At 59.0% G+C, this 54,687-nt stretch carries 58 protein-coding genes, 1 tRNA gene and 4 pseudogenes (2 of these 63 only partly in view); 28 read left to right on the top strand and 35 right to left on the bottom strand.

Annotated elements, in window-relative coordinates:
* A protein-coding gene (locus tag BM403_RS03525; RefSeq protein WP_043205518.1) for an AraC family transcriptional regulator crosses the window boundary here: on the top strand, positions 1–408 show its 3' portion. The gene continues 381 nt to the left of window position 1, outside the view; the window shows 408 of its 789 coding nt (coding positions 382–789); its start codon lies off the left edge, out of view; the stop codon is at positions 406–408.
* Between the two features lie 179 nt (positions 409–587).
* The gene (locus tag BM403_RS03520; RefSeq protein WP_093541593.1) at positions 588–1,838 is read left to right on the top strand and encodes an MFS transporter; all 1,251 of its coding nucleotides are present in this window, start codon (positions 588–590) and stop codon (positions 1,836–1,838) included.
* 23 nt (positions 1,839–1,861) lie between these two features.
* Here BM403_RS03520 and BM403_RS03515 read toward each other — a convergent pair whose 3' ends face one another.
* Positions 1,862–2,863 carry an ABC transporter substrate-binding protein gene (locus BM403_RS03515; protein WP_093541590.1) on the bottom strand — a complete coding sequence of 334 codons (1,002 nt, stop codon included), beginning with the start codon at positions 2,861–2,863 and terminating at the stop codon, positions 1,862–1,864.
* Between the two features lie 162 nt (positions 2,864–3,025).
* Between BM403_RS03515 and BM403_RS03510 the strand changes: the two genes are divergently transcribed.
* Complete coding sequence (locus tag BM403_RS03510; protein WP_012724881.1) at positions 3,026–3,454, top strand: hypothetical protein; 429 nt, start codon at positions 3,026–3,028, stop codon at positions 3,452–3,454.
* Between the two features lie 212 nt (positions 3,455–3,666).
* On the opposite strand, the gene BM403_RS03505 is transcribed toward BM403_RS03510, so the two are convergent.
* From BM403_RS03505 to BM403_RS03480, 6 genes are read right to left on the bottom strand one after another with little or no spacing between them, the layout of a single operon-like run.
* Positions 3,667–5,409, bottom strand: a complete 1,743-nt coding sequence (locus BM403_RS03505) for an ABC transporter substrate-binding protein (protein ID WP_012724882.1) — start codon at positions 5,407–5,409, stop codon at positions 3,667–3,669.
* A 32-nt stretch (positions 5,410–5,441) separates the two neighbouring features.
* On the bottom strand, positions 5,442–5,714 hold the full coding sequence (locus BM403_RS03500; protein WP_093541587.1) for a DUF2160 domain-containing protein: 273 nt from the start codon (positions 5,712–5,714) through the stop codon (positions 5,442–5,444).
* Positions 5,715–5,724: 10 nt separating this feature from the next.
* Positions 5,725–6,525: a carbohydrate ABC transporter permease gene (locus tag BM403_RS03495; protein ID WP_003232361.1), complete on the bottom strand. Its 801-nt coding sequence runs from the start codon at positions 6,523–6,525 to the stop codon at positions 5,725–5,727.
* A 10-nt stretch (positions 6,526–6,535) separates the two neighbouring features.
* Positions 6,536–7,402, bottom strand: coding sequence for a carbohydrate ABC transporter permease (locus tag BM403_RS03490; protein WP_025858174.1), 867 nt, complete (start codon positions 7,400–7,402; stop codon positions 6,536–6,538).
* Positions 7,399–8,496, bottom strand: a complete 1,098-nt coding sequence (locus tag BM403_RS03485; protein ID WP_012724885.1) for an ABC transporter ATP-binding protein — start codon at positions 8,494–8,496, stop codon at positions 7,399–7,401. Before BM403_RS03485 ends, BM403_RS03490 begins: the two co-directional genes overlap by 4 nt.
* Entirely contained in the window at positions 8,496–9,590 is a 1,095-nt protein-coding gene (locus tag BM403_RS03480; protein WP_012724886.1) for an ABC transporter ATP-binding protein, read from the bottom strand. Before BM403_RS03480 ends, BM403_RS03485 begins: the two co-directional genes overlap by 1 nt.
* 261 nt (positions 9,591–9,851) lie before the next feature.
* On the opposite strand from BM403_RS03480, the gene BM403_RS03475 reads away from it, so the two are divergent.
* Entirely contained in the window at positions 9,852–11,663 is a 1,812-nt protein-coding gene (locus BM403_RS03475) for a sigma-54-dependent Fis family transcriptional regulator (protein WP_064052997.1), read from the top strand.
* On the opposite strand, the gene BM403_RS03470 is transcribed toward BM403_RS03475, so the two are convergent.
* The 3 genes from BM403_RS03470 to BM403_RS03460 form a co-directional block, all read right to left on the bottom strand.
* Positions 11,660–12,592, bottom strand: a complete 933-nt coding sequence (locus tag BM403_RS03470; protein ID WP_093541584.1) for a FecR family protein — start codon at positions 12,590–12,592, stop codon at positions 11,660–11,662. The two genes, BM403_RS03475 and BM403_RS03470, sit on opposite strands and share 4 nt — an antisense overlap.
* Positions 12,589–13,131 carry a sigma-70 family RNA polymerase sigma factor gene (locus BM403_RS03465; protein WP_093541582.1) on the bottom strand — a complete coding sequence of 181 codons (543 nt, stop codon included), beginning with the start codon at positions 13,129–13,131 and terminating at the stop codon, positions 12,589–12,591. Before BM403_RS03465 ends, BM403_RS03470 begins: the two co-directional genes overlap by 4 nt.
* Positions 13,132–13,844: 713 nt before the next feature.
* Positions 13,845–15,962 carry a TonB-dependent receptor family protein gene (locus BM403_RS03460; RefSeq protein ID WP_093541580.1) on the bottom strand — a complete coding sequence of 706 codons (2,118 nt, stop codon included), beginning with the start codon at positions 15,960–15,962 and terminating at the stop codon, positions 13,845–13,847.
* A gap of 223 nt (positions 15,963–16,185) precedes the next feature.
* Here BM403_RS03460 and BM403_RS31840 point away from each other — a divergent pair, with 223 nt between their 5' ends.
* Together BM403_RS31840 and BM403_RS03455 are read left to right on the top strand one after the other, a co-directional pair.
* Positions 16,186–16,344, top strand: a complete 159-nt coding sequence (locus BM403_RS31840) for a hypothetical protein (protein ID WP_175538044.1) — start codon at positions 16,186–16,188, stop codon at positions 16,342–16,344.
* A 5-nt stretch (positions 16,345–16,349) separates the two neighbouring features.
* Positions 16,350–16,976 carry a helix-turn-helix domain-containing protein gene (locus tag BM403_RS03455; RefSeq protein WP_012724892.1) on the top strand — a complete coding sequence of 209 codons (627 nt, stop codon included), beginning with the start codon at positions 16,350–16,352 and terminating at the stop codon, positions 16,974–16,976.
* Between the two features lie 48 nt (positions 16,977–17,024).
* Here the strand turns inward: BM403_RS03455 and BM403_RS32105 are convergent, their stop codons facing one another.
* The 4 genes from BM403_RS32105 to BM403_RS03435 form a co-directional block, all read right to left on the bottom strand.
* Positions 17,025–17,528, bottom strand: coding sequence for a hypothetical protein (locus BM403_RS32105; RefSeq protein WP_256577116.1), 504 nt, complete (start codon positions 17,526–17,528; stop codon positions 17,025–17,027).
* Positions 17,529–17,798: 270 nt separating this feature from the next.
* The gene (locus BM403_RS03445) at positions 17,799–18,068 is read right to left on the bottom strand and encodes a hypothetical protein (RefSeq protein WP_012724893.1); all 270 of its coding nucleotides are present in this window, start codon (positions 18,066–18,068) and stop codon (positions 17,799–17,801) included.
* Between the two features lie 178 nt (positions 18,069–18,246).
* Entirely contained in the window at positions 18,247–18,960 is a 714-nt protein-coding gene (locus BM403_RS03440; RefSeq protein WP_371913991.1) for a hypothetical protein, read from the bottom strand.
* 517 nt (positions 18,961–19,477) lie between these two features.
* Positions 19,478–19,795, bottom strand: a complete 318-nt coding sequence (locus BM403_RS03435; RefSeq protein ID WP_046035494.1) for a hypothetical protein — start codon at positions 19,793–19,795, stop codon at positions 19,478–19,480.
* 513 nt (positions 19,796–20,308) lie between these two features.
* Between BM403_RS03435 and BM403_RS32100 the strand changes: the two genes are divergently transcribed.
* Positions 20,309–20,704 carry a glycine zipper domain-containing protein gene (locus BM403_RS32100; protein ID WP_370636064.1) on the top strand — a complete coding sequence of 132 codons (396 nt, stop codon included), beginning with the start codon at positions 20,309–20,311 and terminating at the stop codon, positions 20,702–20,704.
* Positions 20,705–20,815: 111 nt separating this feature from the next.
* Complete coding sequence (locus BM403_RS03425; protein ID WP_093541576.1) at positions 20,816–21,688, top strand: GGDEF domain-containing protein; 873 nt, start codon at positions 20,816–20,818, stop codon at positions 21,686–21,688.
* Between the two features lie 314 nt (positions 21,689–22,002).
* Here BM403_RS03425 and BM403_RS32095 read toward each other — a convergent pair whose 3' ends face one another.
* Positions 22,003–22,500: a hypothetical protein gene (locus BM403_RS32095; RefSeq protein ID WP_224795926.1), complete on the bottom strand. Its 498-nt coding sequence runs from the start codon at positions 22,498–22,500 to the stop codon at positions 22,003–22,005.
* A gap of 526 nt (positions 22,501–23,026) precedes the next feature.
* Between BM403_RS32095 and BM403_RS03415 the strand changes: the two genes are divergently transcribed.
* The 4 genes from BM403_RS03415 to BM403_RS31330 all read left to right on the top strand — a co-directional run bounded on the left by BM403_RS03415 (position 23,027) and on the right by BM403_RS31330 (position 26,534).
* Positions 23,027–23,896 (top strand): AraC family transcriptional regulator, encoded by an 870-nt coding sequence (locus BM403_RS03415; RefSeq protein WP_046035497.1) that lies wholly within the window; start codon positions 23,027–23,029, stop codon positions 23,894–23,896.
* An 868-nt stretch (positions 23,897–24,764) separates the two neighbouring features.
* Entirely contained in the window at positions 24,765–25,214 is a 450-nt protein-coding gene (locus BM403_RS03405; RefSeq protein ID WP_093541574.1) for a hypothetical protein, read from the top strand.
* Between the two features lie 69 nt (positions 25,215–25,283).
* Positions 25,284–26,099 carry a hypothetical protein gene (locus BM403_RS03400; protein ID WP_093541572.1) on the top strand — a complete coding sequence of 272 codons (816 nt, stop codon included), beginning with the start codon at positions 25,284–25,286 and terminating at the stop codon, positions 26,097–26,099.
* 213 nt (positions 26,100–26,312) lie between these two features.
* A complete protein-coding gene (locus BM403_RS31330; protein WP_139237937.1) occupies positions 26,313–26,534 on the top strand; it encodes a hypothetical protein in 222 nt (73 codons plus the stop codon).
* A gap of 279 nt (positions 26,535–26,813) precedes the next feature.
* Here BM403_RS31330 and BM403_RS31325 read toward each other — a convergent pair whose 3' ends face one another.
* Positions 26,814–27,086: a hypothetical protein gene (locus BM403_RS31325; RefSeq protein ID WP_139237936.1), complete on the bottom strand. Its 273-nt coding sequence runs from the start codon at positions 27,084–27,086 to the stop codon at positions 26,814–26,816.
* A 125-nt stretch (positions 27,087–27,211) separates the two neighbouring features.
* Positions 27,212–28,132, bottom strand: a complete 921-nt coding sequence (locus BM403_RS03395) for a LysR family transcriptional regulator (protein ID WP_046035499.1) — start codon at positions 28,130–28,132, stop codon at positions 27,212–27,214.
* Positions 28,133–28,242: 110 nt separating this feature from the next.
* Here BM403_RS03395 and BM403_RS03390 point away from each other — a divergent pair, with 110 nt between their 5' ends.
* From BM403_RS03390 to BM403_RS03370, 5 genes are all read left to right on the top strand, one after another.
* A complete protein-coding gene (locus BM403_RS03390) occupies positions 28,243–29,544 on the top strand; it encodes a serine hydrolase domain-containing protein (RefSeq protein WP_093541931.1) in 1,302 nt (433 codons plus the stop codon).
* 30 nt (positions 29,545–29,574) lie between these two features.
* Complete coding sequence (locus BM403_RS03385; protein ID WP_046035500.1) at positions 29,575–30,438, top strand: NmrA family NAD(P)-binding protein; 864 nt, start codon at positions 29,575–29,577, stop codon at positions 30,436–30,438.
* 59 nt (positions 30,439–30,497) lie between these two features.
* The gene (gene lepB / locus BM403_RS03380) at positions 30,498–31,379 is read left to right on the top strand and encodes a signal peptidase I (RefSeq protein WP_093541570.1); all 882 of its coding nucleotides are present in this window, start codon (positions 30,498–30,500) and stop codon (positions 31,377–31,379) included.
* Between the two features lie 10 nt (positions 31,380–31,389).
* Entirely contained in the window at positions 31,390–32,214 is an 825-nt protein-coding gene (locus BM403_RS03375) for an aldo/keto reductase (protein WP_093541568.1), read from the top strand.
* Positions 32,215–32,453: 239 nt separating this feature from the next.
* Positions 32,454–32,720, top strand: a complete 267-nt coding sequence (locus BM403_RS03370; RefSeq protein ID WP_093541566.1) for a Rid family hydrolase — start codon at positions 32,454–32,456, stop codon at positions 32,718–32,720.
* 86 nt (positions 32,721–32,806) lie between these two features.
* On the opposite strand, the pseudogene BM403_RS03365 reads toward BM403_RS03370, so the two are convergent.
* The 5 genes and pseudogenes from BM403_RS03365 to BM403_RS03345 form a co-directional block, all read right to left on the bottom strand.
* A pseudogene (locus BM403_RS03365) lies at positions 32,807–33,133 on the bottom strand (late control protein); the annotation flags it as partial.
* A 61-nt stretch (positions 33,134–33,194) separates the two neighbouring features.
* Positions 33,195–33,857 (bottom strand): hypothetical protein, encoded by a 663-nt coding sequence (locus tag BM403_RS03360; protein WP_046035504.1) that lies wholly within the window; start codon positions 33,855–33,857, stop codon positions 33,195–33,197.
* A gap of 74 nt (positions 33,858–33,931) precedes the next feature.
* Positions 33,932–34,138 (bottom strand): annotated as a pseudogene (locus BM403_RS03355) (tail protein X).
* Positions 34,113–34,958, bottom strand: a pseudogene (locus tag BM403_RS03350) (phage tail protein). The pseudogenes BM403_RS03355 and BM403_RS03350 overlap by 26 nt, the downstream one beginning before the upstream one ends.
* A 9-nt stretch (positions 34,959–34,967) precedes the next feature.
* Complete coding sequence (locus BM403_RS03345) at positions 34,968–35,645, bottom strand: hypothetical protein (RefSeq protein ID WP_244886023.1); 678 nt, start codon at positions 35,643–35,645, stop codon at positions 34,968–34,970.
* On the opposite strand from BM403_RS03345, the gene BM403_RS03340 reads away from it, so the two are divergent.
* Positions 35,638–36,492, top strand: a complete 855-nt coding sequence (locus tag BM403_RS03340; protein ID WP_256577115.1) for a tyrosine-type recombinase/integrase — start codon at positions 35,638–35,640, stop codon at positions 36,490–36,492. The two genes, BM403_RS03345 and BM403_RS03340, sit on opposite strands and share 8 nt — an antisense overlap.
* Positions 36,493–36,608: 116 nt before the next feature.
* Here the strand turns inward: BM403_RS03340 and BM403_RS03335 are convergent.
* Positions 36,609–36,699, bottom strand: a tRNA-Ser gene (locus BM403_RS03335).
* A 152-nt stretch (positions 36,700–36,851) separates the two neighbouring features.
* Here BM403_RS03335 and BM403_RS03330 point away from each other — a divergent pair.
* Positions 36,852–37,523, top strand: coding sequence for a Bax inhibitor-1/YccA family protein (locus BM403_RS03330; protein ID WP_003174664.1), 672 nt, complete (start codon positions 36,852–36,854; stop codon positions 37,521–37,523).
* A 76-nt stretch (positions 37,524–37,599) separates the two neighbouring features.
* Here BM403_RS03330 and murB read toward each other — a convergent pair whose 3' ends face one another.
* From murB to BM403_RS03290, 8 genes are all read right to left on the bottom strand, one after another.
* A complete protein-coding gene (gene murB / locus BM403_RS03325) occupies positions 37,600–38,619 on the bottom strand; it encodes a UDP-N-acetylmuramate dehydrogenase (RefSeq protein ID WP_093541564.1) in 1,020 nt (339 codons plus the stop codon).
* Positions 38,616–39,080 carry a low molecular weight protein-tyrosine-phosphatase gene (locus tag BM403_RS03320; protein ID WP_012724907.1) on the bottom strand — a complete coding sequence of 155 codons (465 nt, stop codon included), beginning with the start codon at positions 39,078–39,080 and terminating at the stop codon, positions 38,616–38,618. The genes murB and BM403_RS03320 overlap by 4 nt, the downstream gene beginning before the upstream one ends.
* Positions 39,080–39,844 carry a 3-deoxy-manno-octulosonate cytidylyltransferase gene (gene kdsB / locus BM403_RS03315; protein WP_012724908.1) on the bottom strand — a complete coding sequence of 255 codons (765 nt, stop codon included), beginning with the start codon at positions 39,842–39,844 and terminating at the stop codon, positions 39,080–39,082. Before kdsB ends, BM403_RS03320 begins: the two co-directional genes overlap by 1 nt.
* Complete coding sequence (locus tag BM403_RS03310) at positions 39,841–40,026, bottom strand: Trm112 family protein (RefSeq protein WP_003174668.1); 186 nt, start codon at positions 40,024–40,026, stop codon at positions 39,841–39,843. Before BM403_RS03310 ends, kdsB begins: the two co-directional genes overlap by 4 nt.
* Positions 40,027–40,050: 24 nt before the next feature.
* Entirely contained in the window at positions 40,051–41,061 is a 1,011-nt protein-coding gene (gene lpxK, locus BM403_RS03305; protein ID WP_093541562.1) for a tetraacyldisaccharide 4'-kinase, read from the bottom strand.
* A complete protein-coding gene (locus BM403_RS03300; protein WP_012724910.1) occupies positions 41,061–41,489 on the bottom strand; it encodes an ExbD/TolR family protein in 429 nt (142 codons plus the stop codon). Before BM403_RS03300 ends, lpxK begins: the two co-directional genes overlap by 1 nt.
* The gene (locus BM403_RS03295) at positions 41,486–42,121 is read right to left on the bottom strand and encodes a MotA/TolQ/ExbB proton channel family protein (protein WP_012724911.1); all 636 of its coding nucleotides are present in this window, start codon (positions 42,119–42,121) and stop codon (positions 41,486–41,488) included. Before BM403_RS03295 ends, BM403_RS03300 begins: the two co-directional genes overlap by 4 nt.
* Before the next feature lie 83 nt (positions 42,122–42,204).
* Positions 42,205–44,430, bottom strand: coding sequence for a DNA internalization-related competence protein ComEC/Rec2 (locus BM403_RS03290; RefSeq protein WP_093541560.1), 2,226 nt, complete (start codon positions 44,428–44,430; stop codon positions 42,205–42,207).
* Between the two features lie 135 nt (positions 44,431–44,565).
* On the opposite strand from BM403_RS03290, the gene BM403_RS03285 reads away from it, so the two are divergent.
* A complete protein-coding gene (locus BM403_RS03285) occupies positions 44,566–45,081 on the top strand; it encodes a DUF2062 domain-containing protein (RefSeq protein WP_012724913.1) in 516 nt (171 codons plus the stop codon).
* Between the two features lie 16 nt (positions 45,082–45,097).
* Here the strand turns inward: BM403_RS03285 and BM403_RS03280 are convergent.
* Positions 45,098–45,282: pseudogene (locus BM403_RS03280) on the bottom strand (helix-turn-helix domain-containing protein); the annotation flags it as partial.
* A gap of 231 nt (positions 45,283–45,513) precedes the next feature.
* Between BM403_RS03280 and BM403_RS03275 the strand changes: the two are divergent.
* The 4 genes from BM403_RS03275 (at position 45,514) to BM403_RS03260 (ending at position 50,327) form a co-directional block, all read left to right on the top strand.
* Positions 45,514–48,267, top strand: coding sequence for a response regulator (locus BM403_RS03275; protein WP_093541558.1), 2,754 nt, complete (start codon positions 45,514–45,516; stop codon positions 48,265–48,267).
* Positions 48,268–48,424: 157 nt separating this feature from the next.
* Complete coding sequence (locus tag BM403_RS03270) at positions 48,425–49,414, top strand: 2-hydroxyacid dehydrogenase (RefSeq protein ID WP_093541556.1); 990 nt, start codon at positions 48,425–48,427, stop codon at positions 49,412–49,414.
* A 71-nt stretch (positions 49,415–49,485) separates the two neighbouring features.
* Entirely contained in the window at positions 49,486–49,926 is a 441-nt protein-coding gene (locus BM403_RS03265; RefSeq protein ID WP_046035510.1) for a hypothetical protein, read from the top strand.
* The gene (locus BM403_RS03260) at positions 49,923–50,327 is read left to right on the top strand and encodes an META domain-containing protein (protein ID WP_064055409.1); all 405 of its coding nucleotides are present in this window, start codon (positions 49,923–49,925) and stop codon (positions 50,325–50,327) included. Before BM403_RS03265 ends, BM403_RS03260 begins: the two co-directional genes overlap by 4 nt.
* Positions 50,328–50,406: 79 nt before the next feature.
* Here the strand turns inward: BM403_RS03260 and BM403_RS03255 are convergent, their stop codons facing one another.
* On the bottom strand, positions 50,407–50,868 hold the full coding sequence (locus BM403_RS03255) for a TlpA disulfide reductase family protein (protein ID WP_012724918.1): 462 nt from the start codon (positions 50,866–50,868) through the stop codon (positions 50,407–50,409).
* A 115-nt stretch (positions 50,869–50,983) separates the two neighbouring features.
* On the opposite strand from BM403_RS03255, the gene arsC reads away from it, so the two are divergent.
* From arsC to BM403_RS03240, 3 genes are read left to right on the top strand one after another with little or no spacing between them, the layout of a single operon-like run.
* The gene (gene arsC, locus BM403_RS03250) at positions 50,984–51,337 is read left to right on the top strand and encodes an arsenate reductase (glutaredoxin) (RefSeq protein WP_093541554.1); all 354 of its coding nucleotides are present in this window, start codon (positions 50,984–50,986) and stop codon (positions 51,335–51,337) included.
* Entirely contained in the window at positions 51,334–51,948 is a 615-nt protein-coding gene (wrbA, locus tag BM403_RS03245) for an NAD(P)H:quinone oxidoreductase (protein WP_046035512.1), read from the top strand. Before arsC ends, wrbA begins: the two co-directional genes overlap by 4 nt.
* Positions 51,932–52,351: a DUF2069 domain-containing protein gene (locus BM403_RS03240; protein WP_012724921.1), complete on the top strand. Its 420-nt coding sequence runs from the start codon at positions 51,932–51,934 to the stop codon at positions 52,349–52,351. The genes wrbA and BM403_RS03240 overlap by 17 nt, the downstream gene beginning before the upstream one ends.
* Positions 52,352–52,466: 115 nt before the next feature.
* Here the strand turns inward: BM403_RS03240 and BM403_RS03235 are convergent, their stop codons facing one another.
* Positions 52,467–53,138 (bottom strand): DNA-3-methyladenine glycosylase I, encoded by a 672-nt coding sequence (locus tag BM403_RS03235; RefSeq protein WP_012724922.1) that lies wholly within the window; start codon positions 53,136–53,138, stop codon positions 52,467–52,469.
* Between the two features lie 67 nt (positions 53,139–53,205).
* Positions 53,206–54,030, bottom strand: a complete 825-nt coding sequence (ttcA, locus tag BM403_RS03230; RefSeq protein ID WP_093541552.1) for a tRNA 2-thiocytidine(32) synthetase TtcA — start codon at positions 54,028–54,030, stop codon at positions 53,206–53,208.
* A gap of 387 nt (positions 54,031–54,417) precedes the next feature.
* Between ttcA and BM403_RS03225 the strand changes: the two genes are divergently transcribed.
* Positions 54,418–54,687, top strand: the beginning of a protein-coding gene (locus tag BM403_RS03225) for a Yip1 family protein (RefSeq protein WP_012724924.1). 333 nt of this gene lie beyond the right edge of the window; only the first 270 of its 603 coding nucleotides appear in the window; its start codon is at positions 54,418–54,420; its stop codon lies off the right edge, out of view.

Raw genomic sequence — 54,687 nt, 5'->3', positions numbered from 1 at the left:
GTGGAATATGCCGAGGACGGCCCGGATGGACGCTTGGCCCAGGTGCTGCTGGATCAGTTGGCGGCGGCGGCGCAAATCGACTTGATGTTGCCGTTGCCCCTGGACCCGCGCTTGCGGCAGATCTATCGCAGCCTGAACCTGCACCCGGAGCAGCAGACCACGTTGGGACAATGGAGCCAGAAGCTGGGGGTGAGTGAGAAGACACTCAGCCGGTTGTTCTTGAGTGATACCGGGCTGACCTTTCGTGCCTGGCGCCAGCGCCTGCGGTTGTTGAGCGCCCTGCCCGCCCTGGAGCAAGGCGAGCGGGTGACGGACGTGGCGCTGGGGTGTGGGTATGAATCGACGTCGGCGTTTATCAATGCGTTTCGGCAACAGTTCGAGGCCACACCCGGTGAGTTTTTCCGCTGACCATCCCCGTACAGGACGTTGGCCAAGCGCCTGCGCCCTTTGGCAGTCACTGTCAGCGCGCGAATCGAGCGTTCGCGTCAGCCACCCATTCGGATGACTCAACATCCATTGTTCGATGCTCCTCGAAGTGACAGCGATATCGGCAGAATACTCTACACGCCAACCCAGGAGAGATGCCGATGAATAACACACGTTTTTTTGGCCAGACCGTACTCAGGTGTACGTTCGTGCTGGCAATCATTGGTTGGGGCGTCGGGTTCTACGGCCCGCCGATTTATATGCAGGCCGTCATGGATCGCACCGGGTGGCCGATTACCCAAGTTTCAGCGGCGGTGACACTGCATTTTCTCAGCGGCACCCTGGTCATCGCCAATCTGCCGCGGCTGTACGGGCGTTGGGGTGTGCCCGCGGTTACTTGGCTGGGGAGCCTGATCCTGGGCATCGGGGTCAATATCTGGGCTCAAGCCGACGCGCTGTGGGTGTTGTATTTCGGCGCCATGTGCTCGGGTATCGGCTGGGTGACCTTGGGCGCTGCGGCCGTCAACACGCTGATCGCGCCCTGGTACATCAAAGGGAGGCCGAAGGCGCTGGGCAAGGCCTACAACGGTGCCAGCCTGGGTGGCGTGATCTTCTCACCGCTGTGGGTACTGTTGATCGAGCGGTTCGGCTTTGCCATCGCGGCCCTGGTAATCACCCTGGCAACCATTACGCTGACTGCCGGGTTTGCTTTGTGGGTGTTTGGCAAAACGCCGCAGAGCATGGGACAGCAACCAGACAATCTCGCCGCGCCGCCAGCACCGCCGCTCCATGCCCCCGCCATCCCCTGGACGACCGCGCAGACATTCCGATCAGCACAATTCCGCACGCTGGCCGCCGGCATGTCCCTTGGTCTGTTTGCACAGATTGGATTGATTGCCCATCTGTATTCGATCCTGGTCGTATACCTGGGCGCCCGCCCTGCCTCATTCGCCATGGGCTTGGCCACCGCCAGCGCCATGGGCGGGCGATACATCGCCGCGCACTGGATGACCCAAGACATCAATCGTCGCCATTTGGCTTGTCTGGCTTATGGGGTTCAGTTGCTGGGCACCTTGATGCTGCTTGGCCTGCATTTGCACCCTGCGGCCGCCTGGATAGCCGTCGTACTGATCGGTTCCGGGATCGGCAATGCCACATCGCTCCCACCGCTAATCGCGCAGACCGAGTTCAGCCACGAGAATACCGCGAAGGTCATTGCGCTGATGGTTGCCCTCAGCCAGGCAATCTACGCTTTCGCACCTGCCTGCTTCGGCCTTGTACGCGCTGCCCTTGCCGACCCGGAAGAGGCGATCGTTGCCGTGGTGATGGTGGCCGTCATCGTTCAACTGCTGGCGATTCTGACCTTCTATCGCGGCGCGGCCAGGCGTCCAAGCAGAACGACCGCTTACTGAGCCCTCACTTTAACCAGGCAACCTCAGCTGCCGTTGCCGCCATGCGCCTCTTCGAAGAAGTAATCCTTCCAACTCGCGGCTTTGTTTTTCAACACACCCAGTTCCTGCAATTTCTCGGCGTAGATGTAGGTACGCTGCGGCACGATGGTGAAGTCAATCTCCGGGTCCTGGACGATCTTCTCCACCAGGTCCAATGGCAGCTTCGACTGCTCTACGCGGATATACGCCTTGGCGGCGGCGGGCTTGTCGGCCTTGATGATCTTCTCGGCTTCGGCCAGCGCGTCATAGAACGCTTTGTAGGTCTTGGGGTTCTCGTCGTGGAATTTTTGCGTGGTGTACAGCACGTTGAACGTCGCCTGGCCACCGAGGATGTCGTAGGAACTCAACACCTTGTGCACATTCGGATTGAGCAATTCCTGGTACTGGAACGGCGGGCTGGAGAAGTGCGCGTTGATCTCCGAGCCACCGGCAATCAAGGCGGCGGTCGCGTCGGGGTGCGCCAGGCTGATGGAGATGTCGTCGAACTTCTTGTAATGGGCATCGCCGAACTGCTTGGCGGTCTCGATCTGCAAGGTGCGCGACTGGAAACCCACACCGGCGGCGGGCACGGCGATACGGTCTTTTTCGCTGAAGTCCTCGAGGGTCTTGACGTTGGGATTGTTGGTCAACAGGTAGTTGGGCATCGAGCCCAGGGAGGCGATGGCCTTGACGTTCTGCTTGCCCTTGGTGCGGTCCCACAGCGTCAGCATCGGCGGCACACCAGCGGAGACTACGTCGAGCGCGCCGGCCAGCAGCGATTCGTTCATTGCGGTGGCGCCGGAAATGCTGTTCCACTCCACCTGGATGTCCAGGCCCTGCTCCTTGCCGTGCTTTTCGATCAGGTGCTGGTCGCGCACCACATCGAGGATCAGGTAGCCGATACCGAATTGCTGGGCGATGCTGATCTTGCCTTCGGCCTGTGCGCCGATACTGATCAAGGCTGTCGCAGCCGCCATCAGGGTCAGGGAGGAGCGCTTGAAAGTCATGGGAGTCTGCCGCGTTTTAAGAAGGTGATGGAGCCTAGCGACGTTTTTTAAGACTGGAAAAGAATATCGGGATCTATTGTTATGCAAATAGCCCACAAACAAGCGCCTGGCTGCTATTGTGCCGCGCTTTGAAAAACTGCCGAACCAGCGAGGAAATGGACGTTGAACACTGACGAAAAAATGACCGGGGACCTGTTCGAGGTTGATAAACGCCTGTCACTCAAGCCCGTGGTGGACTTCAACACCTACCTGCGCAGCGCATTCGGCGACGGCCCGTGCACCTGCATCCGCTGCACCACCGGTAACGGCGATGAAAGCGGCTATGCGTTCCAACACAGCTTCACCTTCGACGGCAAGCCCACCCAGCGCCGCTTCGCCACCACGGCGGGCAGTGATGTGTTGCAGGTGTTGAAGAAAGCCTGGTTGTCGTACACCAAGGCCGAGCTGCCGCTGAGCGGTGTGCTGGCGCTGGATACGGTGAAGGAATTTGTCGAGCCGCAATTACATAAACGCCTGACACCGCTGTTTTTGGCCAGTGGGTTGGTCAAGGACGTGGACGGTGAGTTGCAGATTCAGCCGCAGGCGGCGTAATACCGACTACCCCCTGTGGGCGCTGTTGCGGATGGCGAGGAAGGCGGCGCCGCAGATTCTGGCAGTGAAAACACCGTAAAACGTGGCGAGGGCGCTTGCTCCCGTTGGGTCGCGAAGCGGCCCCAGCGCTTTGTTTAAAAAGACTGGGACTGCTACGCAGGCCAACGGGAGCAAGCGCCCTCGCCACAGGTACAGCGTGCACCCTGTTGGGTTTACTTGCGTGCGGCCTCCCACTGTTTAAGCAAGTCGTTGTAGCTCACGGTTTCGCCTTTCGGCTTCTCATTCGCCAGTTTCGGTTTCGGTGCGCCCGGTTGGTCGAACCAGTATTGCGCATCACGCTCGGGGTTCATTTTCGGGCCGCAGACCGGTTGCACCTTGGAGCGCTCCAGGCGCGTCATGATCGCGTCCTGTTCCTTGGCCAGGTTATCCAACGCTTGTTGTGGGGTTTTCTCGCCGCTCGCTGCAGCGGCGATGTTGCTCCACCACAGTTGCGCCAGGCGTGGGTAGTCCGGCACGTTGGTGCCGGTCGGGGTCCATTCCACACGGGCCGGGCTGCGATAGAACTCCACCAAACCACCGAGTTTCGGCGCCAGGTCGGTCATGGCCTGGGAGTTGATGTCCGACTCACGAATCGGCGTCAGGCCGACGATGGTTTTCTTCAGCGAGACAGTTTTCGAGGTCACGAACTGCGCGTAGAGCCAGGCCGCGAGTTTCTGTTTCTCTGGGGTGGATTTGAGGAAGGTCCAGGAACCCACGTCCTGATAGCCCTTCTTCATGCCTTTTTCCCAATAAGGGCCGACCGGCGACGGGGCCATGCGCCATTTCGGCGTGCCGTCGGCGTTTACCACCGGCAGGCCCGGCTTGGTCATGTCGGCGGTAAACGCGGTGTACCAAAAGATCTGCTGGGCGATGTTGCCTTGGGACGGCACCGGGCCGGATTCGGAGAAGGTCATGCCCGCCGCTTCCGGTGGCGCATAGGCTTTCATCCAATCCACGTATTTCTGGGTGGCGAACACGGCGGCCGGGCCGTTGGTGTCGCCGCCACGGGTCACGCTGGAGCCCACCGGGTGACAGTCCTCCACACGAATGCCCCACTCGTCCACCGGCAAACCATTGGGCAGGCCCTTGTCGCCGCCACCGGCCATGGAGAACCACGCATCGGTGAAGCGCCAGCCCAGGGACGGGTCTTTCTTGCCGTAGTCCATGTGCCCATAGATACGCTTGCCGTCGATCTCCTTGACGTCTTCGCTGAAGAACTTGGCAATGTCCTCATAGGCCGACCAGTTCACCGGCACGCCGAGGTCATACCCGTACTTTTCCTTGAACTTGGCTTTCAGCTCCGGGCGCTCGAACCAGTCTGCGCGGAACCAGTAGAGGTTGGCGAACTGCTGGTCGGGCAGTTGGTAGATCTTGCCGTCCGGCGCGGTGGTGAAGGAGATGCCGATGAAGTCCTTGATATCCAGGGTCGGCGAGGTGAAGGCCTTGCCTTCATTGGCCATCAGGTCGGTGATGGATTCGGTCTTGCCGTAGCGAAAGTGTGTACCAATCAGGTCCGAGTCGTTGACCCAGCCGTCATAGATATTCTTGTCGGACTGCATCTGGGTTTGCAGCTTCTCCACCACGTCGCCTTCCTGCAGCAGGTCGTGGGTCAGCTTGATCCCGGTGATTTCACTGAACGCCTTGGCCAGCACCTTGGATTCGTACTCGTGGGTGGTGAGGGTTTCCGACACCACGTTGATCTTCATCCCACGGAACGGTTCGGCGGCCTTGATAAACCACTTGAGTTCCTCGAGCTGCTGGTCAGCCGTGAGGGTGGACGGTTTGAACTCGCTGCCGATCCATTTTTTTGCGGCATCTTCATACGCATCGGCCCACGCCGAAGCGCTCAAACCGCTGAGGGCCAGTACGGCGGCCAATGAAATGCTATGTCGCAGCTTATTGTTTTTATTCAACATAGAGACCTCCTGGTTGTTTATTCATAAGGGCATTAGCCCCAACGCATCACACTCAACAGCCATACCAGGGAGAGCGCGGACGCCACCCAGATGCTCCAGTCGGTAACGCCAATGACCAGCAAATGCAGGTAGGCGCTGCCGAGAAGACCGATAAAAAAACGATCACCACGGGTGGTGCTGATCGGTAACAAACCGCGCCGCGGGATGCTCGGCGAACGCAGCTCCCAGGTGGTCATGCCCGCCAGAATCAGGGCTATGCCGCCAAAGAACAGCGCGGTGGGGGTGGTCCAGGCCATCCATTCCATCATCGACTCCTCAGACCCGGCCCAGGGCAAAGCCCTTGGCCACGTGGTTGCGAACAAACCAGATCACCAGCATGCCGGGAAGGATAGTCAACACCCCCGCCGCCGCCAGCACGCCCCAATCGATACCCGACGCCGAGACCGTGCGCGTCATCACCGCCGCGATGGGCTTGGCGTTGACCGAGGTCAGGGTGCGCGCCAGCAGCAGTTCGACCCAAGAGAACATGAAGCAGAAAAACGCGGTCACACCGATGCCGGAGCCGATCAACGGGATAAAAATCTTCACGAAAAACTTAGGAAACGAGTAGCCGTCGATGTAGGCGGTTTCGTCGATTTCCTTGGGCACGCCGGACATGAACCCCTCCAGGATCCACACCGCCAACGGCACGTTGAACAGGCAGTGCGCCAGGGCCACGGCAATGTGCGTGTCGAACAAGCCGATGGACGAATACAGCTGGAAGAACGGCAGCAGAAACACCGCCGGTGGCGCCATGCGGTTGGTCAGCAGCCAGAAGAACAGGTGCTTGTCGCCGAGGAAACGGTAGCGTGAAAACGCATAGGCCGCCGGCAGCGCCACGCTCAGGGAGATCACCGTGTTCAGGCTCACGTAGTACAGCGAGTTGAGGTAACCGGTGTACCAGCTCGGGTCGGTGAAGATCACCTTGTAGTTGGCCAGGGTGAAATCCTGCGGAAACAACGTCAGCCCACCGAGGATTTCGGTGTTGCTCTTGAAGGACATGTTCAGCAGCCAGTAGATCGGCACCAGCAGGAACAGGATGTAGATCAGCAACGGAATTAGCTTGCGCTTGCTCATGTTGGCGGCCTCAGCGGTTGGCGTCGGAGTGGGTCATGGCGGTGTAGAACAGCCAGGACACCAACAGGATGATCAGGAAGTACACCAGGGAAAACGCCGCGGCCGGGCCCAGGTCGAATTGGCCTACGGCCATCTGGGTCAGGGTCTGACTCAAGAACGTAGTGGCGTTACCCGGCCCGCCACCAGTGAGGACGAAGGGTTCGGTGTAGATCATGAAGCTGTCCATGAACCGCAGCATCACCGCGATCAGCAGCACGCTTTTCATCTTCGGCAACTGGATATGTCGGAACACCGCCCACGCTGAGGCACGATCAATCCGCGCAGCCTGGTAGTACACATCAGGAATCGCCCGTAGGCCGGAGTAGCACAGCAGCGCCACCAGGGACGTCCAGTGCCACACATCCATCACCAGCACGGTGACCCAGGCATCCATGGTGTTGGCTGCGTAGTTGTAGCTGATGCCCAGGGCATTGAGGCTGTAACCCAGCAAGCCGATATCGGCGCGGCCGAATATCTGCCAGATGGTGCCCACCACGTTCCACGGAATCAGCAGCGGAATGGCGAGGATGATCAGCACCAGCGACGACCAGCGACCCTTGGTCGGCATGGTCAGGGCGATGGCGATGCCCAGCGGGATTTCGATCAGCAACACGCAGGCCGAGTAGATGAACTGGCGCAGCAGCGAGTCATGCAGGCGTGGGTCAAGCAGCACCTGCTTGTACCAGTCGGCGCCAACGAAGTAGCGGCTGGACTGGTCGAAGATGTCCTGCACCGAGTAGTTGACCACGGTCATCATCGGGATCACCGCACTGAACGCCACCAGCAGGAACACCGGCAGCACCAGCCACCAGGCCTTGTTGTTCTGCACCTTGTTCATGGCAGCACCTCCAGCAGGTAGTCGTCGGCGTACACCATCAGCCACTGCGCGGGAAAGCTGATGGAGGCCTTGCCTTCAGGCACGGGTTTGTCTTCGGCCAGGCGCACCTTGAGCAGCGCGCCGTCGAGGTTGAGGGTCATGATTTTGTAGGTGCCGAGGTCTTCGAGATGAGAGACGTCGGCCTGCAGGGCGTCAGGGTTGTACTCGTCCCACACATGGATGAATTCCGGGCGGATGCCGACCTGCAATCTCTTGTAATCGGTTTTGGCCAGGCGTTGCTGCAGGGCCTCGGACACTGGCAGGTGGGTGCCGGCAAACCGCACCCCACCCGCCTCGGCCTGCACGTCGATCAGATTCATCCCAGGGCTGCCGATGAAATACCCGACAAAGGTGTGGCTTGGCCGTTCGAACAGGTCACGGGGGGTGCCGAACTGCACGATCTGGCCGCCGTACATCACCGCGATCTTGTCGGCGAAGGTCGAGGCTTCCAACTGATCGTGGGTCACGTAGACCATGGTGATGTTGAACTGCTCGTGGATCTGCTTGAGTTTGCGCCGCAGTTTCCACTTGAGGTGCGGGTCGATCACCGTCAGCGGTTCATCGAACAGGATCGCCGACACGTCGTCACGCACCAGGCCGCGGCCCATGGAGACTTTCTGCTTTTCGTCGGCGGTGAGGTTGCGGGCTTTTTTGCTCAGCAGGTTTTGCAGGTCGAGGACCTCGGCGATTTCCTGCACCTTGCTGTGAATTTTCGCCTCGGCCATGCCCTGGTTACGCAGCGGGAACGCCAGGTTGTCGAACACCGTCATGGTGTCGTACACCACCGGGAACTGGAACACCTGGGCGATGTTGCGCTTTTCCGGGGTCAGGTCGTTGACCACTTTGCTGTCAAACAACACCTGGCCTTCGGACGGGCTGAGCAGGCCGGAGATGATGTTGAGCAACGTCGATTTGCCGCAGCCCGACGGCCCGAGCAAGGCGTAGGCTCCGCCCTGCTCCCACACGTGGTTCATTTCCCGAATGGCGTAGTCCTCGGGGCCGCTCGGCGTAGGGCTGTAGCTATGCGCCAGGTTCTGCAAATGGATCTCGGCCATCAGGCAACCCTCGCGACACGGCGCCCGGGGGCCTGGACCAAACGGCCCTGGCCATCGAACACAAACAGTTTATGGGTGGGGATATACACGCGGATCGGCGCGTCGACGTCATACTCGTGCACGCCCGGCAGGTGCAGCACCAGCAGGAAGTGTTCGCTGCGCACATGCAGGAAGGTTTCCGAACCGCTGATCTCGGCGACTTCCACCGTCACCGCCAACTCCAGGTCGTCGTCGTTGCTGGGCACCAGGCTGATGTGGCTGGGGCGTACGCCGAAACGGAATTCGCCTTCGCCGATGGGGCGCAGGTCGACGTTCAGCGGGAAATGCACGAAATTGGCGAAGCTCACTTCGTTACCGCTGATGCGCCCCGGCATCAGGTTGATCGGCGGCTCGGAAAACAGCTCGGCGGCCAGCACCGTCTGCGGCTGGTGATAGACCTCGGCCGCCTTGCCGCTCTGAATCACCCGGCCTTCGTGCAGGATGGTGGTGGTGCCACCGAGCGCCAGGGCTTCGTTGGGTTCGGTGGTGGCGTAGATGGCGATGGTGTGGCGCGCGGCGAACAGCTCGCGCATTTCCTGACGCAGCTCTTCGCGCAGTTTGTAGTCCAGGTTCACCAGCGGCTCATCGAACAGGATCAGTTCGGCGTCCTTGACCAGCGCACGCGCCATGGCCGTGCGTTGCTGCTGGCCGCCGGAGAGTTCCAACGGGTGGCGCTGGAGGAATTTCTCGATGCGCAGCATCTTCGCGGTTTCCAGCACCTTGCTCTGGATCAGCTCGTTGGACACCCCGGCCTGGCGCAACGGCGAGGCGATGTTCTCGAATACGGTCATGGTCGGGTAGTTGATGAACTGCTGATAGACCATCGACACATTGCGCAGGCGCACCGGCTTTTGCGTGACATCCACGCCGTTCATCAGGATGCGGCCGCTGTCGGGCTTGTCCAGCCCGGCCATCAGACGCATCAGGCTGGTCTTGCCGGACAGCGTGCGGCCGAGCAAGACGTTGAAAGAACCGGCTTCGAAACGCAGGTTGGCGTCGTCGATCCAGGTCTGGCCTTCGACAACGCGGGAGACATGTTCCAGGGTCAATGACATGACACGACCTTTTTATTATTGGAATGAATCTGGCCAGGTGTCAGAGCGAGTTTCGTGCCAAAACGGCAAGTGCTTGATGCGCAAGGAAATGGCGTAAATGGGATGTTCAGGAGTGAACAATTTGGCTGAACAACTGAACAGTCAGGGCCTTGACAATGAACAGTTCTGAACAACACTCTGACGACCGCCCCTCCCACATTGGAATGATTTCCAGCAGTCAATTGCGCAAGCCCCCATAACAATAAAAACGAAGGTCACCCCATGGCCGAACCACTGGCTCACGACACCCTTATCCAGGAATCCTGGCGCCGTTGTCGCGCCTTTGGCCTGGACCACCAGAGCACGCCCAGCTTCGACCAGCTCCCCGCCGAGGGCATCAGCCAATTGCTGGAAAGCCAGCACTCGCTGGTGCAGACCACGCACCAGGAAGTGCTGCCCTACTACGAAAATATCCTCAGCAATTCCAACTGCCTGATCATGCTGGCCGACAATCAAGGCCAGGTGCTGACCAGTTGGGGCACCCAGCGGTTTATCGAACCCAAGCTGGCGCGTGGCTTCAACCCCGGCGCCAGCTGGAGAGAACGCTCCAGCGGCACCAATGCCATCGGCACCGCACTGGCGTGTGCCCAGGCGGTGCATATCGAACACGATGAACACTTTCTGAAGGCCAACCGCTTCATGACCGGCTCGGCGGCGCCGATCTTTGACGCCCAGCGCGAGATCATCGCGGTGCTGGACGTGTCCAGCGACAGCTACCTGCCGCCCTCCCACACCCTGGGCATGGTCAAGATGATGAGCCAGACCGTGGAGAACCGGCTGATCCTCAACCTGTTTCGCGGCGAACACTTCCAACTGACCTTCAACACCGGCCTGAGCAACCTCGACAGCCAGTGGGCCGGCCTGCTGATCTTTGATGAAAGCGGCCAAGTGCTGTCGGCCAACCGGCGTGCCGACAACCTGCTGGGCATTAGCCTGTCGCGGGTGATGATCGACAGTTTGTTCAAGGTGTCACTGCTGGAGTTGTTGAACCAGCCGGAAGGGCTGCCCTTTTCCCTGCAAGCGGCGGGACGTAATCGGTTCCAGTGCCTGTTGCGGCGGCCCAAGCAGGTGCCGGTGCAGGCGCGCGTGTTCACGGAGCCGACACCGCCTAAGCCCGCCTCCATTGGCCTGAAGACCTTGCACTTCGGCGATGTGCGCGTGGAGAAAGCCGTGCGCCAGGCTGAACGCCTGCTGGAGAAGGACATCCCGCTGCTGATCCACGGTGAAACCGGCGTCGGCAAGGAAGTGTTCGTCAAGGCCCTGCACCAGGCCAGCTCGCGCAGCCAGAAGGCGTTTATCGCGGTGAACTGTGCGGCGATTCCGGCCGAGCTGGTGGAGTCGGAACTGTTCGGCTACGAAAAAGGCGCGTTCACCGGCGCCAATCAAAAAGGCAGCATCGGCCTGATCCGCAAGGCCGATAAAGGCACGCTGTTTCTCGACGAGATCGGCGATATGCCGCTGCCTACCCAGGCCCGTTTGCTGCGGGTACTGCAGGAACGTTGCGTGCAGCCGGTGGGCAGCAGCGAGTTGTTCCCGGTGGATTTGCGCATCATCTCAGCCACCAACCGCGCGCTGCGCGAGCTGGTGCAGGCCGGGCGTTTTCGTGAGGATTTGTACTACCGCATCGGCGGCCTGACCCTGGAGCTGCCGCCGTTGCGCGAGCGCACCGACAAACGGGCGCTGTTTCAGCAACTGTGGCAGCAACACCGTGAGCCGACCCAGTGGGCGGGCCTGAGCGCCGAGGTGCTGGCGCTGTTCGAGCAGCATCCGTGGCCGGGGAATTTACGCCAAGTGAGCAGCGTGTTGCAGGTCGCGCTGGCGATGGCTGAAGAACAGCCGATCCGCCCGGAGCATCTGCCGGATGATTTTTTTGTGGATTTGAACGTGGAATCGCCGCTGCCTGCCAGTGAATACCTGGATGACAGCATCGACCTGAACCAGCGCTTGAAGGCCGTCGGCGGGAATATTTCCCACCTGGCGCGGGAGCTGGGGGTAAGCCGCAATACCCTGTACAAGCGCCTGCGCCAGCACTAACGCGGCTTGACCACCACCAGCAGGTCGGTGAAATACTCCACCTGGATCGGCAGGTTATCCGCCAGGGACGACAGCGCGGCTGCTGTGTCGTCGAGCTTGAACACGCCGGAAACCCGCAGGTTTTGCAGGCCCTGGGGGTCAAAGCGCAGCATGCCGTGACGGTAACTGGCGAGGGTTTGCAGCACGTCGCTCAGGGGTTGGTCGTTGACCTTGAGCAGGCCACGGGTCCAGGCGTCGGGATCGGCATCGTTGAGGGCTTGCGGTGGCTGGGCGCGGCCGTGGTCGAGGACCGAGCGCTGGCCAGCCATGACCTTGACCCCATCGGTGGCGTCGCCTTTGACCGCTACCGTGGACTCGATCACCGTGACCACCGTGGTGCCATCTGCCGCACGTTTGACCAGATAACGCGTGCCCAGTGCAGTGGCCGTGCCTTGGTCGGTGCGGACCACAAAGGGCCGTTGCGCATCCTTCGCCACGTCTACCCAGAGCTCGCCTTGCAGCAGTTCGATCACGCGTTGATGGCCGTCGAATTTCACGTCCACCGCCGAATTGCTGTTGAGCTGCAACTGGCTGCCGTCCTCAAGGGCGATCTGTCGGCGCTCGCCGACACCGGTGCGCTGGTCGGCCATCCAGATAGGCAGGTGTTGCAGGCCCAGCCAACCGCATAGCACGATGCCGAGCAAGCCCACTGCCCGTGCGCCACGCGGGCGGTGCGGGGTGAATGCACGGCTCAGGGCAATGCGCGCGGGCTTGACCGGCAATGTATCTAAGCTGCCCCACAACGCACTCATACGTTCGATGGCCACGGTGTGACGTGGGTCGGCCTGGCACCAGGCGTTGAACGCCTGGCGGTCAGCGTCGGTGACGTCTTCGTCGTGCAGGCGGGTGAGCCACTGCGCCGCTTGCTGGATGATCTGTTCGGTGCTCATACCAGCGGGTCTGCCGGGTGCAGGCTGTGGTAGCAATGCACCAGGGCGCTGGAGATATAGTTTTTGACGGTACTGGAGGACACGTCCAGGCGCGTGGCGATTTCGCTGTAGGTCAGGCCATCAAGGCGACTCAGCAGGAACGCTTCGCGGGCCTTGGCAGGCAGGCCGGCGAGCATCTCGGCGATGCGTTCCAGGGCTTGCAACGCCACATGAATCGCGGCTGGGTCGGGCATGCCGGCGTCTTCGCACTGGATCACCAGGGCTTCCAGGTAGGCTTTTTCGATGCGGCGGCGACGAGCGCCGTCGATCAACAACCGCCCTGCCGTGGTGGCGAGGAAGGCGCGAGGTTCCTTGATGTGTTGCGGTTCGGCCAGCATCAGTACGCGGATGAACGCGTCGTGGGCCAGGTCGGCGGCATGCTGGGAGCACCCGAGTTTCTTGCGCAGCCAGCCGTGCAACCAGCCGTGGTGCTCGCTGTACATCGCCGTAAGGGTCTGCTGCCGGACGGAGTCGCCCAGCGTGGCCGGAATGTCATGCATGCGCAAAAATTTCTCAAATGGGAAGTGTTACCAATTGCGCAAACAATGCCAGTAAAACAGAGAGGGGGCAAGGGGCTTACCGCTGATGGAGGTGGGTCAGTCGGTATATCTGCCAGCAGTGCCGCCGCTTTCGAAGCCTCGCTGAAGCTCGACATCTCCCACAGGAGATGGGGGTGCTTGCTCCCGATGGCGGTGGGTCTGCCAGCCCATCTACCAGCAGTGCCGCCGCTTTCGAAGCCTCGCTAGAGCTCGACATCTCCCACAGGGGGATGGGGGTGTTTGGTAGAGCTGTAGCCGAACACTTTCTGCCTGCTGACTCAGATCTACTGTGGGAGGGGGCTTGCCCCCGATGGCGGTGGGTCTGCCAGCCCATCTACCAGCAGTGCCAACGCTTTCGAAGCCTCGCTGAAGCTCGACATCTCCCACAGGGAATGGGGGTGTTAGGTAGAGCTGTAGCCGAACACTTTCTGCCTGCTGACTCAGGTCTACTGTGGGAGGGGGCTTGCTCCCGATGGCGGTGGGTCTGCCAGCCCATCTGCCAGCAGTGCCGCCGCCTTCGAAGCCTCGCTGAAGCTCGACATCTCCCACAGGGAATGGAGGTGTTTGGTAGAGCTGTAGCCGAACATTTTCTGCCTGCTGACTCAGGTCTACTGTGGGAGGGAGCTTGCTCCCGATGGCGGTGGGTCTGCCAGCCCATCTCCTACAGGGGACTGTCAGCGCCAGCTCCAGGACACGCCGGTGTAGATGCCACGGCCATCCGCCGGTGTGGAGCGTGCAACATCCAGCCCCTTGTCGTCATAACCCGGTGTGACGGTATTGGCGTAGCGCCGGTTGGTCAGGTTGCGCAGGTCGACCCAGGCTTGCCAGTCCTGCTTGGGCGCGTCGTAGCCGAAGGTGGCGCCGAGGAATGTGTAGGACGCAGCGTAGTAGGAGTTGGCGTAGTCCACCGCCACCTTTGAGGAATGCTCGGTGTTGAGGCTGGTGTAGAAGCCCGTCGGGTGGCTGTAGCGCAGTTGCGCCTGGTAGTAGTGCTTGGGGATGCCCGGCAAGGTGTTGTCGCCAAAGCGGTCATCGTCACGGTAGTGGAAGTCGCTGAAGGTGTAAGCCTGGCGCAGGGCGAGCTGGCCGCTGCGGCCGCCCTCCCACACCGGGCTGAGCAGGCTGAGTTCCACGCCCTGGTGCACGGTGGGGCTGGCGTTGGATTCAGCAACGATGGCATTGCTGGTGGAGGTCTGGGCCTGGGTTTCCACGGTGAGCAATTCGTGGCGCACTTGCGAACGGTACAGCGCCAGGTCCCACTGGCCGAGCCACGCTTCACCGCGCCCGCCGATTTCCAGGGTGGTGGCGGTCTGGTTTTTCAGGCTCACGCCTTCGCGCTGCAAGCCGGTGGCCGCTCCACTGCCGGCGGGGAAGTATTTGTTGGAACCCCAGATCATCGACCAGGCGTGCGGCGGTTCGACCGAACGGCTCAGGTTGCCGTACACCTGCAGTTGCGGGGTGACGTCGTAACGCAGGCCGACACGCGGCGCGTAGTCCCAATCATGCTGGCTCAGCGGTGCCTGGCCTTCGGGATAGGTGACCTGGGTTTCGCGACGGGTGTAGATCGCGGCCAGGCCGGTGGTCAGCCACAGGTCGGGGATCAGTTCCAGGTCGTTGCCGATATGCAACACGGTATCGGAGCCCAGGTAACTGTAGTCGCGAGTCTTGGTGCCGGGTGCGTAGGTTGCCGTGTTGCCTGCCGGCGTACGCACATATTCCGAGGCGCCGTTGTTGGGCATCGCCTGGGTGGTGCGAAGACCCACCGTGGTGTTGCTGTCGTGACCGAACAGCGTGTCCTGGCGGATGTAGTTGAGGGTGCTGCTGATATCGGTGTAGGCGACTTTCAGACGGTTGGTGCCTTCGCGCAGGTCCATCGGGTAGTCGTGATAGGCGAGCCCGACTTCGACCCGGGCATTGTCATCCAGCTGCAACGTGGTTTTGTTGGCGATCCAGGTCGAGCCCGGTTGCAGGCGTTTGGAATCGCGCGCGGCGTTGAGGCTGTTGGCCGCGCGCGGGTCGTGGCTGATCTGGTTGCGCGTGAGTTTGCCGGGGGTGTCGTTGGTGGTTTCGCGGTAGCGGAAATAGAAGCGGGTTTCCAGGGCCGGGTTGAAACGGTAGCCGAAGTTGGCCGCTACACCTTTGCCGGTGCCGGCGCTCTGGTGCTGGTAGCCGTCGGACTCGGAGTCAGTGAGGCTGATGTAGTAATCGGCATCCCCCAGCACCTGGCCCGAACTGATCTCGCGCTGCATATAGCCTTTGCTGCCCGCTTCATAGCGTAATTGCAGCTTGGGCGCGTCGTAACCCGTGCGCGTCACATAGTTGACCGCGCCACCAAGAGCCAGGGCGCCCTGGTCGAAACCGTTGGCGCCGCGCAGCACTTCGACCCGCCTTTGCCACAGCGGGTCTTTCAGCTCATAGGGCGTGCCGCCGGGGCCTGTCAGCGGCAGGCCATCGAACATTTCGTACAAGCCGGAGGCATGGGAACCCGGGCTGCGGTTCAGGCCCGACCCGCGAATCGAGAGTTTCACCCCTTCGTTATTCGCCGCCTTGGCGTACACCCCGGCCTGGTACTTGAACACGTCTTCGTTGGTGCTCACCCGTCCCTGCTGCACGCTGTCCATGTCGATGTAGTTGGTCGCACCGGGCACGCTCTTGAGCTGCGCCTGGGCCACTTCGCCGGCGCTGGCTTCGCTGCTGGTGACTTCGACCGGGGCCAATTGCAGGCCTTCGGCGTGCACCATTGAGCTTAACGTCAAGGCGGCAAACAGGAACGGAGGGTGGCGCAACAGCATGGGGCGGGTCCTTGGAATTCGGAGGGCACGTGGTGGGAAGACAGGGACGCCCGCCAGGTCACTCCTTATTAACGGACCAGACCTTTCCCACAACAGCGTCAGATGTGGATTATTTGCTAAGTCCGAAATCGAATTACCACATGCAAACTCAGTATTTAACGAAATAACCGCCAAGCATTACTGTGGAACCACTGAGTCACCCACGTACCACGAGACCACCCCCATGCAGACATCCGCCACCCTCATCGACTTCACGCTCCACCGTCAACGCCGCCAGGCGCGTGCAGCGGCCGAGTTGATGTGGGCGATGTACGCCGCGCGTGCCGGGCTGGCGGTGTTTACCGCTCAAGCCGCTCCGTCCAGCGATACTCGCCGGGCGTAAGGCCGATGAATTTCCTGCACGTGCTCCCCGAACCGCCTGAACCGCTGCCCAAGCCCAGCCCTGATGATGATGTGATCAGCCTGTGCGTGGCCCACAACCTGCAACGCTTGCGCAGCAAACGGCACTTGTCCCTGGATGGATTGGCGCGGGTCTGCGGCGTGAGCCGGGCGATGCTCGCGCAGATCGAATCCGGGCGCAGCGTGCCGTCGATCAAGGTACTGTGCAAGATTGCCAAGGGCTTGAAGGTGTCAGTGGCGGCGTTCCTGGAAGACCGTGCCTTTGAGGGGGTGGAAGTGTTGCCGGCGCGACAAAGTAAGCGCCTGGTCAGTGCCGATGGCGGGTTTATCAGCCGTGCCTTGTTCCCCTACGATACCGCGCGTCAATCCGAGTTCTACGAGATCCGCCTGCGAGCGCTGGGCGAGGAGATTTCCGAAGGCCACGGCCCCGGCATCCAGGAAAACCTGGTGGTGGCTCAAGGCGTGTTGGAAGTCAGCGTCAACGACGAGCGTTACCTGCTTTCCACCGGCGACTCGATCCTGTTCTACGCCGACCAGCCCCACCGCTACCGCAACCCGGCAGACAGCGAGGCCGTGGCGTTTCTGGTGATCACCTACCCGGAACGCCTGGATTGACATGCAAAACGCCCCGAATAATCGGGGCGTTTTTTTGTGCGGGACCTATCAGCAGGTGCAGCACATCATCGGCATGCCGTTGCAGCTCATCATCATCGGCATGGCGCAGTCGTTCATCATTTTGTTCATGAGCATGCAGCAGTTTTCCATCATGGCCATGCTCATGCCCGGCATCGGCATCGGCATCATTTTGCACATCATACTGTCGCCCATCAGGGTGCATTCCATCACACACTTCATCATCGGCATCGGCATGCCCATCATGGGCATCATGTTCATGCCGGTCATCATGGCCATGGCGTCGGCTGACATGCACATCATCGACATGTTGGCGCACTGCATCATCATCGGCATGCCACAGTTCATCATCATCGCCATCATTTCGGCGTTGGTCTTGAACTGAGCCATGTCCATGCCGGTAGCCGGCTTCATGGTGCACATCATGGCGTCCGCAGCCATTTCGCATTTCATGGTGGCCATCATCATCGGCATGCCCATCATCGGCATCATTGGCATGGCGGTGTTCATCGGCATCTGCATGGCGTTCATCATCTTCGAAACTCCGTAATCGACAGGAAATGAGTAAGTTCTGGGGCCGATTCTAGAGACGCCAGGCGGTGGCGCAAGACGGCGGCAGAGCAGCAGGAATGGATGTTCGCAGGGAAACTTAGTTGAAGAAAACAGCTGCAAACGTTGTGATAACGAGTATTTCGGCGCTATTACGTATGTCATGACTGTCAAACGAGACAAACCGACGCGATGGATATTCGATTGCGCAATCTCGACCTATCTTATGGAAATAAACGATCTAACCGGGCGTACCTAGCGTTCAGTTTCCTTCAACGTTTGCATCAGTTCCTCCGCTTCCGACCCTGGCGGGAGGCGGAAACCGTACATCTCATCCGCCGCCAGGATCTCGCTCAACGCATCGAGCAGTTGCATCTGCGTCGGCGATTCACGCAGCAGTTTGTGTGCGGGCAGTAATAACTCGGAGGAAACACCCTGGACACTCGCTACATCGATCACGGCAAACAGGATAAAGCGCAAACGTATTTCGCGATCCGTAGGCCAAACCGTTTTTAGCTTACCCATGGTGCATGGCCTCCATTTTTCGGAAAAATCCGAGGCTATTGATGACCGCAGGGTGTTTCAAGCACAGGGAAGCAAGATAGGCCGCGTCCTACAGAAGAAAGAGAAATACCGCACCGATCACTCAATGAGGCCACAGGTTCAAGCGTTGTGCTGACGTTGTCGCGTGCCCGTCAAACGGTCATTGCACGGGCAGGAAATTCATCAGCAATAAACTCTGGGCGTAGTTGAGGCCTATGCGTCGATAGCGCTCATCGAGCATCTGGGTCAGCAAGTCAAGGCGCGCAACAATCTTGCCGAACTCCACCGCGAAACTGAGGTTGCTGCCCTCCTCCGAGATCTCATTGGAAAACAACAACAGCACGCCATTCGCATCCTGGCGCTTGCTCAGCAGCCAGGTGGCCTTCTCGATGTTACGCGCGGCGTTGCTGACGAATTCAGGATTGATCGCGTCAGTGATGTAGAACTCGGTACGGCCACCGTGAGCGGTCACGATCATGCTGCCGATGGCATAGATAAACGCCCCGACCCGGTCGCCTTTGAATTCAGGGCTCAAGGAGTAACTCAGTGCCGCCAGGTCACCACGCTCCCCCAGCGCCGGAAGGGTTCGACGCTGCTCGATAGCCTGGCGAATCTCGCGGGCCGCGCTCACAGCGTCCGGGTAACCCGACTGACGCCACTGGCTGGGGTTTCGCAGATAGAGCTTATTCATCAGCAAATACAGGCTTTGCAGATTGTCACGCATGCCCAGCGTTGCCATGCGATCGACACTGGTCTGGAAGAACTCATCGGGTTTGCCATTGCTGAACTGCTTGGCGATATCCCGGCCCTGTTGCTGGCTGCAACCGCTGGCACAGAGCATTAACGCGGCGGCCAGCAGCAAGGGCCGGCGCATCCGTCGAGTGTGCAAACAAGTAAACGTGCGATCCATCGGCACCCGATCTGGTTCATCTGCCCACGCGGGGATCGGCGGGGCTGGGACAAGGATAGAGCCGAGAAATCCAAAAAAGTGCAATGCTGGTGGGGAGATAGTTGTAAGCAGAGACCGCCGGGACGGCGAAAAGACGTATCCGTGACGGATATTTTTTCCAGGGTCTATACTGCTTGTAACAGTTGCGTGTGTTGTCGGCGATTCAGGGTGGCATTTCAACCTTTTAACGGCCTGACACGGTTGCCTACATCGCCCCCGGCATACTCACCAGCAACTGTACTTGAGGGTGACGGCAATGAAACATCCAATTCGAGCACAAATGGTTGTTCAGGTAATTTGCCTGCTTTCGGTGGCACAGCTTTTTTGCTGAGCTAGGTATTACCGCTTTAAAACTCAACCGCAGGCGCGGCGGTGGAAGGTATTGCCTGTGACACACGGGTGAACCGGCCCGACATCCTTTCTGTCGGGCCAGAACGTGCACCTACAGCAAGACCGTGGCGAGCATGCCCAAGGCGCCCAGGCAAAAGCCGATCAATGCGCCTCGCCCGGGGATTTCATGGAACAGCGCCCAGATCACCACAGGCTCCAGCAACAATAACGAGGTGACTGAAACCACCGTGACCACCCAGATGTCACCGACCGCCAGATACCCCAGCCAATAAGCACCCAACAGGCAAAGCCCGGCGAAGCACATCACGGCCACCGGCATAATGAACCCCTGCCATGAGCCGTCACCGGCTTGAGCCAGCCTGGCGGTTACCACCTCACTGTAGATTGCACAAAACTCGCCGATAACCATTAACCCTAGAGCAGAAACTCCGAGTAATTCTTTGGACATATCAAAAACTCCTTCGTATTCAACGCACTGTTTTTCAACTCCCAGCTGGCGATGCCATTGCTGAGGGTTTCGCTGCACAGATACGAAGCAGCCTTGAACAGGCCTGAATGACCGAAGTGCTTTTGCATGCTCATGTCCTTCAAAAGGGGGTGAATCTCAGCGCCCAGGTAAGGCGCACGTGGTGATCATACGTTCCGACAATCACGGTGAACAACCAGCCCCCCAAAAGCACCGCAGACGCCTGATTGTTTTGGCGTGTTTGTATAGGCTCGCGGCTCTAGCTCTCGACCAAGCGACTGAATTTATTGCGGCACACCTTGTTACAACCATTTGAGCCTGGACATTGCCCCCTTAAGAACTTCGGCCGTTTGTTTCAATCCTAATGCCAGGCGTGCTTTAACCCATGAGCGCCTGCTGACAACCCATAGAGGTTCAAAAATGAAAATGACACTACCCGCCCTGGTTTTAGGCGTGATGATTTCGCAAGGAGCGATGGCTGCCGGAGACGGTACAGCCGCTCTCGGAGGCGGCGTTGGTGGTGCACTTGGCAATATCGTAGGCCAGCAGCTTGGCGGCTCGACGGGCGCTGCAGTAGGCGCAGGCTTGGGGGGTGCCGCCGGTGGAGCCGTCGGTGCTCAGAAAGGCAATAGGGCAGAAGCCGCTATAGGGGGTGGGGTTGGGTCTGCAGGTGGATCGCTCATAGGCAATCGCCTCGGCGGCACAACCGGCTCAACTATCGGTGCTGGTCTCGGCGGTGCTGCAGGTGGCGCGCTCGGCAACAACCTGGCGGATGATGAGAGCGGTCATCGATCGGACGGCAAAAAGCACAGAGGCAACAATAAGCACAAACATAAGAACAAGCGCCACTGATAAACCGGGGCTCGACGGGCATGAACGGCATTAAAAATTTGCAGGACTGCCCGCCGCCCCCTTCATGATAGGGCTATGATCAGGCCATCTGAACCGGACGCCCGACGCCCCATGCCCGTTGACCTGCAAGCTCTGTATCCAAAACTGATCCACTTGATGCTGGATACGGTCTTCGTCGTCGATGGCGAAAACCAGATTGTCTTCGTGAGCGATGCCTGCGAGGCACTGCTCGGCTACCGTGCGCAAGAGCTGACAGGCACCCTGATCACTCACTACATGCACCCTGAAGACCTGGCGCGCACGCGCGCCTCCATTGTCCGGGTCATGAACGGGCAACCCCATGTCGACTTCCGCAACCGTTACCTCCGCAAGGATGGCAGCGTCGTGCACATCCTGTGGGCGGCCTTCTGGTCCCAAGAGGTGGGTGCGCGAATTGGTGTCGCGCGAGACATCACCGCGCTCACCCAGGCCGAGGAGGAACTACGCTTCCTCGCCCACCATGATCCGCTGACCGCCCTCACCAACCGCTCACTGTTCAATGCTCGGCTGGACCACGCCCTGCAAACCGCACGCAGTCAAAACCACACGCTCGCGTTACTGTTCCTGGACATCAATGACTTCAAGGGCATCAATGACGTGCATGGACATGCCATGGGTGATCGCGTGCTCTGCGTGATTGCACGACGACTGGAGCGCTGCGTGCGCGAGAACGACTTGGTGGCCCGGATGGGCGGCGATGAATTCACGGTGATGATCACGGATATCCAATCACCGGATGCGGTTGCCGGGAAGGTGGCGCAGATACTTGCGGTCATGGCTGAGCCGCTGGGGCCTGAGTTTGGCGGGGTGAAGATGCCGTCCTGCAGTGTTGGCGTGGCGTTTTATCCGGGGGATGGGGAGGATGCGGATACGTTGCTGAGTCATGCAGATGGGGAGATGTACCGGATAAAGCGGCAACGATTTGCGACTGAGGGGCGCAGTTAATCGAGGTCGACTGCCTTGCCGACTGATCCATAAACCGATACGCCGCAGATCATCTCCACCTTTCGGATACTGCAGCACCCTCAAGGCAATCAAACCCTTCCGGGGCACCACCTGACCTTTCTAGACCAAGTTCCAGACCAAGAAGCGCTCGCGGCGGGCCTGCTGATGTTCGCCAGCCTAGCCGGCATCGGCGAAGGCAGCCTGCTTCATCGGCGCTTAACCGTTCGATTCGCGTGAGGCAAGTATTTCACCAGAGAGGGAAGTCTTTTTCAGCGCTTCTTAACCGGCAAAAGACCTACCCTGACGTGGAATCATTATTTTGCTTGGCGAAGCACAAGCTCCGACAGACGAGTCTTAACCCGGAAGCAGAATTCGCGAATTTGAAATTGATAAGCGGGCATAACCATGTAGTTCAAATCAGGACCTAATGAGTCTTTGACTTCCATGTACTTGGCAGTCTTGACCGCAATGGCTTGGTATTCCGCCTCGTATTTAGCGTAAGACGCTTTGTTATAAAGCTTTAAAACATCGATTTCTTTACGGCATTGCTCAGCGCGATTTTGGTTAAGGTTTGTTTCTGATTCTGCCTGAGCGGCCTTCGCAGAGGTGGCGATTGGGGCGTCAGTGCTGGCGCTCGCAGGTACAGCCTCATATCCCGCAGGCGAGTGTGCTGGTGTCGAAGGTGCGACTTCAGAGGGTGATTGCTGAACGACGGCAGGTGGAGGAGCCACTTCAGGTTTTTCTGGGGTTTTCGTAGCGCATCCCGCGAGAGCAAGTCCTACCACTACAACGATGCCACACATTTTATCCATCGGTTTCACCAAGAGGTATTTATGGTTGGCTGAGTCGTTAGGTTCTGGGTAAAAGCAATAACTCGTTCAATGATCGAGTATGAATTTTCTACCAGCCTCAAGGCGCTCAGCCTCTCTTCCTTGAGTGCGCAGGTGAACGATAATAGTAAAAAAACAAAGAGATGACGAGTAAAAGCTCGCCAGAAAAGCCACAAATTTAATGGGCCAATTACTGGGAAGCCAAGCTGCGCACGCGCCCTGATTGTGCCGCGTCGCAAGCGGACAATCGCTTTCGCAAACGGCCACGATGAAGTGGGGTGCGGTGCACTTGTATGACGCCGAACTGAAACTATCCGCCGCGCCTGCCTTGGCGACGTGTCACGGACTTACGCATGCTCAATGGAAGACGTCGCGAGGGTAAAAGGGGGTGGTCACTCATCTACGGGTGTTCCCCTCCCCGCAACCCGCGTTGAGCAAACCCGGCTAGGCAGGCTACCGTCGCTATAGTCGACGCTATTGCCGACCGTACTTCCAGGAGCTTGTACCAGTGTCCGACACGCCGATCAACGTCGCTTACACAAAGCGCTTCAACGCCGTACTCGCCTACATTGATGAGCATCTCGAAGATGATCTGTCGGTGAAGACGTTGAGCCATGTGGCGAATTTTTCGACGTTTCACTTCCATCGCCAATTCACCGCGTTCGTCGGCGTGCCGGTTTCACGTTATGTGCAACTGATGCGGCTACGACGCGCCGCCCATCGCTTGGCCGCCGTCGCGGATCACTCGGTACTGGAGGCGGCACTCGGTGCCGGTTTCGACAGTCCCGAGGCGTTTTGCAGGGCGTTCAAGCGAGCGGTCGGTATGACGCCGAGTGCGTTCAGGAAGGCGCCGAACTGGCAGGTCTGGCATGCGGTGTTCACCATCCCTCATTTTTCCAGGACTATCATCATGCAAGTACGAATCGTGGAGTTCCCCGAAGTCCGGGTCGCAGCGCTTGAACATTGCGGCCCCCCCGGGCTCGTCAATGAGAGCGTGAGCAGGTTCATCGAGTGGCGCATGCAGAGCGGGCAGTCGCCGGTGGCATCGAGTCGCAGCTTTGGCATTCCCTACGGCAACCCCGACACCACGCCAGCAGAAGCATTCCGCTTCGCCATTTGCGGCGAGATTCACGAGGCGGTGGAACCGAATGCGTTCGGCGTGCGCGAACTAGTCATTGCTGGCGGTCGCTGCGTCGTAGTGCGGCACGTGGGGTCACCGGACCACATCGGCGAATCGATCTATCCGATCTACCGCGATTGGCTGCCTGCCAGTGGCGAAGAACTGCGTGATCAGCCACTGTTCTTCCATTACCTGAGCGTGTATCCGCAAACACCGCAGGATCAATGGCAAACGGATGTGTATGTTCCGTTGCAGTAACGGGGCGAGCTGCTTTTTGCAGCGTGGCTGACGTTGGCGAGTCTCCGTTCAGGGGGATAGCTTTTTGTGAAAAGCTGTAATTGGCCAAAAGTAGACCGTCAGCCATTCCATTGATGAGCCTAAATCCGGCGTCGATTGGCACTGGCATGGGGACTGTTATTTAATTTCGTCCCCACAATTTCGGCGGCTACGTCAAATAGCAAAAGACGACAATCTTCCTCCGACAAACCGAGGTGGGTTGCTGATAAACCTACAAGTAGGTTTTCCCTCTTCCAGGAGCAGGTTACGTTTGGCTCTATCTTGAACTTGAAGGACACCGGCGTATCAGAGGGCAACAAGTCCCCCCCTACTCTTTCGCCATCACTCAAGAGATACATCGATAGAGTTTCTCGCTCGCCAAACCGTCATTCTAGAGAACCTATGTCTCCCAGATATTTCTCGTCGTTGAAATAGTATTGGTCGTGCATCATCACGCTCAGTCGCTTTCCCAAGAGCATAGTGGTGCCGCCACAGGCAGTGGCGAAAATGAGTCACTCAACCTATGGACTATGACTAGAGTGATAGCCGGTAGCGGCAACCAGGACCACTGCGCAAGCTATTGAAATTGAAGGGTTGCAGGCTGGATATGTGTTAGTTCCTGCAGGTTGTGAAATCTTTATCCATCCGATGTGTCAAAAACAGCAATCCTTGGCTTAAAGAATTCTGGTTACCTGCCGCTATAGAGGTTGAGTCTTGCTGTATTTTCTATACAAGACGAGGGAAAATGCTTTCGCGTCATGGATGTATGACCTAAAGCCACTATCCTTCTGCATCAAGAAGGCACTTGTAGTTAAAGTGCTTACCGAAACGCGGCAAGACATGAGTTATAGTGATTATCAAAATTAAAGGGATATTTATGAGATTCGCTAAACTGTTCGGGGCAGCAACTCTATTCGCCTCTATGATTGCATCTGCCCAAGCAGGCACCATCGTCACCGTGAAGGTGAAGAACTCTACGACCGGCCCAGCCGCGTACACTTTCGAGTACTTTTCAGGGAGTGTAGCCCCCACCCCAAGTACGATTCTGCCGTCTGCAACGACAACATTTGCCCTGACCAGTGTCGCGGATACGGTTTCAGGAATGCGGTTTGTCTATACGTCAGGTAATAAGAAATGTCGTTTTGCAGCAAGCCACCAAGTCAATCCAACGACTAAAGCCCCTAGCTGGGCTAAAATGGGCACTAGCACTGGTTTCGATAACGCTACTTGCAATGCAAATATCACAGCAATTCAATCGGCGCCCCCCTATAACTACACTGTCGAATTTGAAATCAAATAATCCGACATTTGTATAGGAACCCTAGCTGAAGATAGCTCTCGAGCTATCCTCAGCGCATGGAGTATCACCATGGACATTTCGATCAAATCGTATCAAGCAAGTACACAGGCAAAGGTTTCCACACAAGAGAAGCTTCCTTCGTCCAACCCTGTAAATTTACCTTCAGGGGATGCCGCCCTCAAGACGACGGAGACCGTCACAATCTCCGATTCTGCACGGGCACTGTACGCATTAAGTAAGGCTGATGACAAACAAGCCTCTATGTCCAATAGGGATTTAAAAGGACAATATGCAAAAGGTCAGAGCGATATGTACAATTTCGGGCAGCGGATTGCTGGCGGGAATCTTAATAATGAGTATCTACTCCCCAAAACAGACGACCCTGCCCGTTTGGCGTTAGGTCAGCAGTCACTGGATTACGCCATTGGGCTTTCTAAACTCCCTCCCGAAAAACTTCCAAACCCATTTGAAGGTATGGCCCGAAACGGGCTAAGCAATATTGTTTATGATGATTCAGGAACCTATACGGATGCTGAACGGTATGCCGCTTATGGGGAGCTTAGTAAGCAGGATGAAACATATTTTTCCAAGTTGTACGCCACTATAACGAACGGCGGTGACAACAGTGAAATCTTCAAAGGCATCATGGACTATTTCGATGATCTTCCAGGGGTCGAGAAAGCGGCATACCCTGATGGTTTTAGGGACAGTATAAAAAGTCTTTACCAAGAGCAGTTAGGACAATCGGGGCCGCTCGCCCTTCTCCGGCAATCGACTGAAAACGACTCTGATAAATTGTCACCGAGCCTCTTCAACAAGGAACAATCACCGGAGCAGATGTTACAGGCCGTCTTAGAAAAAGCGATTGCTCTTTCAACGGTCTGACCAGTCCAAAGCAACCAATGTGTCAGTGCACGGATTAATTAGGAACGTCAGCATGGCTCGAGAACGGTCACGGCCATAACAAAGCACTGGTGCAGGCGTTGGGCGTTGAAGTGGAGCGTCAGCAGGATTTCCGATTTACTCTGCTGGAGATCGCCGACCTTCACTCCATGCCGCAAGAGATTGATGCACGATGTTGGGGTATGGTGCTTTCCGATGGACGAGTCCGTTGAAGATGAATGCACAGTCCGACCTTGTGTTGAGGAAGTAGGCTTGGCGATGATCGTGCGAGCCGAATTTTGCGATGCCGATGGCACTCGCTATCTGGGGTACGTGCACTGGAGTCTGGTTGAACATATTGGCCATCGACAACCCACGCTGTTCCTCAATGACGGCACAGCTCTCTCGTTCTGGGGAGGAATTGTTAAACCCTCCTGAGATGAAGCGAAACGGATTTCTTTCCCTATCACATTTAAGTCTGAACCATTGCTCGGGCTCACGGCCGATGGTTGGCTTCCTGGAAGGGATGTATTAGTTAGATAGCAATGACCAGATTTCTTGTCTTTCGATAGGTTAAAGGTGAGGACAATAGCTACCCTAATCTGGCTTACAGCAGTGCTTGAAAGCGGCAAAAAAGCCAAAGCGAGTCGACCGGTTCTGGCCGTCTTCTGCCTTTCGTGAAGGACAGAAATCGACCCAAAGCGGACATTCCGTCTATTACAAACCGAGACCAGAACGCCTAGGGCGTGCGTTCGTTCGGACTTTTTGTGGATGGTTCAGTGGCAGGATCTGCGCGATGGCAAATCCGACTTCGAAACAGGTGAAGCCGAGGATCAGAAAACTGGCTCCATGGACTACCGCGAATAGTTGCCAGACAGTGAACAGTATTCTCGCCAGTGCGTCATATAAACCAATGCTGCGGCTCGGCTGTCGTAGCCGGCAGAGCGACCAGACCACCACCACACTGCCCGGCAGGTTGGCAAATAGCATGACGGTAATGTCTAGTGTCGGGACTGGTCGGTCCAATGCAAGCACGCCGGATACATTCGCTCGTAATGATATGACTGGTGGCCGGTGCAAGTTGGATGAGCCTCAAGATCAATGTCATGGGGGAGTTAATCCGATAGAGGTGCTCCCTCACGCAGAAACTCACTCACGAAATCGATGAAGGCTCTGACCTTGGCAGGGGGTAAATGTCGAGATGGGTACAGGGCGTAAAGATCAAACTTCTCACCTCTCCAGCCTTGAAGTAATTCAACAAGATGACCTTGGGCGATAAGATCCTTCACCCCGCTGGCTTTGATGCGTGCAATACCTACGCCCGCCAAGCACGCACCTATCAGAGTACCTGATTCATTGACCAATAATCTGCTGGTGGTCTTGACCGGCATCGTCGTTTTTCCCCTTGTGTACTCCCACTCCATAGGCAACCCGGTCATGGTGCTTTTCATCTGAATACAGGAATGGTGAATCAGATCAGAGGGTGTTTTAGGAGACCCGTATTTACTCAAGTAGTCCGGCGAAGCGACAGTGACCGTACTGGTTTCCAGCAATTTGCGTGCGATCAAGGTAGACGACGGTGGTTGGCCGAAGCGGATCGCAATGTCGAATCCTTCTCCGACCAGATCACCCAGTTGATCGCGGACGAGGAGTTCAAGGGAGATCTCTGGGTACAGCGTTAAAAACCTGGACAAGTGGGGCGCCATCATCCGACGGGAAAAGTACGTATCGACATTGACTCTCAGTCGGCCCCGCACGGCAGTGGATGCGCCGGAGGTTAAGTTGACCGCATCACCTATCCCTGCCAACAACGGACTTATTTCTCCGTAGAGCATGCGTCCTTCATCCGTTAGCGTCACTGACCGTGTTGTTCTATCGAACAGTCGTACGCCGATGCTTGTCTCTAGACGTCCAACAGCGCGGCTGATGCCAGAGGGCGACATGCTCAATGCTTCAGCCGCCCGCGCGAAGCTGCCACTGTGAACGATAGCGGCCAGGACACTGATGTTTGAAAGCAGGCGACCGTCAAAACTCATCTCGCTATCCACTCGTGCGTAAAGGTCACTAAAGATGTGACTGGTTGGGCATTCTGTCAATGATAAAAGGTAGCTACTCTGGCCCTGTCTTCAAATTCAGGTCCTTCTCCATGCCATACGATCTCACTCGCCGGAACATGCTCAAAGGTGCATCGGGTCTTCTGGTTGCGTCGGCCTTTGCGGGGTTGACCGAGGCCGAGGCGTCAACTCAAACGGTTTGGTCCACACCCAAGCCAGATGCTTCATTCAGGTCCATCGACCAGGCACTTGATGCCGCTGTTCGAAATGGCACGGTGGCGGGTGTCGTAGCAATAGGAGCGACAAAACAAGGCGTGGTGTACGAAAAAGCATACGGCAGCGGTAATTTGAAGTCGGGAACGGCGATTTCATCGCAATCGGTGTTCTGGTTGCTGTCGATGACTAAAGCGATCACTGCAACTGCGTGCATGCAGTTGATTGAGCAAGGGAAACTGTCGCTTGACCAACCAGCGAGCGAAATTCTTCCGGAATTAGCGTCACCTCATGTGCTTGAAGGGTTTGACGCATCAGGACAGCCTCGTTTGCGCGCGGCTGCTCGGCCCATCACCGTGCGACACCTTTTGACCCATACCTCTGGATTTACCTACAGCGTATGGAGCGAGGCGTTGGGCGAATATGAAAAAGTTACGGGTATGCCTGATATCGCCACGTCCAAAAATGGCGCGTTCACGGCTCCTCTGGAGTTTGATCCGGGAGACCGCTGGGAGTACGGCATCAGTCTGGACTGGGTGGGGAAACTGGTCGAGGCGGTGAGTGGCCAGTCATTGGAGATCTACTTCAAGGAAAACATTTTTTCACCACTGGGCATGACCGATACAGGCTTTCTTATAAGTAGCGCTCAAAAGCAACGGGTTCCCACTCTTCATATGCGCCAGCAGGATGGATCGTTGAAGACAGGCCCGTTCGAGATGCCTCAGCGTCCTGAGTTTTTCAGCGGCGGCGGCGGTTTGTTCAGTACACCTCGAGACTATTTGAAGTTCCTTCAAATGCTCCTGCACCGTGGCGTGTTCAACGGTTCGACCCTTTTGAAACCAGAAACTGTCGCGACGATGTTCCGCAACCATATCGGCGACCTAAACGTCGTCGAGATGAAGTCAGCACAACCTGCCTATTCAGAAAGCTTTAACCAATTTCCTGATACCCCGCACAAATGGGGGCTGTCGTTTGACATCAACAGCCAACCGGGGCCCAACGGGCGAAGTGCGGGTAGCGGGAGTTGGGCCGGGTTGCTTAATTGTTATTTCTGGCTAGACCCGGTCAAGCAGGTGACCGGTGCGATCTTTACCCAGACACTGCCGTTTTATGACCCAGCAGTAGTGAAGCTTTATGGACAGTTCGAGCATGGGCTTTACGCCGGACTGAATAAGGCTTGATGTACTTCTAACACCTAAGGAAACAGAACTATGTATGTCATCACGGGTATCACCGGAAAAGTCGGCGGCGCAGTGGCACGTGCGCTTCTCTATAATCGTCAAGCTGTTCGCGCGGTAGTAAGAGACCCGGTAAAAGGCGCGTATTGGGAAGCTCTGGGGTGTGAAGTCGTCATTGCCAATATGGATGATGCCTCGGCACTTACCCGCGCATTTGAGGGCGCGAGTGGTGTTTTCATTCTTCCGCCCTCCGAGTTCGATCCAGCCCCAGGTTTTCCGGAAGCGCGTGCTGTCATTGATGCCGTGTCACAAGCAATCGATGCTGCCAGGCCAGAGAAAGTAGTGTGCATCTCCACCATCGGTGCCCAGGCGGCTCAGATCAATTTGTTGACCCAGCGTACGTTGATGGAGAAGGCGCTGAGCGCACTTCCAGTGCCGGTTACCTTCCTGCGTCCGGGCTGGTTCATGGACAATGCGGCGTTTGATATCACATCAGTTCTTGAGCAAGGCATGATCAACAGCTTTCTTCATCCGCTTGATAAACAGGTGCCGATGATCGCGTCGGCTGACGTCGGTGAAGTCGCTGCTGGATTGCTCCAAGAGCAATGGACGGGTGCGCAAATAGTCGAACTGGAAGGCCAATGGGTCTCGCCTAACGAGATGGCGAAGGTCTTCGGTGAGATCTTGGGCAAGCCTATTTCCGTAGAAGCGGTCCCACGCGAAAGCTGGGAGCCAATGTTTCGCGAACAAGGTGCTCTCAATCCGTTACCGAGGATGCAGATGCTAGACGGTTTCAATGAAGGGTGGATTGAATTCGAGCGCAGCGCTGATGTTCGGATGAAAGGGAAAACGACGCTTAAAACGGTTCTTAAAGGTCTTCTTTTTCAGTCGAAATAAGCTCACGTGGCTTGCCTTTTATCGGGCACGGCGCGGCGAACGAATTGGGTGGAAGTCAGATGGATTTGGATTTTTCGTTGGTACTATGCGCTGTGCTGGCGGTGACCGGCATTGCGAAGATTCTTGATTTCGCAATCATTGATAAAAGGCCCGGTATTGAGGCGCCTGCCGTCATATCAGGTGCGGCTAATAACGGGGTCGGCCGTGTTTTAAGTTGGGCAGTGTACGGTGTGCGATTTTTATCCAGTCTGTTTGCAGTCATTCTGGTGGTCTTCATTATCCGGTCGTTCATTGTCGAGCCATTCAAGATTCCGTCTGACTCCATGCTGCCGACACTGGAATCGGGCGACTTCATCCCGGTGAACAAGTTTGCTTACGGACTCCATATTCCTGTCATGGGAACAAAAATATTGAGTCATGGCATTCCTGAACGGGGCGACGTCATTGTTTTCCGCTACCCACAGGATCCCCGTATACACTATATAAAACGCATCGTGGGTCTGCCGGGCGACACCGTCGCGTATAGGGATAACCAACTTTTTGTAAATGGCGTGAAGATTGCCATCGACTTGGTGCCTGGCCGTTTGGATACGCCAGTGGGTCTATCCGCCAACAGATACAGTGAAACGTTGGGGATTCACCCCCATGATATTTACGTAAATCCAAGAGGCGACCATAACATTTATCCAGTCTGGAAATTTCCTCATATAGAAAACTGCATCTATGGGGCATCAGAGGTCAGCTGTCAGGTTCCCGCAGGCTACTACTTTGGAATGGGTGATAACCGCGACAATAGCGCCGATAGCCGCTATTGGGGATTTGTGCCGGAAGCTAATATCGAAGGCAACGCTTTTGCTGTCTGGCTGAACTTTCGGAAACTTGGAAGAATTGGTCTATTGATTAATTCGCTACGGCCTTCATCGCTGGATTATATAGATTAAAGGTGATTTGATGAAACGCTTGATCTCTAAAAGTTTGACTATTCCCCGTTTAGGTTTTGGTACGTTCCGTATGCCCGGTGACGGCTGCCAAGCGGTAGTCGAAAGTGCTATCGACGTGGGTTATCGGCATATTGATACTGCGGCCATGTACGACAATGAGGCGTCGGTAGGTCGTGCACTAGTCGCATCAGGTATAGCGCGCAGCGAGCTATTTGTTACGACAAAAGTGTGGCACGACCAGCTCGAGCCAACCGCGTTGTTGAAATCATTCGATAAGAGCCTGTTAAAGCTTGGGTTGGAATACGTCGATCTTTACATGGTTCATTGGCCTTCGGCATCCATGGACATGGCAGCCCTGATGAAGACCCTCGGCTCTTTGCGTGATAGCGGACGAATTCGGGAACTGGGGGTGTGTAATTTCAATATGCCGATGCTTCGTACCGCGATCGATGAGTTGGGTGCATCCGTTGCAGCGGTTCAGGTCGAATACCATCCATTCCTTGATCAGACTCGTCTTTTAACCTTCCTAAGGGAAAGAAATATTCCATTGGTCGCGTACGCGCCTCTGGCTCAGGGTAGAGCGGCGACTGATCCGACGTTGATGCAAATAGGCGCTAAGCATGACGTCTCGGCAGCTCAGGTCGCCATCGCGTGGCTACTTGATCAAGACGGTGTGATCGCAATTCCGAAAGCTCAGCGCGCCGAAAGTCAGAAAGCGAACCTGGAAGCCCTTGCGGTGAAACTGGACGACGAGGATCGGCAGGCGATCGCATCTCTCGCTAAAGATCAGCGCTTTGTCCAGCCTCCGTTTGCTCCTGATTGGGATGCAAAGTGATCCGGTAATTAATCGATTAGGAAAATTATTCAGACGCTTCTATAAATGTCTCTGAATCGATTGCAGCCCGTCATGTCGGGTTGCAATCGACTCGTTCTGTAGGTCCTGGATCGTCGTTTTAGCAAAAAAGGCAATCACAAGGAAACTGGATGGTTGCATTGCATTGGTCACAGGCGCCATCAGATACATGAGACGAAAAGCAGCATTCCCATACGCCATCCCTTCTAAACGTATATTCGATAGGCGATGAACATACATCAGTAGCAGACCAGGCTCATACCGCACTATCACGTGTCGATTCGCTCTTGAAGGAAGTAGAGTCGTCAAGTGAGCATCTGCTGCAAGTGACCATTTTGCTGGCTGACATGGCTGACTTTGAAGCCATGAACGAAGTCTGGGACGCTTGGGTGCCAGAAGGACATTCACCAGCACGAGCGTGCAGTGAGGAAAAGCTGGCTGTTTCGCGATTGCTGGTCGAATTTCTTGTCAGCGCTGCTAAAGCCTAAAACAAGGCAAAAACTGTAATCATGGCGAGCGATTTACGCTTAACCGCGCTCGTCTGAGCCTACGCAAGCGATGAGCGCGTCAGTCCATAATGTCCGCTTCTGGTCTTGCCGCTACCGCGCATGTCGCTGGCCTTGCCGCGAATGACCAGGGTGTCGGGCGGGCCGGAGACCTCGATGTCATCGACCGTGTAGCGGCCCAGGCGGGCCAGTGCTTTGCTGTCGTACCCAAGGTAAATCTGTATCGCAGCCCCTTTTATGGAGAGGGACACTACGCCGTCGCGGTAATCAATGCGCAGCTCGAACTCGTCCGACTCCATGCCAGGCTTGTCGAGAGTACGCAGTAGCAGTAGACGATCATTGATCAGAGCCGTGATGTCGGTGCCGTCAGCGACAATCCTGAAAATAGGTTTCAAAAAGGAATACCCCATATACGAAAAAGCCCCGCAGAGGCGGGGCTAATTCAGCGATTAACAGCTAGAAAGCTTCGACAGGTTTCATTGCAGCTTCGGCGGCTTTATTTGCTTGCAGCTTTGGAAAACTGAACCTGATTATTAGAGCAGAATCGGCCCCCTCACCGGTGAGAATAAGCTCCGCAGCCCGCACGTTATCAGGCAATGCGGAGAGCTGACTGCTCATATTTCGGTAGCCCTTGTTCTGTTCGACACCTTCGTAAAAGGTGTAAGTCAACGTATCGCCGTTTAGTGCGCGGGTTTCGTAAATGTCAACTTTTGAGGTTAGTTCCTCTTGGTTCTTCGCTGTCGCAGAAGCCTGAACAACATCGAGCAGCGACTTGCCATCGGAAAGCGAGGTGAGCTTAAAGGTCTTTGCGATAGAGCCTAAAGCCGTAGCATGCAGATCGTTATCGAACGGACTGAACAGAGAAAACATAACCAGCTTCGATCCGGAAAAAATCAGGGCTGCTGTAAATTTGTGACCGATGAAATCTACGTCATCAAGACAGCGTGCTACCCCTCCCACCTCGTCGGAGCAGTCGTAGTACCCCTTCGCTTCCTTGAAGCTGGATAACGGAGCACCATAGGCATAGCTTTTGAAAAGGTTGTCGGCGGCTACCGCGCTCAAGGAACTTAAAAAGAGCCCCATTCCCATCAACGTGCCTGCTATCAATTTCTTGCTCATCAAATCACTTCCCTATGAAAAACCACAATCAGTAGTGGCTGGATGCTACCAACCTTGTCCAGTGGTTGTCTTCCTCAATCCCATAGCTGCACCTGCTCTGCGACAGCATCGGCAAGATCAGGAAAGGTGATCAACAACCCTGTGCGCAACGGCTGCAGCTCATCCGCCAATAACCGATTGGCCGCGAGCACCGCCTCAACAGTGCCATTCAGGTGCCCGTAATGCTGGTATCACAACGTATCCAGCAGGTCGCCGTCAGACGTTCTGCATATCATCGCCATAGCGTGTGAACTCCAAACTAAAGGTTTGCTTGCTCGGGATCCCGCCAGCCAGCAACGCGCCCTGCTCTTCCTCCAGACTGCGCAAGCACTAGGTCCCGAGGACTACGCCGTAGCCGGTGGTCAGGTTCAACGGCAGCAACTGGGCACCGATGGAGCGGAGGGTGTCCAGCTGCTTGAGGCTGCCTTTGAACGTGGGGAATATCGCACCCTTGAAGCTGAGTTTTTCCTCCCCCATACCAATGGCCTGCTGCGCCGGTCGACGACTGAGGCGCTCTTGCGAGGCCCAGCGAAATTCCGTCTACCGGCGCAGTTCATCGAACGCCGCCGTGTCGAGGTTGAAGTAGAACGGCTGGGCGTTCGTTTGTAGCGGCTGCAGGATCAGCAGGTGCGGAAACGGTTTAACCGCTTCCGCCAAGGGCGTGGCATTTGGCGCCAGGACGCTGGTGGGCAAAATGTTCGCCAAGCGCGGGCTGACCTTGCCGGCCATCTGGTTGATTGCGGTACTGGCCTGTGCGGCTTGTTCCTTCAAGGTGCCCAGGCGCTCATCAATGGTCGATATCGCACGGGTCGTTTTGCTGTAGGTCGATAATACCGCGCCGACCCTGGACTACGCCGCATCGATACCGCGCATCACCCGCTGCAGCTTTTCACCAACACCCGGCGGCACACCGGGAATGCTGGACAGTTCATCGGCCGCCCCGGTGATCTCGCCAATGGCGCCGTTCACCGGGCCGATCATGCCGTCGATGCTGTGTCGACCCGCCTCCCCAGCCTTGACCAGGGATTTGAAACCGGACTGCAGTTGCTCCATGTAAGCCATGACAACACCTTAAACGTGAGGGGCATCGAATAGGTTGCGCCGCGCCTGCTCCCGGCTGAACTCCTCGAACAGCTGACGCATGTACGGCATCATTTCCTGCGCCAGTTCCCGTGGATCCTTGACGTCGCCCTGCACCGTCACCGGCATGGTAGGGGCGAACGTCCAGGCCTGCTCAACGCGAGCAGGATCCGGTTTCGCGGCGGCGCCGGCGCTGAGCAACGTCAGGACTGCTGCAGCTGATGGAGCAGTCGCCAACGACCGGGCAACGTCCCCCATCAATGGGCCGGTAGCCGGAGCCGGTGCCAGTTGAGCAAACCGAGAAATACCCGGCCCACTGGGCTTCGGCAGCAGCAACGGCGAGGGCTGAGCCAAGCGTTCTATCGGTTTATCCGGCCCACCGAATGCAGCCTCGCCCACAGCACTGCCCAGCTCGCCGCCGCCCCAGCTACCGAGGAACCCGCCAATCAGCCCGCCGACGAAGGTGCCGATCACGGGCACCACCGAACCAATTGCGGCACCTGCTGCAGCACCGGCCAGCGTGCCGGCCAATGTCCCTGCAGCGTTGCCGTAGCCTTCGGCTTTTTCGTCGCGGGTCTCTGCATTCTGATAGGTATCAGCAGCGATCAACCCAGCCTCGATCAGCGCCATGGGCGCCCCGACCTTGGCGAAGCCGAGCCCCTTGCCCATCATCGCCTTGGGCGCGAATCGACTAGCCGTAGCGCCAAGCGGCGCTGTAGCCACAGCGGTGCTGGCGGCTACCCAGAAAGACAACCTGGCCGAACTTAAACAGCTACGCCCCACATTCGATGGGGCTCCCATAGACTCCATGACGCCAGCAAATATCGCCGGGTATCGCGACGCACGCACCGCCAAGGTTAGAGCCCACCGAGAAATCGCCCTTCTGTCTCACGTGTTCAATATGGCCTGCGAGTGGGGTCTCACTCCTTGTCAAGGCGTCAGGAAGAACAAGGAGGTTCCACGCGACTACTATGCCAATGCGGTGGTTTGGGACGCGGTCTACGGTATGGCGGGCCCCGAACTTAAGGAAGCCATGGACCTGGCCTACCTGACAGGCCAGAGACCGGCCGACGTAATCATCATGCGTAGCGACGACACCGAGGGCGATTACTTCTTAGTCACTCAAGGTAAAACCGGGCAGAAACTCAGAATTTTGATGCGGACAGAATCCGGAGAAAACAGTCTCGGGAAATTGGTTAGAGAGATAACCGAAAGGAATGCCAACCACCCGTCCAAGTACCTACTCATCAACAAGCACGGTAAAAGGATGACGAAAGGAATGTTGCGCCTACGGTGGGACAAGGCAAGGGAAAAGGCGCAGCAGAACGCGCTGGATAAGGGCGACCCTATGCTCGCAGCAAAGATTGGAGGGTTTCAGTTTCGTGACATCAGACCCAAGGCGGCATCGGAAATCATCGATATTGGCGACGCCAGCCTACTGCTGGGACATAGCAAGCAAGAGATTACCAAACGGGTATACAGGAGGATTGGCGCCACTGCCAAACCATCAAAATAGGCAAAATTTCGGAACGCCTACCCGAAAGTTTCGGAACGCCTATCAAAAACCGCCGTTGCCTACTCAAACCCCAGAAACACAAAAGCCCCGCATTCGCGGGGCTTTCGTTTGAATCTTGGCGGGAAACCAGGGATTCGAACCCTGGAGACGCTATTAACGTCCGCCGGTTTTCAAGACCGGTGCATTCAACCACTCTGCCAATTTCCCTTGTGCGTCACGAGATTATAATAGCCCATCCCGTCTCAGCGGGCGCCATAATACCCGAATGAAACACACTGTCAAACTCTCGCCATCGCTTGTTACAGAGCGTCTGTTATGATCTTTGCGACTGAACGTTTCAAAACCGAAGGAGTGTCGCCATGCGCGAACAGAATTACGCAGTGAATGGCAACGCGCAGGCTGAGCAGCTTGAAGTCAGCCGCGTGTTGCGCAACACCTATGGCTTGCTCGCCCTTACCCTCGCCTTCAGCGGCGTGATGGCGTTCGTGGCGCAGCAAATGCGCGTCGGCTACCCGAATATCTTTGTCGTGCTGATCGGCTTCTATGGTCTGTTCTTCCTGACCAACAAGCTGCGTGACTCGGCGTGGGGCCTGGTGTCGGCGTTTGCGTTGACCGGTTTCATGGGCTTTATCCTCGGCCCGATACTCAACCGCTACCTCGGCATGGCCGGTGGGGCGGAAGTGGTCAGTTCGGCGTTTGCCATGACGGCCCTGGTGTTTGGTGGTCTGTCGGCCTACGTGTTGATCACCCGTAAGGACATGAGCTTCCTGGGCGGCTTCATCACCGCTGGCTTCTTCGTGCTGCTGGCGGCCGTGGTCGCAGGCATGTTCTTCCAGATCAGCGGTCTGCAACTGGCGATCAGCGCAGGTTTTGTGCTGTTCTCCTCGGTGTGCATCCTGTTCCAGACCAGTGCGATCATCCACGGCGGTGAGCGTAACTACATCATGGCGACTGTCAGCCTGTATGTGTCGATCTACAACCTGTTCATCAGCCTGTTGCAGATCTTCGGCATCATGAGCCGCGACGACTGATCGCTAGCGCAATAAAAAATGCCCCGTATCGACAGATACGGGGCATTTTTATTTCTTACGTATCGAGAGCAGCCGATCAGTACTGGTTGGGCTCCATTTCCAGATCGACCTTGAAACGCTGTGCAATGTCGCGCTGGATACGCTGGGCCAAGTTGGCGATATCGTGCCCGGTGGCACCGCCGTAGTTGACCAGCACCAGCGCCTGCAGCGTGTGCACCCCGGCATCCCCCTCACGAAAGCCCTTCCAGCCGGCCTTGTCGATCAGCCAGCCGGCCGCGAGCTTCATCTGCCCATCGGCCTGTGGGTATGCCACCAGGTCCGGATACAGCGCCTGCAGTTCAGCCGCCACCGCCTGGGCCACCAATGGATTCTTGAAGAAACTCCCGGCATTGCCCAGCTCTGCCGGGTCCGGGAGTTTTTCCCGGCGGATGCTGCAGATGGCCCGGCTGACATCGCTCGGCGTCGCGTCGGTAATGCCCTGCCCTGCCAGACGCTGCTGCACCGGGCCGTAGTCGAGTGTGAGGTGGCGGGCGCGACTCAGGGCAAAACGCACCCTCAGGATCAGCCAGCGCCCGGTCTCGTGCTTGAACAGGCTGTCACGATAGGCGAATTTGCATTCTTCCAGGCTGAAGTCGCGCAGTTCGCCAGTGTGTCGGTCCAGGGCGGTGAGGCCGACGAACACATCCTTGATCTCCACACCATAGGCGCCGATGTTCTGCATGGGGGCTGCGCCAACGGTGCCGGGGATCAGACTGAGGTTTTCCAGGCCGCAGAACCCCTGTTCCAGGGTCCACAGCACGAACGGGTGCCAGGCTTCACCCGCCTCGGCTTCGACCACCACCTGCGTGCCGTCATCGTGCAGCACACGGATGCCTTTGGTGGCCATGCGCAGCACCAACGCCTGGATGTCCTGGGTCAGCAGCAAGTTGCTGCCACCGCCGATCACCAGCAATGGCACCGCCTGCGCAGCTGAATAGGCCAGGGCCTCACGGACGTCGTCGTCGCTGTGGGCCTCGGCGAATAGCCGGGCACGTACGTCAATGCCAAAGCTGTTGAATGGCTTGAGCGATACCTGCGCAAGCACCTGCAAGGTCATAACCGCCCCTTCAATTCGATCACCAATAAATCACAGGCACGTTCGATCAAGTCCAGGACCCGTTCGAAGCCTTGTTCACCTTCGTAATACGGGTCGGGGACTTCGTCCACTTCAGCCTCGTAGCGGCGCAGGAACAGGTCCAGCTCCGCCTTGCCCTGCGCCGGCTGCATGGCCTTGAGGTTGCGCAGGTTGCTGTGGTCCATGGCCAGGATCAGGTCATAGCGCGCAAAGTCGGCGCGCGAGACCTGCTGGGCCCGCTGGGCCGACAGATCGTAGCCACGCACCAACGCCGCACGCTGGCTGCGTGGGTCCGGCGGGTTGCCGATATGCCATTCGCCGGTACCGGCGGACGCTACGTCGACCTGCCCCGCCAGCCCCGCTTCACGCAATTTATGGCGCAGTACGCCTTCTGCGGTGGGCGAGCGACAGATATTGCCCAGGCAGACAAACAGGACCTCCATCAGGCCCCCAGCAGGCGACGGACGCGCTCAAGGTCTTCCGGGGTGTCGACACCGGCCGGCGGCGCTTCCAGCGCATCGCCCACGTGGATGCGCACGCCGTGCCACAGCGCCCGCAGTTGCTCCAGGGATTCGGTGTTTTCCAACCAGCACGGGCCCCAGCTGACGAAGTCATGCAGGAAACCGGCGCGGTAGGCGTATATGCCGATATGGCGGCGGTAGGGCACGCCTTCCGGCAACACATCAGGTTGCTTGGCAAACGCATCGCGGGCCCATGGCAAGGTCGAACGGCTGAACGTCAGCGCCAGGCCGTTGATGTCGCTGACCACCTTCACCACGTTCGGGTTGAACAGGGTCGCGATGTCTTCGATCGGCTCGGCCAGGGTCGCCATGCGGGCTTCGCCATGGGCTGCCAGGTTGGCGGCTACCTGGTCGATCACGCTCGGCGGGATCAACGGCTCGTCACCCTGCACATTGACCACGATGGCATCGGGCGCGAGGCCAAGTTTTGTGGCGACTTCGGCCAGGCGATCGGTGCCGGAGTTGTGATCTTCACGCGTCAGTACGGCTTCGGCGCCGAAGCCTTGGCAGGCTTCAATGATACGCGGGTCATCGGTGGCCACCACCACGCGCTCGGCGCTGCTTTTGCAGGCCTGTTCCCACACCAGCTGGATCATCGGCTTGTCGCCGATCAGTTGCAGCGGCTTGCCCGGCAGCCGGGTCGACGCATAGCGGGAGGGAATGACAACGGTAAAGGCTGTGGTCATTTATCCAGGCGCTCATCGGTGGTCAGGGTGCGGGCTTCGCTTTCGAGCATCACCGGGATGCCATCACGGATCGGGTAAGCCAGGCCGGCGCCTTTGCTGATCAGCTCGGTTTTGTCGGCGCTGAGCTTGAGCGGGCCTTTGCAGATCGGGCAAGCGAGGATGTCGAGCAGTTTGGTGTCCATGAGTGTTTCCTGGAAAGAAGCGGTTTAAGGCAAAAGACGGGCAGGCAACAGACGCATCAACTGCGTGTCGAACCAGGCAACGAACGCCGGCGACGGCAGTGCATCCACCGCAAGGTACCACCAGTCGGGCTGGGCAAAGGCGCGGCACTTCACCGCGTCCTTCTCGGTCATGACCAGCGGCAATGACGGCGTAAAATTCAAGACCTCGGCACTGTATGGCGCGTGGTCGGCAAACGCATGGGATATCGGCTGCCAGTGTAGCGTTTCAAGGGTATTGAAGAAACGTTGCGGGTTGCCGATGCCGGCGACCGCATGCACTTGCTGGCCCGGTGCAAAATGATCGACCGGCTGGCGCTCGCCGGTCTGTAGATTGACCAGCGCGGCGGGCTGCAAGCGAAAGGCAAAACCGTCCTCGCGGTCGCTGGCGGCGCCGTTATAGAGCAGCGCGTCGACACTCTGCAGCCGCTCCACCGGTTCGCGCAACGGCCCTGCCGGCAGGCAACGGCGGTTGCCCAGGCCACGGGCGGCGTCGATCAGCACCAGTTCAAGGTCACGGGCCAGGCGGTAATGCTGCAGGCCGTCGTCGGAGAGAATGAGGTCCAGGGTTTCACTGGCCAACAGCGCCTTGACCGCACGGCTGCGATCGGGATCGATCATTAGCGGTACACCGCAGCGCTGCACAATCAACAAAGGTTCGTCACCTGCCACGTCAGCGCTGTGGCTGGCTTCGACCCGCCACGGCAACTGCGGTGGCTTAGCGCCATAACCGCGACTGACTACGCCCACGCGCAAGCCGCTGCGTCGGCAGTGCTCGATCAACCAGAGGATCAACGGCGTCTTGCCCGTGCCCCCCACGGTGATATTCCCGACCACCACCACCGGCACCGGCGATTGATAGATCTCGCCCTCACCCGCCAGGAAGCGTGTGCGCTTGCGTTGCACCACCCGGCGATACAGAGATTCCAGCGGCCGCAACAGTGCGAGTGCCGGATGGCCTTCGTACCAGGCCTTGAGCAAACGATCGGACATGGCCATCAGGGTGGGCTCGCCGCCTCGACGGTGGTCATGCGCAGATGGCTGAAGCCGAGCTTGCCGGCGGCATCCATCGCAGTGATCACGGCCTGGTGCTGGGTCTTGCCATCGGCGCTGATGGACAACGGCCGCTGGGTGTCACCGCCGGACTCTTTCTGCAACGCATCCATCAGGCTGGCGAGGTCGTTTTTCTCGAGCAACTGATTGTTCACCGAAAACACCCCGTCAGCGCTGATGGCGATGTCCAGTTGCTTGACTTCCTGGTCTTCGGCCGGCGAGCCGCTCACGGCTTCCGGCAGGTCGACGCGCAGCTCGGTTTGTCGGGTGAAGGTGGTGGTGACGACAAAAAACAGCAGCAGGATAAACACCACGTCGATCAGCGACGCGAGGTTGATATCGACATTTTCCCGTTGCTTGCGGCGAAATTTCACGCTTTGCCCCCAACCAGATCCACGTCACGGTCGCCCTGCACCACTTCCACCAGTTTGATGGCTTCCTGTTCCATGCCCACCACCAGTTCATCAATGCGACGCTGCAGGAAACGGTGGAAGAATACCGAAGGAATACCCACCATCAGGCCTGCTGCCGTGGTGATCAGCGCCTTGGAAATACCGCCGGCCAGCACGGCCGCGTTGGTGGTCATGCCGGAGCCCATGAACGAGCTGAAAATATCGATCATGCCCAGTACCGTACCCAGCAAACCGAGCAATGGCGCCATGGCGGCGATGGTGCCGAGGGCGTTGATGTAGCGCTCCAGTTCATGGATGACGCGCGCGGCGGCCTCTTCGATGCACTCTTTCATGATCTCGCGACCATGTTTGGAGTTGGCCAGGCCGGCGGCGAGGATTTCACCCAACGGTGAATTGGCGCGCAGCTCCTTGAGTTTGTCCTTGTCCAACTGCTTGTTCTTGATCCAGGACCAGACCTGCCCCAGCAGATGCTCGGGGGTAACGCGACTGGCACGCAGGGTCCACAGGCGTTCGGCGACGATGCCGAGTGCGGCGATAGAGCTCATGATGATCGGCAACATCATCCAGCCGCCGGATTTGACCAATTCCCACACAGTGAATGTCCCCTCGAAAAAGTGCGTCACTTTACCATATAGGTTCGTCGGCCACAGACCCCATCGGCCGCGGCTGCCAGAGCCTAAGGTAACCGCTCGCGCCAGAACCTGCGTTGACTGCGCGCAACAACCGGTGGTGCGAAAGCGCCCAATTGCACGCGCACAGCACCCTGCTCGGCACTGTCATACACCTGGCTGCCCAACCGCTGGTAGCGCGCCATCACCTGGGGATGCGGATGGCCGAACGCATTACCCCGCCCCCGTGAAATAAGCACGAATCCAGGGGCGAGGCGCTCCAGAAACGCCCACGACGAAGAACTGCGACTGCCATGGTGCGGCGCTTGCAACCATTCAGTGGGCACCGCCAGCGGGGAAGCGAGCATGGCCTGTTCGGCGGCGCGGTCAATGTCTCCGGTCAGCAGCAGGCGCTCGCCATTGGCCTGCACCTGCAACACGCAAGACTTCGGATTGCCACTGATGGCGCCAGGCCACTGCCAGAGTTCGAACGTCACGCCGTCCCAGGTCCAGCGCTCGCCACTGATGCACGGCCGGGTGCCGAGAAACGCCGGCAGCCCGTCGGTTTCTCCACCCACCACGCGCTTGATCGGCAGGCCCTTGGCAATCGCTGCCGCACCACCGGCATGATCGGCGTCGGCGTGGCTGAGCAGCATCAGGTCCAAGGCCGCTACCCCAAGCTTTCGCAACGACGGCAACACCACGCGGGCGCCCAGGTCAAAGGTTCCGGAACGTGGACCGGCGTCATACAGCAAAGCGTGGTGACGCGTGCGTAAAATCAGCGACTGCCCCTGCCCGACGTCCAGCTGCACGACCTCCACCTGCCCATGGGGCACCCGTTCTTGCGGCGGAAACACCGCCAGCAACAGCATCGGCCAGCCCAGCAGCCGAAACGGCACGCCCTTGGGCAGCAGGAGCAGCACCGCACCGAGCAGACTCACCAGCCAATAGCCCAACGGCACCTCGGCCGGGATCCAGGCAGGCATGTACCCGGCCAGCCACGCCAAGCCGTTGAACAAGCCGTCCAGCGCACCGCCCGCCAGCCACAGCAATCCATCACCCACCCACGGCAGCGGCAGCAACGCGGTCCCCAGCAACGCCAGCGGCAATACCACCAGGCTGATCCAGGGCACCGCAACCAGATTAGCGAACGGTGCGCTGAGGCTGATAGGCAGCCCCAGCACCAGCAAGACCGGAAACAACCCGATGGCAATCAACCACTGCGGCCGGGTCCACGCCTGCCACAGGCTCCACGGTCCCAGCCGTCCGCCAAACGCCAGGACCAGCACCGCCACCGCCGCAAACGACAGCCAGAACCCTGGCTGCAGGCTGGCCAACGGCTCCAGGACCAGCACCGCATTGAGTGCCAGCAGCAATGGCCACCACAGCCCCAGATGCCGGAAGCGCAAGCGCCACAACAACACCAACCCGACCATCACGCAGGCGCGCTGCACCGGCACGCCAAACCCTGCCAGCACGCCGTAACCCAGCGCGGCGCTGAACGCCAGGCCGCACGCCCAGGGCAGCCACGGCCAGGTTCGCGGCCAGCAGCCGTAGCGCGCCAACCCGGCGATCACCCCGTAGATCAAGCCCGCGAGCAAACCGATGTGCTGGCCGGAAATGACCAGCAGATGCACGGTGCCGGTGTCCTGCAACACCTGCCAATCGGTAGCGGCCAATCCGGAACCATCGCCCAATACCAGGGCCATCAGGCCGGCTTCCCGGCCCTGGGCATCCACCACCATCAGGCGCTGGCGCACGTTGTCACGCCAGGCGTGGCGGGCCGGTGCCAGACGCTCGCCGTCCTTCACCGTGCCGGTGGCGCCAATCCGCTGGGCCAGCAGCCAGGCTTCCTGATCAAAGCCGTGGAAATTCAGCAACCCGGCCGGTCGTTTGAGGGTGATCGCCAGGCGCCAGCGTTCACCGCTGCGCACCGGCGGCCCGCCACGCCAGGACACCCGGATGCGTGTGGGCAACCGCGCGTTACGCGACCGGCTGTCGTTCAGTACGAAACGCACGCCCTCGCCCGTCTGTTGCGGCAGACCGGTGACCCACCCTTCCACCCAACGCGTCTGGCCGTCCAACGCTGGCCGCAGGCGGTCATCCAGGGCCCACTGTGCGCTGATGCACGCCCAACTCAGCCCCAGCAGGAAAAACGCCAAGGGGTAAGTGCGAAACGGCAACAGCATCAACGCCAGCACCAGCAGGGCGATCAGCCAGCCGGTTGCCGGCAATGCCGGTAGAAAACGCAAGGCCAGCAGCCCCAGCGCAAACGCGAACATCCCTGTCCTCATGAATCATCCTTTTCAAGTGATCCACTCAGTCTTAGCCGAGCACCCAGCGCGGCCTATGATGTTTTGTCACAAAGTCTGAATTTTCTGTTTATAGAATGCGGGCATACTTGCCCCTCGAACTGACCTGGACCCCTTATGCCCCGGCGCTTATTCAAACGGTACATGCCTGATCCCAGCAGTATCCGGGAACACAAGTCATTACAGTTTCTCGGCACGTTGCTGCATGACCCGAACCTCTGGCACCTCAACCGCCACTCGGTCGCACGCGCAATGGCCGTGGGTTTGTTCGCGGCCTTTATCCCGATTCCTTTGCAGATGCTGCTGGCGGCGGTCCTGGCGATCACGGTGCGCGGCAATATGCCCATCGCGGTCAGCCTGGTATGGCTGACGAACCCGATTACCATGCCGGTGGTCTTTATCTGCACCTACATGACCGGCGCCTGGCTGATGAATGTGCCGCCCCGCAGCCTGCCCGATGACCTGACCTGGGAATGGATCAGCGGCCAACTGAGCACCTTATGGCAGCCGTTCCTGCTCGGTTCAGTGGTGTTGGGGCTGGTGCTGGGCGCCCTCGCCTACTGCCTGACCATGGGCTATTGGCGCTGGTGGGTTGCCCATCAGTGGAAAAAGCGCAAACAACGCCGCGCCTAGCAGGCCCGCAAGCGCAACTGCACGCGCAACCCTTGCCCCACACCCTGCGCACTTCGCGCTCGGTGTAGCCGATGGCCTTGAGCTTACGGCGGGTCTGGCTGATGTGCATGCCGAGGCTGCTGTCATGGAGGCATAACCGCGTTGCAGCACGTGCTGATATAGAAAGGCTTTGCTGAGCACTTCTTCGCTGTTGCGATGCAGGTAGGCGGACTGCTGCGGGATTCATTAGTCTCTGCCAGTCATTCTTAATGGCTGATTACTCAATATTCCCCCGCCGCGGCCAATCGCCGCCGGACGCCAATTGGCTTGAAGATTGCCATCTGTCATTAATTTGCAAGATTCCTCGCCGCGCAAATGGCTACACTGCGCAGGTGGCGCGGGCCGGATGCCCGCGCAATTCCGTAGATATCAATGTGGTAGCAGGAGAGTGGCGTGCTGACAAGAATGGGGATAAAAGGCCGCGTACTGTTGCTGACGTTGTTACCGACCAGCCTGATGGCCTCACTGTTGGGGGGCTATTTCACCTGGATGCAGCTCTCCGAACTGCAGACCCAACTGCTGCAACGCGGCGAAATGATCGCCGAGCAGTTGGCCCCGCTGGTAGCGCCCGCCCTGAGCGCTCGCAACACCGACCTGCTGGAGCGCATCGCCACCCAGTCCCTGGAGCAGCCGGACGTTCGCGCCGTGTCATTCCTCAGCCCGGACCGCGCATCGCTCGCCCACGCCGGCCCGACCATGCTCAACCAGCCGCCGATCGGCAACAGTTCCCACCTGCTGCAGCGCACCGGCAATGACGCCACCCGCTATTTGCTGCCGGTGTTTGGCCGCCATCGCAACCTCGCCGGCGACCTGATCCCGGATGAGGCCGATCGCCTGCTGGGCTGGGTCGAGGTGGAACTGTCCCACAATGGCATGCTGTTGCGTGGCTACCGCAGCCTGTTCGCCAGCCTGTTGCTGATCGCCATCGGCCTGATCTGCACCGCGGCGCTGGCCCTGCGCATCAGCCGTACGATCAACTCACCGATCGGCCAGATCAAGCAAGCCGTGGCCCAACTCAAGGACGGCAACCTGGAAACCCGCTTGCCACCGCTGGGCAGCCAGGAACTCGACCAACTCGCCTCGGGCATCAACCGCATGGCCGAGACCCTGCAGAATGCCCAGGAAGAACTGCAACACAGCATCGACCAGGCCACCGAAGACGTGCGCCAGAACCTGGAAACCATCGAGATCCAGAACATCGAGCTGGACCTGGCGCGCAAGGAGGCCCTGGAGGCCAGCCGCATCAAGTCGGAGTTCCTGGCCAACATGAGCCACGAGATCCGCACGCCGCTCAACGGCATCCTCGGCTTTACCCACTTGCTGCAGAAGAGCGAACTCACGCCGCGTCAGCTCGATTACCTGGGCACCATCGAAAAATCCGCCGACAACCTGCTGGGCATCATCAACGAAATCCTCGATTTCTCAAAAATCGAAGCCGGCAAGCTGGTGCTCGACAGCATCCCGTTCAACCTGCGGGACTTGCTGCAAGACACCCTCACTATCCTTGCCCCCGCCGCGCATGCGAAACAGCTGGAACTGGTGAGCCTGGTCTACCGCGACACGCCGCTGGCGTTGGTGGGCGACCCGCTGCGCCTCAAACAGATCCTCACCAACCTGATCAGCAATGCGATCAAGTTCACCCGCGAAGGCACCATCGTCGCCCGGGCGATGATCGAGGACGAGCAGGAAGACAGCGTGCAATTGCGCATCAGCGTGCAAGACACCGGCATCGGCCTGTCCAGCCAGGACGTGCGCGCGCTGTTCCAGGCCTTCAGCCAGGCCGACAACTCACTGTCGCGCCAGCCCGGCGGCACCGGGTTGGGGCTGGTGATCTCCAAGCGCCTGATCGAGCAGATGGGCGGTGAAATCGGCGTCGACAGTACGCCGGGCGAAGGCTCGGAGTTCTGGATCAGCCTGAACCTGCCCAAGACCCGTGACGACGTTGAAGACCTGCCGTCCGCGCCGCTGCTGGGCCATCGCGTGGCCGTGCTGGAAAACCACGAGCTGGCGCGCCAGGCGCTGCAGCATCAACTGGAAGACTGCGGCCTGGAAGTCACGCCGTTCACCAGCCTTGAAAGCCTGACCAACGGCATCACCAGCGCCCACCAGACCGACCAGGCGATTGACCTCGCGGTCCTCGGCGTGACCGCCAATGACATCCCGCCCGAGCGCCTCAACCAGCACTTGTGGGACCTTGAGCACCTGGGCTGCAAAGTGCTGGTGCTGTGCCCCACCACCGAACAGATGCTGTTCAACCAATCGGTGCCCAACCCCAACAGCCAGTTGCAGGCCAAGCCGGCGTGCACGCGCAAACTGCGCCGTGCGTTGTCCGACCTGATCAGCCCACGCCCGTCGCGCAGCGAACCGGGCGAGCCGCTCTCCAGCCGGGCGCCGCGCGTGCTGTGCGTGGACGACAACCCGGCGAACCTGCTGCTGGTGCAGACCCTGTTGGAAGACATGGGCGCACGGGTGCGTGCGGTGGAAAGCGGGTATGCGGCCATCGACGCGGTGAAACAGGACACCTTCGACTTGGTGCTGATGGACGTGCAGATGCCCGGCATGGACGGCCGCCAAAGCACCGAGGCGATCCGCCAGTGGGAAAGCGAGCGCAGCGGCACGCCATTGCCGGTGGTTGCCCTTACCGCCCACGCCATGGCCAACGAAAAACGCGCCTTGCTGCAAAGCGGCATGGACGATTACCTGACCAAACCCATCAGCGAGCGGCAACTGGCCCAGGTGGTGTTGAAATGGACCGGTCTGGCCCTGCGCAATCAAGGCCCGGAACGCTCCACCGACGGCCTCGGCCCCGGCGTGCAACTGCCGGTGCTGGATCATGAAGAAGGCTTGCGCCTGGCCGCCGGCAAGGCTGACCTGGCGGCGGATATGCTCGCCATGTTGCTGGCCTCCCTGGAGGCCGATCGCCTGGCCATCACCATTGCCCGCGACGCCAACGACAACAGCGCCCTGATCGAACGTGTGCACCGCCTGCACGGCGCGACCCGTTACTGCGGCGTACCGCAACTGCGTGCCGCCTGCCACCGCGCCGAAACCCTGCTCAAGCAGGACGACGCCAAGGCCCAGCACGCGCTGGACGAGCTGGACATGGCCATTGCCCGGCTGGCGAGTGAAGCGCGGGTTAACGCCTGACGCTACTTTATGGGCGCTGATCACCTGTGGGAGGGGGCTTGCCCCCGATAGCGTCGTGTCAATCGAAGCATCTGTAGCTGACACACACTAGTCGGGAGCAAGCCCCCTCCCACCATTGATCAGCGTTTGCGACGGATTAATTGCAGGGAGCTTTTTGATGCGCATCATTTTTTTCAGCAGCCAAACCTACGACCGCGACAGCTTTCTCGGCGAGCCGCTGCCGCCAGGCCTGGCGCTGCAGTTCCAGCCCGCCCGGCTCAACCTCGACACCGTGGCCCTGGCCGAACACCACGAAGTGGTGTGCGCGTTTATCAACGACGACCTCAGCGCCCCGGTGCTGGAACAGTTGGCCAAGGGCGGCACGCGGCTGATCGCCCTGCGCTCGGCGGGCTACAACCATGTGGACCTGACCGCCGCCAAGCGCCTGGGCCTGACCGTCGTGCGCGTGCCGGCCTATTCGCCCCACGCAGTGGCCGAACACGCGGTCGCGCTGATCCTCGCGCTTAACCGCCGCCTGCACCGCGCCTACAACCGCACCCGCGATGGTGATTTCAGCCTGCATGGCCTCACCGGTTTCGACCTGGTGGGCAAGACCGTCGGCGTGGTCGGTACCGGCCAGATCGGCGCCACCTTCGCCAAGATCATGGCCGGCTTCGGTTGCCGACTGCTCGCCTATGACCCCTTCCCCAATCCGCAGGTCGAGGCCCTGGGCGCGCGCTACGTAACCCTGCCCGAATTGCTGGCCCAGGCGCAGATCATCAGCCTGCACTGCCCGCTCACCGCCGACAGCAAACACGTGATCAACGCCCGCTCGCTGGCGCAGATGCAGCCCGGCGCGATGCTGATCAACACCGGCCGCGGCGGGCTGGTCGACACCCCGGCGCTGATCGAGGCGCTCAAGGACGGCCAACTCGGCTACCTCGGGCTGGATGTGTATGAGGAAGAAGCGCAGCTGTTTTTCGAGGACCGCTCCGACCTGCCCCTGCAGGACGACGTCCTCGCGCGCCTGCTGACCTTCCCCACTGTGATCATCACCGCCCACCAGGCGTTTCTCACCCGCGAAGCCCTGGCGGCCATCGCCGGTACCACGTTGGCCAACATTGTCGCCTGGGCCGAGGGCCGGGCGCAGAACCTAGTCGAAGGATGATCAGCGGTCACATACCAGGCTCATGATGAGCCGGCACCCGTGATAGGATGCCGCGCCTATTTGGAGGATCCATGGCCGAACACGATTTCCGCTTCAGTTTGCTGAGCCCGCAACACACCCTGATCGAATGCCGCGCCCTGGTGCCGGGCCGTTACCAGGTGACTGGCAACGGTGGTTCGATCAAGCATGGCGACGTGCTGATCGTCACCCTGCGCGGCAGTAAAACCCTGTCGATGCGCCTCACCGTCGAAGGTGACGCGCGCTACTCCATCCGCCCGGCGGGCCAGTGGGTCGCGATGGCCCAGGGGCCGAAGTTCGGCGAGTTGGAGATTCACACCTGGAAGGTCAACTGCGACAGCTGCGATGCGGTGTTGGAGTTCGAATTTGCGGTGGAAACCAAGCTGACCAAAGCGCCGCTGCAACCGGCCGCCAATGCGCGGATCGCCGAGTTGGGCTGGGCCAGCGAGGGCGACAAGCACCGCTGCCCTAAATGCCAGAAGGCCGCACAATGAAAGGCCTGCTTCTGCTCGCCGCCGTCGGTGCGGCCTTGACGGGCTGTGCCGGGGACTCGGTCAAGCTCAAGCAGGATCACAGCTACGTGGTGGAATGGATTGGCGAACGGCCGCTGATGGATTACGCGCACCTGACCGTCACCCTCGGCGCCGATGGCCGCGCCTACGGCAATGGCGGCTGCAACCATTGGTTTGCGCCGTACACCCTGGAGGGCGACACGCTCAGCTTCGGCAAGATCGGCAGCACTCGCAAACTCTGCGGCGAAGCCCTGATGGAACAGGAACACCGCTTCTTCCAGGCCCTGCAAGGCGTGCAGCGCTGGGACATCTCGCCGATCGAACAGACGCGGTTCTGGCCGGCCGAAGGCAAGCCGATTCGCCTGTGGCTCGAAGAAGGCTGATTTTTCCAATCTATGGATTGATGGAAGCTAAATGTGGGAGGTGGCAAGCCCCCTCCCACAGTTGTTTTGAGTTGTGGCTTTAACCGCGCAAGGCCTTGAGCTTGGCCAACACCCCTTCCGCCGTCTGCTCACCCATCAACTGCTCGCGCACCTTGCCCTTGTCATCAATGATGTAGGTCACCGGCAACGCCTCGCTGCGTGGAATATCGAAGATCCCCTCCGGGTTCTGCGCCAGCACCGTGAACTTGATGCCCAGCTTCTCACTGGCTTCCTTCAGTTCGGCGCCCTGCACATTGTCGAAGTTGACCCCGAACACGCCCACGTTCTGCGCCTTCAGTTGTTCGGCCAAGGCATTGAGCTCGGGGATTTCCGTGCGGCACGGGCCACACCATTCAGCCCAGTAATTAACCACCAGCCACTGCTTGTCCAAGCGCTCGGCGGCCACTTTCTGGCCATATTGGTCAACGCCGTAATCGTTACCGCAGCCGCTGAGCAGCAGGGTTGTGATGATCGCCAATGCACCGATCAGTCGCCTTGTCATGGGGTAATCCTTCGCAAAAATGAACGTTGGCTGCGACCTATCGCCTCTTACGGTTTAAGGACGGGTCGCTGCGCAGGTAGAATACCCGCCACCTTACGCAAGATGCGACCCGCACATGACCGATCTGACGCTTTATCACAACCCGCGCTGCTCGAAATCCCGCGGTGCGCTGGAACTGCTGGAAGCCCGCGGCCTCACGCCTACCGTGGTGCGTTACCTGGAAACCCCGCTGGACGCCGCACAGCTGAAGGCGTTGCTGGACAAACTGGGGATCAGCGCGCGCCAACTGCTGCGCAGCGGTGAAGACGAATACAAGACCCTCAACCTGGCCGACGCCAGCCTCAGCGAAGCCCAATTGATCGCTGCCATCGCCGCGCACCCGAAGCTGATGGAACGCCCGATCCTGGAGACCGCCGACAAAGCCATCATTGGCCGTCCGCCGGAAAACGTAGTGGAGATCCTGCCGTGACGTCGCCGTATGTGCTGGTGTTGTATTACAGCCGCAACGGCTCGGTCAGCGAAATGGCCCGGCAGATTGCCCGAGGCATCGAGCAAGGCGGGATGGAAGCCCGGCTGCGCACCGTGCCGGCGATCTCCACCGAGTGCGAAGCCGTGGCGCCGAGCATTCCGGAGGAAGGCGCGCTGTATGCCAGCCTCGATGACCTGAAGCACTGCTCGGGCCTGGCCCTGGGCAGCCCGACCCGCTTCGGCAACATGGCCGCGCCGCTCAAGTATTTCCTCGACGGCACCAGCAACCTGTGGCTTACCGGCGCCCTCGTCGGCAAGCCAGCCGGTGTGTTTACCTCCACCGCCAGCCTGCATGGCGGCCAGGAGACCACGCTGATGTCGATGCTGCTGCCGTTGCTGCACCACGGCATGCTCATCACCGGCCTGCCCTACAGCGAACAAGCGTTGCTCGATACCCAGGGCGGCGGCACGCCGTATGGTGCCAGCCACCATGCGGGGCCGGACGGCAAGCGCCTGCTCGATCAACATGAAATCGCCCTGTGTCGCGCCCTCGGCCTGCGCCTGGCCAGCACTGCCACGCTGCTGGAGAACGGCCGTGGCCAGAAAGCCTAAGGTCCTGCCGCCCCAGGCGTGGCTCGAGCCACGGGTCAAGGTGGCCCGGGCACTGAGCCTGCTGGCGTTTTTTGGCCTGGTGGGTTTGCTCTGCGTGTACTACCTGTTCGTCGCTGACCTGCACGGCGCACGGCCGTGGGTGATCCTGCTGATCGAATTGGTGCCACTGCTGGTGCTGGCGCCGGGCATGCTGCTGGGCAGCGCACGCGGGCATTCGTGGATGTGCTTTGTGGTGAACCTGTATTTCATCAAGGGCGCGCTGGCGGCGTATGACCCGAACCGGCAAGGGTTCGGGGTGCTGGAGATGCTGGCGAGCCTGGCGGTGTTTTGTACGGCGTTGTTGTATGTACGGTGGCGGCATCAGCTCAATCGCCGGTTGGCCGTTGATTCGCAACCCAACTGATCACACCCTGTGGCGAGGGAGCTTGCTCCCGTTGGGCTGCGCAGCAGCCCCAAGATCGTTTGGGAGCGCTTCGCACTCCAGTGGGAGCAAGCTCCCTCGCCACAATAAGCGCTGATCAGTGGTTGACGGTGTAGGCCAACATCATCGACAACTGGCACATCGGCCGCCCACTCTCGGCATGCCACTGGTTGAACGCGCCCTGCACCGTCGCCAGGTCGCGCAGGCTGGTCGGCGCCTTGTCGACGATCTTCTGCGCGTTCAGCGCGGCGACCACGTCATCACTCGGCACAAACGTATCCTTGCCGACCATGCGCAAGAAACGCGGCGCTGACAGCCCGCCGAGTTGATGGCCGTGCTTGCTCAGGTACTTCCACAGTCCGACGATATCGGTCACCGGCCAGTCGGCGACAAACGCGCCGAAGCTGCCCTTCTCCTGCTCGATGTCGAGGATCATCTGCGCATTGCGCGGCACACTCTTGAGCTTGCCCAGGTGGCGGATGATCCGGGTGTCCTGCATCAGCCGCTCCAGGTGCTCAGCGCCCATCAGCACGACCTTTTCCGGGTCGAAGCCAAAAAACACCTGTTCGAACGCCGGCCACTTGGCATCGACCACGCTGTGCTTCAAGCCCGCACGAAACACGCGCAGCGCCAGGGTCGACAGGTAGCGATCATCACTGATCTTGCGCAACTGCGCCGCAGTCTTGGGAACAGGCAGATGGGCTTCCAACTCGGCCGCCGAACCGAAGCGGTTCAGACAATATTCGTGCAGCCACTTGTAATCGCGCATGCCCTCTCCTGGCAATTGAATTGAAAACGGCGCCCGCGAGCGCCGTGTGTCAGAGCATCGAATCAGCTCAGAGGTTCACAACATTAACGAAGCGCGATGCGGCGGTTTCATCAATCTTCAGGCTGGCGAAGTCGAACAGGTTGCGGTCGGCCAACTGCGAGGGGATCACATTCTGCAGACTGCGGAAGATGCTTTCGGTACGACCTGGGGTCTTGCGCTCCCAGTCCAGCAGCATTTCCTTGACCACCTGGCGCTGCAGGTTCTCCTGGGAACCGCACAGGTTGCACGGGATGATCGGGAACTGCTTGAAGTCGGAGTAGGCCTGGATGTCTTTCTCGTTGCAATACGCCAGCGGGCGGATCACCACGTTGCGCCCGTCATCGGCGCGCAGCTTGGGCGGCATGGCCTTGAGCGAGCCGTTGAAGAACATGTTGAGGAAGAAGGTCTCGACGATGTCATCGCGATGATGACCCAGGGCCATCTTGGTCGCACCGATCTCATCGGCGAAGGTGTAGAGCGTGCCACGGCGCAGGCGCGAGCACAGCGAGCAGGTGGTCTTGCCTTCCGGGATCAACTCCTTGACCACCGAATAGGTGTCCTTTTCAACGATGTGGTACTCGACGCCCAGCGCTTTGAGGTAGGCCGGCAGCACATGTTCAGGGAAACCTGGTTGTTTCTGGTCCATGTTGACGGCGACGATCTCGAACTGGATCGGCGCGACCTTTTGCAGATGCAGCAGCACGTCGAGCAGGGTGTAGCTGTCTTTGCCGCCGGAGAGGCAGACCATGACCTTGTCGCCGTCCTCGATCATATTGAAATCGGCGACCGCTTCACCGGCCAGGCGACGCAGGCGTTTTTGCAGTTTGTTCTGGTTGACCGTAAGAGTGCCCATGGCGCTTGGATCCGCAAAAGGTGTGTGACGAAAAGCCGGGTATTTTACCTTCATGACCCGCTGAGTTCCAATGTGGGAGTGGGCTTGCTGTGGTGAGCGGGCTTGTTGTGGTGAGCGGGCTTGCCCCGCGCTGGGCTGCGCAGCAGCCCCATTGGCTAGGCGATGAAAGCCCCCCCTCCCACCTTGAATCACATCGCCACCTACAGACCCCGCCGCGATTAACCCCCGTGTTTACAGCGCAATTTGCTCTAAAGGCCTTACAGTCATTCCGGTCATCCCTTCCTATACTGCGACTAGAGGTCGCACATGTATCCAGGACCTTTGAGGCCATTTGGCCCGTGGGCGCTCCGATGGGGGGCGATGGTAACAACGACAGGAGTGACTGGCATGATCCATCACGTCGTGGGGCTATTTACCCATCCCGACCAGGAATGGCGGGAAATCCGTGGCGATAAAGAAGAAAGCATCGGCCACATGTACCTCACCCATACCTTGATTCTCGCAGCAATCCCCGCCGTATCCGCCTTTATCGGCACCACTCAGGTCGGCTGGGTCATCGGCAACCGCGCACCGGTGATGCTGACCCAGGAAAGCGCACTGTGGATGACCCTCATGTCCTACGCCGCCATGCTCGGCGGCGTGGCAGTGATGGGGGCG

Source organism: Pseudomonas sp. OV546 (assembly GCF_900116845.1).
Lineage (GTDB): Bacteria > Pseudomonadota > Gammaproteobacteria > Pseudomonadales > Pseudomonadaceae > Aquipseudomonas > Aquipseudomonas petroselini.
The sequence above is the reverse complement of the archived record's forward strand: the minus strand, read 5'-3'. Positions and strand labels throughout refer to the sequence as shown.

Excerpts from the sequence above, each read along its gene's own strand:
- BM403_RS03440 (WP_371913991.1), bottom strand. The coding sequence starts at position 18,960 with ATGCGCCGGCCCTTGCTGCTGGCCGCCGCGTTAATGCTCTGTGCCAGC.
- murB (WP_093541564.1), bottom strand. The coding sequence starts at position 38,619 with ATGACCTTGCAGGTGCTTGCGCAGGTATCGCTCAAGCCATTCAACAGC.
- BM403_RS03270 (WP_093541556.1), top strand. The coding sequence starts at position 48,425 with ATGCGCATCATTTTTTTCAGCAGCCAAACCTACGACCGCGACAGCTTT.
- lepB (WP_093541570.1), top strand. The coding sequence starts at position 30,498 with ATGGATTTGGATTTTTCGTTGGTACTATGCGCTGTGCTGGCGGTGACC.
- BM403_RS03345 (WP_244886023.1), bottom strand. The coding sequence starts at position 35,645 with ATGGGCAAGGGGCTCGGCTTCGCCAAGGTCGGGGCGCCCATGGCGCTG.
- BM403_RS03265 (WP_046035510.1), top strand. The coding sequence starts at position 49,486 with ATGGCCGAACACGATTTCCGCTTCAGTTTGCTGAGCCCGCAACACACC.
- BM403_RS03515 (WP_093541590.1), bottom strand. The coding sequence starts at position 2,863 with ATGACTTTCAAGCGCTCCTCCCTGACCCTGATGGCGGCTGCGACAGCC.
- BM403_RS03285 (WP_012724913.1), top strand. The coding sequence starts at position 44,566 with ATGCCCCGGCGCTTATTCAAACGGTACATGCCTGATCCCAGCAGTATC.
- BM403_RS03330 (WP_003174664.1), top strand. The coding sequence starts at position 36,852 with ATGCGCGAACAGAATTACGCAGTGAATGGCAACGCGCAGGCTGAGCAG.
- BM403_RS03470 (WP_093541584.1), bottom strand. The coding sequence starts at position 12,592 with ATGAGCACCGAACAGATCATCCAGCAAGCGGCGCAGTGGCTCACCCGC.
- BM403_RS31330 (WP_139237937.1), top strand. The coding sequence starts at position 26,313 with ATGGACGAGTCCGTTGAAGATGAATGCACAGTCCGACCTTGTGTTGAG.
- BM403_RS03310 (WP_003174668.1), bottom strand. The coding sequence starts at position 40,026 with ATGGACACCAAACTGCTCGACATCCTCGCTTGCCCGATCTGCAAAGGC.
- BM403_RS03500 (WP_093541587.1), bottom strand. The coding sequence starts at position 5,714 with ATGGAATGGATGGCCTGGACCACCCCCACCGCGCTGTTCTTTGGCGGC.
- BM403_RS03320 (WP_012724907.1), bottom strand. The coding sequence starts at position 39,080 with ATGGAGGTCCTGTTTGTCTGCCTGGGCAATATCTGTCGCTCGCCCACC.
- ttcA (WP_093541552.1), bottom strand. The coding sequence starts at position 54,030 with ATGGGCACTCTTACGGTCAACCAGAACAAACTGCAAAAACGCCTGCGT.
- BM403_RS03260 (WP_064055409.1), top strand. The coding sequence starts at position 49,923 with ATGAAAGGCCTGCTTCTGCTCGCCGCCGTCGGTGCGGCCTTGACGGGC.
- BM403_RS03495 (WP_003232361.1), bottom strand. The coding sequence starts at position 6,525 with ATGAGCAAGCGCAAGCTAATTCCGTTGCTGATCTACATCCTGTTCCTG.
- BM403_RS03375 (WP_093541568.1), top strand. The coding sequence starts at position 31,390 with ATGAAACGCTTGATCTCTAAAAGTTTGACTATTCCCCGTTTAGGTTTT.
- BM403_RS32100 (WP_370636064.1), top strand. The coding sequence starts at position 20,309 with ATGATTTCGCAAGGAGCGATGGCTGCCGGAGACGGTACAGCCGCTCTC.
- BM403_RS03290 (WP_093541560.1), bottom strand. The coding sequence starts at position 44,430 with ATGAGGACAGGGATGTTCGCGTTTGCGCTGGGGCTGCTGGCCTTGCGT.
- BM403_RS31325 (WP_139237936.1), bottom strand. The coding sequence starts at position 27,086 with ATGCTATTTGCCAACCTGCCGGGCAGTGTGGTGGTGGTCTGGTCGCTC.
- lpxK (WP_093541562.1), bottom strand. The coding sequence starts at position 41,061 with ATGGCCATGTCCGATCGTTTGCTCAAGGCCTGGTACGAAGGCCATCCG.
- BM403_RS03475 (WP_064052997.1), top strand. The coding sequence starts at position 9,852 with ATGGCCGAACCACTGGCTCACGACACCCTTATCCAGGAATCCTGGCGC.
- BM403_RS03390 (WP_093541931.1), top strand. The coding sequence starts at position 28,243 with ATGCCATACGATCTCACTCGCCGGAACATGCTCAAAGGTGCATCGGGT.
- BM403_RS03520 (WP_093541593.1), top strand. The coding sequence starts at position 588 with ATGAATAACACACGTTTTTTTGGCCAGACCGTACTCAGGTGTACGTTC.
- BM403_RS03435 (WP_046035494.1), bottom strand. The coding sequence starts at position 19,795 with ATGGTTATCGGCGAGTTTTGTGCAATCTACAGTGAGGTGGTAACCGCC.
- BM403_RS32095 (WP_224795926.1), bottom strand. The coding sequence starts at position 22,500 with ATGGATAAAATGTGTGGCATCGTTGTAGTGGTAGGACTTGCTCTCGCG.
- BM403_RS03460 (WP_093541580.1), bottom strand. The coding sequence starts at position 15,962 with ATGCTGTTGCGCCACCCTCCGTTCCTGTTTGCCGCCTTGACGTTAAGC.
- BM403_RS03395 (WP_046035499.1), bottom strand. The coding sequence starts at position 28,132 with ATGAGTTTTGACGGTCGCCTGCTTTCAAACATCAGTGTCCTGGCCGCT.
- BM403_RS03425 (WP_093541576.1), top strand. The coding sequence starts at position 20,816 with ATGCCCGTTGACCTGCAAGCTCTGTATCCAAAACTGATCCACTTGATG.
- BM403_RS03485 (WP_012724885.1), bottom strand. The coding sequence starts at position 8,496 with ATGGCCGAGATCCATTTGCAGAACCTGGCGCATAGCTACAGCCCTACG.
- BM403_RS03490 (WP_025858174.1), bottom strand. The coding sequence starts at position 7,402 with ATGAACAAGGTGCAGAACAACAAGGCCTGGTGGCTGGTGCTGCCGGTG.
- BM403_RS03400 (WP_093541572.1), top strand. The coding sequence starts at position 25,284 with ATGGACATTTCGATCAAATCGTATCAAGCAAGTACACAGGCAAAGGTT.
- BM403_RS32105 (WP_256577116.1), bottom strand. The coding sequence starts at position 17,528 with ATGATGAACGCCATGCAGATGCCGATGAACACCGCCATGCCAATGATG.
- BM403_RS31840 (WP_175538044.1), top strand. The coding sequence starts at position 16,186 with ATGCAGACATCCGCCACCCTCATCGACTTCACGCTCCACCGTCAACGC.
- kdsB (WP_012724908.1), bottom strand. The coding sequence starts at position 39,844 with ATGACCACAGCCTTTACCGTTGTCATTCCCTCCCGCTATGCGTCGACC.
- BM403_RS03445 (WP_012724893.1), bottom strand. The coding sequence starts at position 18,068 with ATGGGTAAGCTAAAAACGGTTTGGCCTACGGATCGCGAAATACGTTTG.
- BM403_RS03455 (WP_012724892.1), top strand. The coding sequence starts at position 16,350 with ATGAATTTCCTGCACGTGCTCCCCGAACCGCCTGAACCGCTGCCCAAG.
- BM403_RS03480 (WP_012724886.1), bottom strand. The coding sequence starts at position 9,590 with ATGTCATTGACCCTGGAACATGTCTCCCGCGTTGTCGAAGGCCAGACC.
- arsC (WP_093541554.1), top strand. The coding sequence starts at position 50,984 with ATGACCGATCTGACGCTTTATCACAACCCGCGCTGCTCGAAATCCCGC.
- BM403_RS03505 (WP_012724882.1), bottom strand. The coding sequence starts at position 5,409 with ATGTTGAATAAAAACAATAAGCTGCGACATAGCATTTCATTGGCCGCC.
- BM403_RS03360 (WP_046035504.1), bottom strand. The coding sequence starts at position 33,857 with ATGAGCAAGAAATTGATAGCAGGCACGTTGATGGGAATGGGGCTCTTT.
- BM403_RS03385 (WP_046035500.1), top strand. The coding sequence starts at position 29,575 with ATGTATGTCATCACGGGTATCACCGGAAAAGTCGGCGGCGCAGTGGCA.
- BM403_RS03465 (WP_093541582.1), bottom strand. The coding sequence starts at position 13,131 with ATGCATGACATTCCGGCCACGCTGGGCGACTCCGTCCGGCAGCAGACC.
- BM403_RS03235 (WP_012724922.1), bottom strand. The coding sequence starts at position 53,138 with ATGCGCGATTACAAGTGGCTGCACGAATATTGTCTGAACCGCTTCGGT.
- BM403_RS03255 (WP_012724918.1), bottom strand. The coding sequence starts at position 50,868 with ATGACAAGGCGACTGATCGGTGCATTGGCGATCATCACAACCCTGCTG.